Genomic DNA, 57,671 nt, shown 5'->3' with positions numbered 1-57,671 from the left:
CGGATGAAACGATTGAACACTTATGTGCTCTGTTCCGCGATCCGGAATGCCAATTAAAAGAATTCAGCTTGTTACAAAAGCTCCCGCCTTCGCAACTGAAAAAAGTATGTGATGCCATCCTGGATAATAAAAGCCTGACTCAGGCCAATATCAAATATAATTTCGACAGCATATCAGACATTATTTACAAAATTAAAATCCAGTCTCACCTGGATGGACTAGATCCCTTAGAATTTGATCCTGCTTTTTTAGATATGGATGATGAATTAGAGAAACCCTCCGAAGCCAATCAACAAACAGTTTCAGTGAAGAATTTGGCAGATACTTTTTTCTCTTCACCCAAGGAGACTAGCCCTGAAGAGGAAGGAGAACTGACAAGCCAAAATATGTCATGCCAAAATACTCCATAGACGCATGATTTACGTCGTCCTGAGCGCGTCTTTTTGCGCGAAGGATCTCCTGAAAGCGGCATGGTGCCAGTATTTGGAGATCCTTCGCGCAAAAAGACGCGCTCAGGACGACGTAGATCGGGGGATGTAGAAGAATAGGAGATTGCACGGTACCACTCTCACTACAAGCTCCTATCCCGGTTGCGAGCAACCGGGCTACAATCAGCCTCGCATTATACTGATTCATTAACAATCAATTGACAAAATATTTACCATAATGATACAATTGCCAACAGAAATCATTGAGGAATCATTATGCAATATAATCTCAAATCCACAGGTAAACTCGATCATTTATTCGATCTACTGGCTTTTTTAAGCGCGGATGAAATGATGCTCTTTGATCCGGAACATAAGGTCATCAGTGAATACACACCTGGTAGAACAATGGCTGTGACTGGCAAGTTTTCCAAACTCGGTGATGTGCACGATAACCTCTGCTTTACAATTGAAGATCTAAGAGATAATCAGGGTTTTCAAGATTTGATACGGGATATTCTCATTAATGACAGATATGCATTTCTTACTGATGGCAAAATGGTTTCACATAATGACTTAGAGGATATTCTTGCTCGTGTTTCACAATTATTCCCCAATCAACGAGAAAAGAATGGTGCCGAATTTCTTATCTGTAAACTCATAGGTTTACGGATATATCAACAGATCAAATATGACAATATTCCCTTTCCCTATGCAACTTATACAGACGCAGAGTGCGAACGTGATTTTTTTGCTTTAATGTCTAAAATCAATGAACTAAGCAATAACCCTGAAATCAGAGCAGAAAATACTAAAATGGTTAACCTTGGCGGAATGGGGCAAGGGCAGATAGTATCTGACAATGAAATGCACCAGTTACGTGCCAATACAGCGCGAGATAATCGTAAGACCATCGTAGAGAAATGGTCAGATATATCAATACACAGCAGGATAGCCAGTGAACTGAGAATTAACATCACAAATTACCGTAAACGCAAATCACCTACTCTGGAGTTGTCAGTAGATTATTTCCGCAAACAATTATTTAGTCATGAAGGGGTTTCACAGTTTACGCCATTGACCGTCCCGCACATGATAATGGAAATACAAAAGCGCGCACAAGCGGAAGGCGGAGAGAATAGCAACGCTCAAATCAGAAGAGTATTGGATCTGTGCGCAGGCTGGGGAGACAGGTTGGTAGGCGCATTAGCTACCGCTGCAACAGACAGCATGCAGGATTCAGTTCACCTTGAATCCTACACGGCAACAGATCCGAATCCATTACTGCATCCTGGTTATCAAGCTATTATTGAGCGCTATAAACCACATGATTTCAGAGCTGTTGTTTATAATGCACCAATGGAGGATTTAACCCCTGATCAATTGAAACCCAATAATCTCAGACAAGACCTGATGTTAACCTCCCCACCCTATTTCACTACGGAGAGATATTCAGGCCAAGGACAGTCACATCAACGATATCCGACTTATTCTCAATGGAGGGATGGATTTCTTTATAAACTGGCAGAACAGTCCAGGAATGCATTGGCGGCAGGCGGCTATATGGCAGTTTACGTGGGTAAATCAGGAAAATTCGATATACCTGCTGATCTTAAGACGTATCTTGGTTCCAAACCCGAATGGCGCTTAAAACCAGGTTACAGTTCTTCACTGAAAAGCACCGAATTTATTGTTGCTCAACTCGTTGGGGCAACCCCTGTACCGGCACAACTTATTTCTCCTCCTTCAGACCTGCAATTGCCATTTAAAAAGAGAAAGTTCGGTACGGTTGCTAATAATGAAACTGCTGCTCAGGCCGCTGCGGAAAACGCGGTACCGACAGGATTGATAACGGATCGCCCGCAGAACGAATTGCCATTAAAAAAGAGAAGGTATGGCTTGTTTGATAATAACAGGGCAATTGATAATTCAAATGAAAAGAAAGAAGGATTGAATTTATCTCTGTAACAAATAGAAAGATTTGCAGCCCGGTCTGCTTGCAGCCGGGTTGTGCGTACTTCGATCCCAGCGGCAAGCTGCTGTCTGTTCTACACATCTTTGCTCTTACCCGATCCACGTCGTCCTGAGCGCGTCTTTTTGCGCGAAGGATCTCCTGAAATTGGCACATTGCCAGTATTTGGAGATCCTTCGCGCAAAAAGACGCGCTCAGGACGACGCAGATCGGGTTGGCTCGTAAAGGATTTCCGCCGTCCCTCGGCTTGTCCGAGGGATCCATGGGTTCAGAGCAGAAACACTGTCCCTGCCAGTATAACTGTTCCGCTTCCTGACGGTCGCGGCTCGGTTTTCGTGTGTTCGTATTGACTTCATCGTGCACCGGAAACCGAGCCGCGACCGTCAGGAAGCGGAAGTTTTGTTGCGGCACAGCGCCTGATTTAGCATTTCTTATAATCAAGAATGAAAAAAAGATGGGCTGGATGGGGAGGATGTTGCGGTATCATGTGCCGTCACCTCTTTGTTTACTTCCTCCGGTTTTGGCTGTTCAGAGAGTAGTTTAATAATTTTCAGCCGCTCTAAAAGACTCATGTTTTTACATTCAACCAATAAATCATACACACAAGTCACAGTCATTGGAGATAGTTTGTATTTCTCTGGTTCATAAAAGTGCCAGCCATAAATACCCAGAACCGCAAAGTAAATATTCTTGTCCGCTATCATAAGCCATCTTAAGTTATCACAATAACTCTCAGGTCCGGTCAGCAAGTAATCCAGATAACCACAAAGCTTCTCTTCCATACTATTACCCGGTAATTTCGAACAAAAAGAACTCGGGTTTTGAACAGGGCAACGTTTTAAAGCAGAAATAAGAGAATGCATTAATTGCTCAAAAGGTATTAATTCCTTTTTTTCTGGCAAAACTCCACAGATTTGATTTCTGTTTTCAAGTAAAAGTGTTTTGATACAATCCAGACTTACATGCTCTTTAGATTGTTTATAAACTTCTTCAAAGTCATGTAATTGTTGAGGTCGAACTTTGGTTCGGTTTAAATAACGGGCGAGATAGTCATAATCTAACTGAAAGGTAGACCTCAGATATATGTGCCAGCGAAAACTAAATCTGGCATCCAAAAGACCTTTCAGAAAGTAGTTATTAATTTGAGTTGCTATTCGTGGCGCATTCAATATTTGATTAAACGATTTGGATAATCTACGGCTATTCGGAAATGTCTTCAATAACTCTTTACATAGCTCATCCAGATCACCGTCTTGCACTTTTTCCAGTATTAACTCAAGCATCTGTGAGCTGTCTGCGATAAAGGGAGAGTGATAAACATCAAACAGTTTAATTTTCATGACGAGTGATAAACTTTTGTACCTCTCATCGGCAAGTAAACGCTCTATAGATAAAGAGGTCAAATTAGCAAGGTAGAATATTTTATCCTTTCTATCCTTTCCATCGACGCTCTCAAAATAATCGAATTTCGTTTTTACTTTTTGCACTATGCAATTCATAAAATAGTTGGTAAAGGATGGATGGTTCACTAAAGCATGAGCAATTTCTTTGTAGACTCCAGACCCTGTATTTCTGGATAACTCATCAGCTAGATAACAATAAACCGCTTGAAAACACTCTGGCTTAGTTAAATGAGTCAAAAGGCGAAAGCCATCGTCCGGATTTATTTGCCTGTAAAAGTTTAATGCCGGCAAAAGGCGATCTGGATCTATGCTATGAAACCGAGGATGATTTAAAATATCATTTAAATGCTTACAAAAATCTTCAGTAGTAAGATCAAATTCAGACAGCAGCTCCACCGTTTTAGATTCATATGAATAAATAAACTTAATAGTTTTAGTAATTGACTGTGACATACATACATCCTGATTTGATTAGCACGGTTACATTTGGACAAATTAGAAGCAATGATGCATGATCATGAGGATTATTACAATATGATTTTGGACGATGTAGATCGGGGAATGGCAAAGATGCGTAGCCCGGTCTGCTTGCAGCCGGGATGTTCCCACTAGATCCGTATGAATATTTTACGGCGATACAAAAACGTCACCACTATAAAATTCAAAAGCAAAAACGCCAGAGAATAAAACAAGGCGGCATTAGGTTCAGAAAAACTGCTGAAGAAGTAATCAGTAATAGTTGCCTTTAAATTACCCGTCTTGCCAGTACTCAAGGGATAATAAAAAATAAATTGCAGTTTTAATAAAAGCACATGCAAGACAAAAGCAAATAAGGCATTCATGCCGAAAATCTTCAATGGCAAAGCCCACTTTGTTACATTCCATATATCAATAATTAAAAAGCACAGAGCAAAAGTGATAAGTGCATAACCGCTGGTCCATAACACAAAAGAACTGGTCCACAGGTTTTTGTTAATAGGAAAAGTACTATCCCATAAACCGCCTAAAAGAAGAAACAGGCCCCCCATACCCAACATCAAAATACATTTCTTGTTCTTGCTCAGGGAACTCAGGAGCAAACTGCCAGTCAGCACACCTGACAATGTGGTTGCTATAGATGGAATGGTAGTGAAGAAACCTTCAGGATCATAGGTTTTTTCCAGCAAATGATCAGCGGAAAAAATCATTTGATCAAAGAAGGAAACCCAACTTCCCTCACTATCCAATTGATTGGCCCCATAACCAGGCACTGGTATCTGCGTCATCACCAGCCAGTAGCCGAATAAGATACTCAAAAAAATGAATAACTGGGTTTTAATAGTGGTCTTAAGATAAATAAAACTACAGGCTAAATAACACAGGGCTATGCGTTGTAATATTCCATAAATTCGCAAATGATAAAAATCAAAATGGTTAGGGAAGACATTTAAAAACAAGCCTAGAGCAAACATGATAAAACTTCGTTCCATTATAGAGCGATAAATCACTTCATGGGTGCTTTGCCCTATTTGCTTTCTTAAGCTGATAACTGTGGTTACACCCACAATAAATAAAAAGGATGGGAAGACAATATCCGCCAGAGTACACCCATTCCAGGCAGCATGTTCCAGAACAGGATAAGCCGAATCATTCCCCTGACTGTTTACCAAAATCATGAATACAATAGTTAATCCGCGAAATACGTCGAGAGATAAAATACGGCTTGCTTGCGATAAGGGCATAAACTGGGTTCCTGATTGATCTGAGGGTTAGAGTAACATTTTAAGATAACGATAAAAAGTTATGTAAAACAATAAGAGAAATTAATTTCAATTTACTATATTAAAATGCTTCTGAACCTTGTATGTTTATAGTGTTCAGACTAATTCACAGACAGGGAAATGTTTAATAAAAAAGAGCGTACCTTACTATTCGCTAATAACCTTTGGTATCTTTCCGAAGGCATGTTAGGTCCCTTATTCGGTGTCTTTTGTGCCAAATTCCAATCATCCCCTTTAGACATTTCCTGGGTGTGGGCTCTTTATCTGATTTCTGTAGGCATAGTAGTTGTTGGTCTGGGCTATATTTCTGATTTTATTTATAAAGAAAAGTTATTGGTTTTAGGATACGCACTGCAAACCATTTTTACTTTTTGCTATATTTTTGTCAGCAATAAGCAGCAATTGGCACTTCTGCAGATTGGGCTTGGGATTTCCGGAGGCCTTTCTACAACCACATGGTATGCTCTTTATGCGCGTTGCGAGGACAAAACACATGAAGGACTGACCTGGGGTCTGGCTAATGGCCTGGCAAGTATTTATACCGGTGTTGCCCTGCTTTGTGGTGGGATGATCATTGCCAACAGTTCGTTTGAAACCCTGTTTATTGTGATGGGCATAGTTCAGTTCTGTGCGACAATTTATGTGAGCAAGCTGATTTTTCTGGATAAGCCGGACGTTGCGAAGCGGTTTAAACTGAATAAATTTTTTAAGAAATTTTCACCGAGTCAGCAGGAGTTTTAATAGACTGTAGCCTGGTCTGCTCGCACGCAGTGACACAATTCCCGGCTGCATTGATCACATCTTAGTTTATGCTCTACACCAATGCTAAATCAGGCTCTGTGCCTCAACAAAAATTCCGCTTCCTCACGGATCCACGTCGTCCTGAGCGCGTCTTTTTGCGCGAAGGATCTCCTGAAATTGGCACATTGCCAGTATTTGGAGATCCTTCGCGCAAAAAGACGCGCTCAGGACGACGTGGATCCGATGCAGCGTAACGTAATCAAGGTTTTCATTACAGTGTTTATCTATCCAGCTGAACCGTAATATCCCGTGCATCAGATAATCCATGATCATCCACAACTCGTATCACGTATTTACCCGGCTTTGCCTGCCACAAAAAAGACTCATCCGCTTTTGTTTTGGCGATAAACGACTCATTAATGAACCAATACAAATGGGCAATCCCCGCATCAGTCACTGCTGTCAAAGGTATTTTGCTATTCAACGGTGAATCAGCACGCACTACATAGCTGATACCCGTTTGAGGCGAAGTAATCTGTGGCGTAATGCCCTGATTACCCGATAAAGCGCAATCCGCTTCAAAAAAGGGAGGCGTGTGTCGTTGAATACCCGCCCTTTTAAAAATGCGTAATAAATCAGAAGGCCAGAATTCAAAAATTTCAAAGCGGGTATTTTCATCAATATGACAGGTACGCAAGCCAGTACGATTATTAATAGCCACTTCCCTGAAAATGGTATCCGTCTTAATCGGTGATTTTCCTGGAATAAACCAACTCCATTCTGTATCGCGGCAATAACGGGTAGGAAGCATTCCTGAAGCTCTGCATACTTCTACCTTTGCAAGGTTCATATGTTCAGGATGTTTGTCTATAGCCTGTAAAGGCCCACGCTCATGTTTGATGGCATCAATCAATTCAAAAAATAAGGGAGCCGCTATGTCTTTACCCACAAAAGCCGGATTCGCCTTATTATCAAAATTACCTATCCATACCGCCAATACATAAGGACCAAAAGAACCAACCGCCCAGGCATCACGATACCCCGAGGAAGTACCCGTTTTCCATGCCACAGGTAATTGCGAGGAACTTTTATAATTCAAATCATGGCCTGGAGTACTTTGCAGCATATTCAAAACAAGAAAACTGGCTTCGGGACTTAACACTCTTTTGCCATCCGGCTTGTTATCCTCTTTGTATAAACGAATGGGATACCACATTCCGTCATTCACTAACATGGCGTACAAACCAACTAATTCTTTCATAGTTAATTCAACACCACCCAGACTTAAAGACAGTCCATAGTATGATTCTGGTTTCAAAGAACTGATTTGCGCGTTTTCGAGAAGTTGATGCAAGGTAGGATTAGTCAACTCACTGGCAAGAGTCACAGCAGGAATATTACGGCTTAACACTAAAGCATCTTTTGCCTTAACAGGCCCCATAAAATCATAGTCAAAGTTTTCAGGATTATAACCGCTGAAACTGTGAGGCACGTCTTTTAATACGGTATTGGGGTGAATTAACCCCTGATCCAGAGCAAGGGCATAGATAAAGGGCTTTAAAGTAGATCCAGGGGAACGTTTGATTTCTATACCATTGATTTGACCGCTAATGTTCTTGTTGAAAAAGTCCGCAGAACCTAATAAACCTTTAACCCCCATATCCCGGGTATCAATCAAAAGTACCGAAGCATTATAAACACCCAGATTTTTCTTTCGAGCCAGATAACTGCGCGTAATACGATTAATAATTACCTGAACTCTGGAATCAAGTGTGGTATCCACACTGTTTTGCTTTAAGTAAGGATCATTCAATACCATATTCACCAAGTGTGGCGCGCTGAATGGTAAATTACGGCTGGTTTGCATGACTAAAGGCAGACCAAAAGTTTCCTTTTGCCTGGCATCCTCAGGATGCTTTATTAACCATCGGGCATAGAGATGATCTCTGATCCTCTTTAAATCAGCATTATCTGGAGTTCGCTTGCCTGGATTTTGGGGAATAATACTTAAGGTCATGGCTTGGGGTAAACTTAATTTTTCCACCGGATTGTTAAAATAAACCAGACTGGCGGCCCCTACCCCTTCAATATTTCCGCCATAAGGCGCCAGATTAAAATAAGCTTCCAGAATGTCATCTTTGCTGTAATGGATTTCCAATTGCAGCGCACGAATGATTTGCCACAATTTCCCCGAGACTTTTTTAGAATGAATGCCAAAACGAAGGCGCGCCACCTGCATGGTTATAGTGGATGCCCCTACCCTTCGCGATTTGACGGCATAGGTTTGCCAGACTGCCTTAACCATAGAATAGGGATTAACACCCATATGCCAGCGATAAAATTGATCTTCTTGTAACAAAGTAGATTCAATCAGCTGTGGGGGGATATCTGACAAGGGAGTAAAGAGGCGATATTTATCATCCTGACTTAAGGTTAAACGCAGTAATTGATGGTGATCATCATACACCGCACGAGAAAAACTGATGCCATCCAACAAAGGGGGTTTGGGTGAAAAAAATAGTAGTACATATCCGCTGACAAACAGCAAAACAAGGATTATGCTTATACACTTAAATATTCTTTTCATCATTGAAATTACGTATCAAAAAGGTTAAATTATACCCAATTTTGGTATTGTTTACACGAAGACATTTTTCGTGAACAATCGTAACACGTTTAGATTCAAAATAATACAAGATAATTGCTTTTCGACAATCACTCAGTCCAAGTGGGATAAATTAAAATCATGAACAAAAATCCAATCTCTTCAATTTTGAATGTTATAGGTTCTGCCTTTGCTTCAGTATTTGGAAAAGTAAACTGGAACAGTCCCCCTTGGTTAACTCACTTACATAAAAAATCCCAGACATCACCCAAAACTTTTTGGGGAACTGCAGTACTTTTACTGGCTGCAATTGGCGCCAGCGCTTACGGGGTTCACTGGTATAAAAACCAACCCAAGCCGGTTTATGTCACGGCATCAGTTAAAGTCCCAGACATCACGCCTAATGAAGCGACCTTATTTCCCAATAATCTGATCATTGATTTTGGTATCCAGACTGAGGACGGTTTCACCAACCAATCCGTAGCGCCTATCAATTTAATTGGTAAAACAGTGACTGAAGGAATCACCATGACTCCCGCTATTCCTGGTGAGTGGAGTTGGAACAGCGATAGCGAGTTAATGTTCCTGCCCTCAGAAGACTGGCCTGCCGGACAAAAATACACAATTAATTTCGCGAAAAACTTTTTTGCCCCCAACACCAATATAGAACATTACGACACATCATTTTCAACCCAGGCCTTCAATGCATCTATCTCTGAATTCAAATTTTATCAGGATCCAGTCAATGCAGATCAAAGATATGCCGTAGCCACTATTCAATTCAATTTTCCAGTCAATGCGGAAAGCCTTGAAAAAAATACCTCTCTGATGTTCCAGACTTTAAAAAACAACACACTGGATAAGAGCGGTCAGCCCGTTAAATTTACCTATACTTATGATGCTAACAAACGTGAAGCCTACCTGCATTCTGAAAACATAAAAATTCAGGACGAAGCACGTTATTTGCGTTTGATTTTGGATGACAAAGTCACTTCATCTACTGGGTCAGCGCATTTCAGAAATGAATTGACACAAAATCTATTGATTCCGGATAACCAGAATTTCCTTAAAGTCACCTCTGCCAATGCTACTATCATCAGAAATGATAAAGACAGGCCAGAACAAATTTTGACTGTAGAAACCACCATTGGCACCAATGAAACTGATTTTAACAAATCAGTCCATATGTATTTGTTGCCTCAGGATTACCCGGCTACTTCATTTGAGGGTGCGAAGTCCAATTACCAATGGCAAAACCCAGGTGAAGTCACCCAATCCATTCTGGCTCTGGCGACTCCATTAAATAAAGAAGCCTTACCTACAGAACAAAACTATTCCACATTACACAGTTTTAAAATTGCTGCGCCAACACCACGCTATATTTATATTAAAATAGACAAAGGCATGAAAGGTTTTGGCGGTTTCACTTTAAGCACCGATTATGCTGCTGTTATACCAGTACCAGAATATCCCAAGGAAATAAGTTTCCTGCATAAAGGTTCGTTACTGGCACTAAGTGGCGAGAAAAAACTGTCCGTACTATTACGGGGTGTTCCTGCGGTGAAATTTGAATTTGCCCGTGTGATCCCCAATAACATCAACCAGTTGGTTACCCAGACTCAGGGCGATTTTAACAACCCTTATTTTATCAATCCCTCATTCAACCAACAAAACATCAGCCAGATTTTTTCTGAGGTTCAACAATTTGATGCATCTGACCTGACCAAACAGCAATACACAGCGCTGGATTTAAGTAAATATCTGACTGCAAATGCCAATGAAGCACCACCACAGGGGCTGTTTTTATTACAGGCAACAGGCTGGGATGTAACCAATAATTATGCCTTGGACGTCAAAGCAAGCCGTTTGATTTTGGTTACCGATATGGGAATGATTGTCAAAGATAATAATGACGGCACTCATGATGTCTTCATTAACTCCATCACTCAGGGTACACCTGTAGTGGGTGCAACCGTTACGGTATTGGGTAAAAATGGTTTACCTATTTTGTCACGAACTACTGATGCACAAGGTCGGGTTAACTTCCCTACTCTTAAAGACTTCATTGAAGACAGAGAACCCACTGTATATCTGGCCAGCCTGAATAATGATATTTCCTTTATTCCTTACAGTAACTACAACCGCCAATTGAATTTTTCCAAATTTGACATAGGTGGCGTATATACTTATCTGGATCAACAAAGTTTAAGTGCCTACCTGTTTTCCGACCGTGGCATTTATCGTCCTGGTGATACAGTCCATATAGGTATGATAGTCAAACAGGCTTATGCTCAGGCTCAGCCCGCTGGGCTGCCTTTGCAAGTCACTGTTGTTGATGCGCGTGGTACAACCATAAAAGACGAAAAAATAACCTTAAATGATACTGGTTATATGGATCTTGATTTTGCAACTAATGCCACCTCGCCTACAGGCCAGTATATGGTGAACCTGTTTTTAGTCAAAGACAATCATCCACAAAGCCTGTTAGGTTCTACCAGTGTTAAAGTTTCTGAATTTCAACCGGACAGAATGCGTATCAGTTCAAGCCTTGAACCAAAACCTTCTGATGGATGGAGTTCTCCAGCAGATTTAAAAGCTGAAGTTGGATTGTGGAATTTATATGGTGCCCCAGCTACGGACAGAAGAATCAGCGCTAAAATTTTACTGACACCTCAGGATGTCAGTTTTGATGAATATCCTGATTATGTTTTTGCTGATCCGCTTTTTGATCCTAAAAAGCCGCCCAAGGTATTTAGTGAAACCCTGACTGATGTCAAAACCAATGAAAAGGGTGAAGCCGAATTTGATCTGAATCTGGAACGTTTTGAGAAGGCTACCTATCAATTAACCTTCTTTGCTGAAGGCTTTGAAGCAGACGGTGGCCGCAGTGTCACCACACAATCAAAAGCACTGATAAGCCCTCTCCCCTATTTTGTCGGCTACAAGGCTGATGGTGATTTGTCCTTTATCAAGCAAGGCAGTGTCCGTCAGGTAAATTATATTGCCGTGAATCCGCAGTTAACCAAAGAAGAAATACAGGATTTGAAAATACAGTTAGTATCCTTACGTCCTGTGACCACTCTGGTTAAAAAAGCAGATGGTACTTATCAGTATCAATCGATTATCCAGTCCAACATTGTGAATACCAATGCGTTTGAGATTAAAGAAGCAGGCAGCAGTTATACTTTGCCTACTCAGCAAATCGGCGATTATTCACTGAGCGTACTCGATAAAAACAATACTGTATTGAGCCAATTAAAATTCAGCATCGCAGGAGCCAGCCAGCAACCGCTTGCCAAAAATGCTGAATTGTCGATTAAGCTCAATAAGGAAGAATATTTCGCTGATGAAGACATAGAAATTCAAATCACAGCACCTTACACTGGCTCTGGCTTGATTACTATTGAGCGAGATAAAGTCTACGCCTCACAATGGTTTAAAACCGATACGACCAACTCCGTACAAACCATTCGTGTTCCTGCCGACTTCCAGGGCAATGGCTACATTAACGTCGCCTTTGTCCGCGACTGGGAATCGCCTGAATTGTTTATCAGCCCTCTCAGTTACAGCGTAGCGCCCTTTACGGTAAATCATGATAAGCATGATATTAAAATCAGCTTGAAAACACCTGAAGTAGTCAAACCGGGTGAACAGTTAACTATTGATTACAGTACCGATAAACCTGGAAAAATCATTGTATTTGCAGTAGATGAAGGAATACTTCAGGTGGCAAACTTCACAACTCCTGATCCATTAGCCTTCTTTTTCCAGAAGCAGGCTCTGCAAGTGTACACACAACAAACAGTGGATCAGATTCTGCCTAAATTTATTCAGGATAGAGAATTATCTGCCGCGGGTGGAGATGATGGTGAGGCTGATTTGGCAAGCCGCTTGAACCCCTTCAAACGTAAGACTGACCTGCCGGTTGTGTTCTGGTCGGGAATTATTGATACCGATTCAACCAGCCGTCAATTGACTTATCAGGTGCCTGATTATTTTAACGGTTCAATTAAAGTCATGGCAGTTGCCGTTTCGCCTGACTATGTAGGTTCAGATGATACCAAGACTGCGGTTCGTGGTGATTTTATTATTAATCCTAACGTGCCTACTTTCGTAGCGCCCGGTGATGAGTTTGAAGTCAGTTCCAGTGTTGCGAATAACATTAAGGATTCAGGCGATCATACAGAAGTCACTGTCACCCTTAATGTGTCGCCAGAGATTGAAATCATTGGCTCGGCTGAGCAGAAACTGGAAATCAGTGAAGGCCGTGAGCAAACCGTACATTATAAATTACGGGCTAAATCTTTATTGGGTTCAGCTAAAGTAACCTTTGCCGCTGTTGCTGGAGATAAGACTGGATCAATGGATGCAACCTTAAGTGTGCGCCCTGCTAATCCGTTCACAACCTACATCAGTAGTGGTTTATCAAAAGACGCCAAAAAGTCACTGGACATCATCCAAACTCTGTTCCCAGAGTATCGTAACGTTAACGCTACTATGTCATCCAGCCCGTTGATTCTGGTATTTGGCTTACAACGCTACATGGAGAATTTCCCTTATGGCTGTACTGAACAGTTAACCAGTAAGGTAATGCCATTAATCGCGATGAACAGCCAGTCATGGTTTGCCAAAGATACGGCTCAGCTTAATGACAAGGTCAACACCACCATTCAGTTGTTAAGTCAAAGGCAAATGTCACATGGCGGGTTCAGTTACTGGCCAGGTCTTGCTGACAACTCTGGTAACAACTTTGCCTCAGTGTATGTCATGCATTTCTTAACCGAAGCCAGAGCTCAGGGCTTCAATGTTCCTAATGATATGTTCTTCAACGGAATAAATTATCTGAAAGAACTTGCTGGTAGAAATGTCTCTGATATGGATGCAGCACGAATCCAGGCTTATGCCATTTACATCCTCACCAGGAATGAAATGGTAACTACCAACTACCTGGCGAATCTGCAACTTTATTTGCAAAAAGATGATTCGAAAGAATGGCAGAAAGACATTACTGCAGCATACATTGCCGCCTCCTACAAAATGCTGAAAAGTGATGCCGATGCCAATCGTCTCATTGATCTGTATCAGCCACAAAGTAAAAAGCCCTTTGCTATGGACTTTTATGACAGCAACATTGCTGACGCACAATATCTCTATATTCTGGCTAAACACTTCCCGGATCTGTTGCCACAAAAAGGCGACAAGTTGTTAATGCAATTAGTCACCGCTCTTAATAATGAAGAGATCAATACCGTATTGGCAGGTTATGCAAGTCTTGCTTTAGCTGCTTATCCTGCTGTTGAGTCAACAGGAGCTGGTTTGTCTATGACAGAAACCAGAGCCGATAATCAGGAAAAAGCCATTCCTGCGGATAATGCCAATTATCAGCATTTGGATATTGATAGTGATGTCAAACAAATCAGCCTGATTAACCCTGATAAACAAAATTATTTTTATCAATTGGTACAAGCAGGTTTTGATAAAGCCTTACCCACTACCCCAGTAAAAGAAGGTATGGAAATTTTCAGGGAATACAGAGATGCTAATGGCAATGCGATTACCTCAACCGCTTTAGGTAGCGAGATTGAAGTGCATATTCAGATTCGTGCGTTGAATAATGCTTATTTGACCAATATTGCTATTGAAGATCTCTTACCAGGCGGATTTGAAGTAGTCCGTGATTCAGTAAAAGCAGATTCCATGGATTTTGCTGATGCACGTGAAGACAGAGTAAATTATTTCGGCAGCGTTGATTCAACGGCCAGAGAGATAGTCTACAAAATCAAAGCCATCAATCCCGGAAAATATGTCGTGCCCCCAGCCTATGCAGAAGCCATGTATAACCCGGCAACCAAAGCTCGTGGCGCAGTGTCAGAAATTACAGTTACTGCAGCAGTGAAATAGCTCAGACCCGGTCTGCTTGCAGCCGGGATGAGGGGCTCGATTGTGGAACCAATCCCGACTGCAACCAGCTGACTCTACTACATATCTTTTCTTTGCCATTCCCCGATCTACGTCGTCCTGAGCGCGTCTTTTTGCGCGAAGGATCTCCTGAAAGCGGCATGGTGCCGATATTTGGAGATCCTTCGCGCAAAAAGACGCGCTCAGGACGACGTAGATCATATATAGAAGATACAGCTGCTTGCAGCCGGGATGAGGCTATAAACTTTTACTGATTTCTGATATGCGATGCATCCTTTCTATTCTGGGATCCCATAATGAATACGAGTATTTGACATCAGGAAATCTGGCATTGCATTGCTCGTATTTTTTAATGAATTTATCCGCTGTATCCGCTGTCAGAATCTCGTAAATCATCCGTAATTCCTTATCAATATGATCGCGGCTGCCAACACATTCATCTTTGATACCTACGGCTATACTATGCGGAAGTCTTATCGATGCGCTAAATAGAGTATTCAGGCTTCTGGCAAAAATACCGGATTGTTCTGGCATGGGTTTGTCGAGGGTGCTCTGAATGTCATCCCAAATGCGATCACGTATGTTCGTATGGAGCATTTTGGAATCACTACTCAAGACATCGAATAAAGTGATTAATCTCTTTTTGGGATCGGTAGTACTGTCATCGAGTATTTTAAGGTAATCAGATATTCTGTGTGGCACCTGGAGAGATTTGGTGATGACCACATCGCCATGCCTGTAACTTGATTTAAACATAGTGACTGGCGATGAAAAATGGCCAACAGTTTCAACGGAGTATTTTTGTGATGCTTTGACTAAAAGCCATTTTAAATTATCACATAGTTCTTCCAAATCTCCTTTTTTTTCCAATACCTTGAGTATTGATTTGAACTTCATTTTATTTTCCATAATGTACTCCGTTGTGTGTAAATTTGATGCTTTGGCTAACGTCGTCCCCGATCTACGTCGTCCTGAGCGCGTCTTTTTGCGCGAAGGATCTCCCAATATTGGCACCATGCCGCTTTCAGGAGATCCTTCGCGCAAAAAGACGCGCTCAGGACGACGTAGATCGGGGTGATGGTGAACGGACATGAATCTGTTAAGGAGTGGACCCCTTCTAGCTTACCCCCAAATCAAAAAGAATTACATCCATTATTCCTTTAGTGCATATATCACAAAATGAGGCATGCGATTCCATAACACACTTGAAGCCTGGCTTATGACTAACGCCATGGTTGCTTACTGAGTCACCGTATCCTCCATGATAAGCTCCATACACCGGTGGTTTGGAATGCCAGTCGCTATCAGGAGTTGGAATTTGAGTTTGTTCGCTAACGAATGAATTCCATTTTAATCCTGAATAATTGGGCTCGCTTAAAAAGGTGATGTTTTGCGACCAGGGTTCTTGTATGTCCGGCGCAAATTCCAGTTCGGTGCGACCGCCTCCTTCATACTCTTCATTCAAACCAAAAAAATGACCGAATTCGTGGAGTAACAAGTAAGTGAAATAGACTGAATTGCCTGCGGGAATAGCGGTGTGAGACATGTAATTGCCTACTCCCCAGTAGCCACTATTATTCACCAGAACAATGGGGTAATCATAAGGAGCCGCAGCAAGTCCCTGCCTGAATTTATCTTCGCGTGTAGGATAAACAATATGATACCAACGGCCAAAATTATCCCAATAGGGATAATACAAGCCAAGAAAGGAATCAAACTCTGGAACAGGCGTGCCTAAGTCAACTGCCTCCCCGAGCCTTTTATTGGAAGGATTGAACACAGCATAAAAACTCATGTACTCCACTCCAGGAAAATGCTCGCCCTTAAGTGCAGTAACGGTTTTCAATGACTGTTGCCAAAATTTATTCTTGTCACCAGGAGCATAACCTTCTGCATATATATTAACTCGTAAAGAGGGTTCTTTTGCTGATAAAGACAATTCTTTCACTTCCAGGTCAGGAAAAACCTTATCATCCCGAACAGGTTCATTAGCACTGATATTTTTTTCAATGACCTTTTCCATTATCCCGGATTGAGGATTTTCTGCATATAATTCAAAAACCATGTCGCTGGTCGGCATTGGAAAACGCAGATTTATGGCTCTTGCCAATTTGCGGTATTCTTTACCCGTGCCCACAGAGTCGTAATACTCTTTACCGCTACTCTGGTCTTTGAGAACCCCCAAATAACTGCCCCATTTAGGTTTATGGATACTGCGTGCCAACAATGCTGGTGTCCCTGATGATTCAACAACCAGCTTACCTACAGAATAACTGTCACTCTCTTCAAGCCAGTCAATCTGGATACGCAAAACATCAATTCCCTTCTTTTGTTTTACAGTCTTTAACTGGTTCACATTGTATTTTATAAGTTGGGAACTTTTAAAACTGCTGTCCGAGGGAACTTTGTGAGCATCCCAATAGGGATTGGCATATGTGAGTTGAGTCAATGCTAATAGAATGATATAGAATATTGGCATGTCTGATTACCCCTTGGTATGGAGATCCACCGTTGTTGAAACAATGGATCTGGCATATTTAACAATTATCTTATGGCTGAATTTGGTGTATCAATAATCCAGGGTGGGTTTTCTCCAAGAAAGGCTACCGGGTCAAAACCTAAATCAGTAACTCGCTCCCACTCCCAATCCAGATAACGCTCCTGATTTCTTTCTGCTTTGGCTTCACTGGTAGCATCTGCAGTAAAGCAACCGTCAAAGGGATCATAAGTGTAGGTGTTACACACAGCTCCGGTCAGTTCAGCTACATTCCCCATTCGTCCATACCATTCGTCAACCAACATGGGACTATCAGGATTCAACGCGGGATCCAGTATATAAATTGTCCCCATATAATTTACTGCAGTTGAAACATGGTACCACCAGGTAACATAGCCTTCTTGTGAATATTTGGTTTGAACCATCAAATCACCAAAGGCGAAAATTTTTGCTGGGCGTTGCAATTGTTCACTTTCAAGTTTGATTCCAGATAAAGCGGCTCGTGCGAAACAGCCATCATCAGGGTAGAGCCAACTGATTCTTCGTGCAAAATCCGGTTTTTCCATAGTATGAAGAAAACGGCTGTCACGAATGACCTTAAATAAATGCATGAGTTCTTCATAACTGGCAACCATGGGTACAGATGAAAAGTCCATATCTTTAAAAAGAACTTTATTGCCCACCGGAGTTTCTCTTGGCCTCAGGGACTTGATTACACCCTGTGGCGCCTGCTGTTTAACCCGGGTTATCGCCTGTTTAAAGGTTTCATTGGTTAATCGTTTCGGCGAGATTGTAAATTCAGGGGACTGAGAAAATGCAATTAACGGACACATCAGCATTAAAGAAATAAATAATTTCATAACAGCTCCTATCATAGTGCGGCATTGAATCTCTATGACTTCAATATCCGGAATTCAGATCATCCTTGACCATTTTTATAAGTATCATGAAATATTGGAAAATACCAGTTACACGTCGTTTCTTCGCGCGTCTTTTTGAAAGCGGCATGATGCCAATAATGCTAAGAAAACCGAGCCGCGACCGTAAGGAAGCGGAACAGTTCGATGCACTCCATTGTGGATTACTCATTAGGTGTACTTCCAAAATTTCCGCTCCCTCACGGTCGCGGCTCGGTTTTCTTTAGGTTATGAGAGCATAAGGAAACAGAAGATGTAGTGCTGATAAATAAATCATTTTCGTGGGGATTCCTCCGTTCAGGACGACGTGTCACTGTGCCCTATTCATCCCCGGTTGCGAGCAACCGGGCTACCGATTTGCTCTCGCTGTTTTCTAAGTATAAAATAGAGCTCCCTTACTTTGAGGTGTGAACGATGTCTAATATTCTTGTAAGTATTCTCATGGGTTCCAAATCGGATTGGGCGATAATGGAAGAAACTGGCCGTATGCTGGACAAATTAGGTATTCCTAATGAAGCACGCGCCCTTTCAGCACATCGCACTCCCGATGCAGTGTTTGAATATCTGAAATCTGCAGAACAGCGCGGGGTTGAAGTATTCATCGCAGCAGCAGGCGGTGCAGCGCATCTTCCTGGAGTTATTGCAGCAAAGACCACTCTTCCTGTTTTAGGTGTCCCCATGCCATCGTCCACGTTCACGAATGGAATGGATGCATTACTTTCTATAGTTCAAATGCCCGCGGGTATTCCTGTAGGAACACTGGCTGTAGGTAAAGCGGGAGCAATTAACGCCGCCCTGCTGGCAGCGCGATTCCTTGGGAATAAATATCCTGAATATAAACGGGCTGTGGTTGCGCATTTGGAAGAGCAGGTTAAAACAGTGTTGGAAAATTCGCAATTGAAAGGTTGAACCCTTATTAAACCAGCGTAATTGATGCAGCGATAGTGCTGTATTAAGTAACACTCAGATCTATGCAGAATCGCCTTCCCCTCTCCGGGGGAAGGTGCCCGACAGGGCGGATGGGGGGATCAAAAGGAGTCTTTTATCAATAGGTTATGTTGTTCTTTTTGATCCCCCCACCCGCCCTGTCGGGCACCCTCCCCCGGGGGGTGGAGGGGCTACTTGCGTAGATCATCCTGTTTATTTGCATCCTTTTTACAGGGTTAAAATAGGAGAGGAACATTCAGAGCTATAAAGTAATCAAGGCTACATTATTTAGACTTTAGTCTTATAGCCTCAACCAATGCATCCCCCTCCAATGCCTGTACTCTGGCTTTCAATGATTCGGCATTATCGTCAGGTAATACCGGGCATTTCTTTTGTAAAATGACAGGTCCTGCGTCCACTTCCTGAATCACATAGTGAATGGTGCAACCCGTCTCTTTAACACCGGCATCCAAAACTGCCTGATGCACTTCCAAATCCATTTTTCCTGCGAAGGCTGGTAATAATGAGGGGTGGACGTTGATTACTTTATGATGCCAGTGCGATACAAAATCGGCGGATAAAATCCGCATGTAGCCGATTAATACCACCAAATCGACTTTATAGTTCATAAGTAATGTGCTGATTTGTTCATCGTAATCCTCACGGCTTAGGCCTTTGGGACTTAAAAACTCTGTTTTTAAAGCATGAGCCTTTGCCCGCTCAAGAATTATAGCATCGGCTTTATTACTTATGACTACTTCTATAGAGGCATCCAGCTGCTTTTTATTGATTGCATCAATAATGGCAAGCATGTTGGTGCCGCGTGTCGATCCTAAAATTCCAAGACGCATTATGAGCCTCGCAACCTGCGCATTGCTGCTATGCGCTTATTGATGAGTACCGCTGTACCTATATCTTTACGATGAAACAAGGGACCATTAATCCGACTTATTTCCTGCTCGGCTAACTGTTCCGCAGTCTCAAGACTGTCAGCAACACCTACATAAGCAGCCGTGCGCGAACCTGTTGCGTACAGCAGGCCATCAACTGCGTTAACCGCTGCCAGATAAAGAAAGGTTTTATCTTCTACTGAATTGATGTCTATCAATTCATTTCGTAAAGGATGCTCAGGATAGCCTTCAGGAACTGCATATTTGCATACAGTGGCTTTGCGGGAGAATTTAATCTCTGTTTCAGCTGCAGCACCATGAATCAATGAGGAGCAAAGTTCTGCAAAATCTGATTCAAGAATACTTAAAACATTTAAAGCTTCCGGATCACCAAAGCGGGCGTTAAATTCGATAACATAAACCCCTTTTGCAGTGGCGATAAAGCCACCATAGAGTATACCTATATATTTTTCACCCGTTTCAGTTTGTAAGGCTTTTACAACTGCCTGGTTAATTGCTAATGCATCGGTCACATCACTTTGAGATAAAAAGGGTAAGCTGTGATCGGCAGAAGAGTAACTTCCCATCCCGCCTGTATTCGGCCCTTTATCATCTTCATAGGCTCTTTTGTTATCCTGAATCAAGGGCATGGGAATCAACGTATTGCCATCAGAAAAGCACATAAAAGAAAACTCTTGTCCTATTAACTTTTCTTCAATGACCAGGGTTTGCCCCTGAGCAAAAATTTCGTCACAATAATCCATTGCTTCGTCAAAAGAATGAAGGTGATCACCCGCAACCTTTACCCCCTTCCCCGCCATGAGGCCATTGGCTTTAACTACATAACAGCCATCACCTAATTCACGCAAAAACTCTGCAATTCCCTGTGAATTGGTAAATGTTTTGTATTTGGGTAATCCTGCAATCTGGTATTGTTGCATCAGATTTCTGGCAAAACCTTTACTGGTTTCAATTTGTGCCAATGCCTTTTTAGGGCCTATAACCGGGATATCATGAGCCCATAGAGCATCTGCAAGTCCCTGCTCCAGAGGCGCTTCGGGACCAATAATGGCCATATCAATACCCCATTTTCCGGCTTGCTCACTGAGTGCAGCCACATCAGTGATATCGCCTGCCCAATAATTAAGGCACAGGACTTCGATGCCAGGATTATGTGAGGTACCGCAACAAAAAAGATTGGGTTGCAGTGCCGACAGCGATAAAGTTTTTGCAATAGCATGTTCGCGTGCGCCAGAACCTATAATCAGAATATTCATCAGGAAAGCTCTCCAATTTCTCTGTCAGAGCCATTTTCGCTGACTCTTTTTTTCTCCAGTGCTTTTATTTTTTCTTCGGTGATTTGACCGCAAATATAACGGCCATCCATACAGGCCATACAGGGCTTTTCCATATGATGTGTTCCTTTACGAGTGACTGCTTCGACCAGGTTTTCCTGGGTTTGATACAATAATTTATCTACCCCCAAAAAGTCACGGATTTCCTCTTCATTCATGTGGGCTGCAATCAGTTTCTTGCGGGAAGGAATATCAATACCGTAAAAACAGGGATTTTTAATAGGTGGGCAAGTAGAAACAAAATAAATTTCTAAAGCACCAAATTCGCGGATCATTTTAACGATCTCGCGAGAGGTGGTCCCTCTTACAATACTGTCATCGACTATCAGTACTTTCTTATTATTTATTTCTGTTTTTTGCGGCGTTAATTTATAACGTACCTGACGGGATCGTGCTTCCTGATTGGGCATGATAAAAGTACGGCCAATAAAAGGGTTTTTATAGAGGCCTTCCGAATAACGGATACCCAGTTCATTAGCAAAAGCCAAAGCGGCTGTATTTGCTGTGAATGGTGCGGGAATCACTACGTCAGGCAAGACATCAGGATAGTGTTCCTTCCAGGTTTTGGCCAGATTTTGCCCCATGCGTAATCGCGCCCGGTATACGCTGACGTCATCAAGAGTTGCATCGGGTCGCGCAAAATAAACGTATTCAAAAATGCAAGGGGTGAATTCTTTGTTCGTCAGTACTCTGCGGAATAATTTGCCTTCTTTATTCACATAAGCGACTTCGCCCGCTTTCAGATCGCCTTTAGGTTCAAAGCCCAATGCATAAAATGATGTGGTCTCTGAGGCGAAGATATAATCTATGCTGCCGTCTTCGCGGACTCGTTCGCCCCAGACTAAAGGACGGATACCGTGGGGATCTCTGAACGCAACCAGGCCTTTTCCTATAACGACGCTGACTACTGAGTAAGAACCCTCGACACGGTCATAAATGGTATTTACCGCATTACATAGCACATTAAAAAATTGCTCGTCATCGGTATCAGAATAGGAACCAACGGCCAGATTGTCAGCCAAAAGAAGCAAAAGCGCTTCTGAATCCAGTGAGGAATTCAAATGCCGGTGTTGTTTACCGCAAATTTCTGCAACGAGTTCTGGGTAATTCACCAGGTTGCCGTTATGCGCCAGGGAAATTCCTCGGGGGCTACCTATCCACAAAGGCTGGATGTCTGCCTGACTGTAGCCGCCTGCGGTTGGGTATCGTGCATGAGCAATGCCCACATTTCCTTTCAGGCGTGCAATATCATCAGCAAAGATAGATTCTCTCACCAGCCCCATGCCGTGCTTGGGATAGAAACGATCATCACAGGTTAAAATACCACAAGCGTCCTGTCCCCGATGTTGTAAATGAATCAGACTGTCATAGAGTTCAGCAGCAACGGGTTCATGACTGTAAATACCGACAATGCCACACATAAGGTGTTTTCTCCTGGACGCAATGATTTGATATTATAATGTAGGCCGAGTGGGTATCGATGTTTGCCCTCTCCCTAACCCTCTCCCGCGCTCACCGTCAGCTTTTTACACTAATTCCTTTCGCGGGCGAGGGAACTGCACTGTTCCACTGATAAGTGCAAACTTAACATATGAAATTTAGTACCACTCTTCCCCTCTCGCGCCAAGGAACAGCATCGTTCCAGTGTCTGGTTAAAACACAGCATCTCAAATGTTGCACAGTTCAGCCCCCTCGCCCGCGAAAGGGATTAGTGTAATAATCAGTTTCCTATCGCGGGAGAGGGTTGGGGAGAGGGACAGCATCGATCTTTGCCCTCTCCCTGACAGCGATCCTCCGCCTCCCGCAGCTTGTCCGCGGAACAGCAGAAGTCTTACCTCAACCATTGTTCAATATTATTCATTATCCGCTGATTTACAGGACCTGGCTTATCCTCATAAACAAAGGGTTCTTTAGTTATTGTCTGATAAAGCTGAATGTAGCGCGAAGCCAGGGTTACAATCAGTTCATCTGGAGCCTGGGGCAGCACTTTATCATTATAAGGATCGCAATGGTCCACAAACCATAAACGTAAAAACTCTTTGTCAATGTTCTCTGGTTCCTTGCCTGCATCAAAGCGTTCCTGATAGCCAGCGGCCAGCCAGTAACGGCTGGAGTCTGGAGTATGAATCTCATCGACCAGGACAATACGGCCATTAGCATCGCGGCCAAATTCGTATTTGGTATCCACCAGAATCAGACCATGCCTGGCAGCCACTTCCATACCATAGCGAAATAACTTCAGTGCCAGTTCACTCGCTTCATCCCAGTCTGCCTGAGTCATCCAGCCTTCAGAGACAATTTCTTTAGGGCTAATAGGACGATCATGCTCGGTTTCTTTAGTCGTAGGCGTCAGTATAGGCTCTGGTAATTGTTGGTTTTTCTTTAACCCCTCCGGGAAAGACAAACCACAATAGTCACGTACCCCTTTTTGATATTGAGTCCATAAGGAAGTACTGGTAGTGCCAGAAATGTATCCTCGCACCACAAACTCTATAGGAAAGACCTTACATTTTTTGGCAATGACCACGTTGGGATCAGGCACTGCAATCAAATGATTGGGTACTATGGATTCTGTATTCTTAAACCACCAGACTGAAGTTAAATTCAAGACCTGGCCTTTATAGGGAACTGAAGCCAATAGCCTGTCAAAAGCACTTTGCCTGTCGGTAGTCACCAGAATTAATTTATCACCCAAATCATAAGTATCACGAACCTTTCCTTTGTACCGTTTACCAAAGTCAAAATTCGTTTCAGTCAGACAAAACGGGAGAGCCGCGGTTATTGCATTTAAATCAGGAGTTTTTATATTCATAGCATTCATGCGCATGTTGGTTAAAAAATATATTGGTTTTTAAAAGAGTCTCTTTAAAATCCGCCTGGTCTGCTTCATCAGATTCAAAAAGCCATACCACACCGTGCTGTATGTTTTTTAAACCGGTTATTGCAAAGTGATCTTCCAGCATTTGCATCTTTTGCTGTCCCAGTAAATCTTCCCGGGATTGTACCAAATAAGCTAGTGAATAAGTCTTGTGCACCTCTTCTGGAGGAACCAGGTATTCTTTACGTTCATTGAACAAAACACCCGTCTTTTTTATTTGTTCTATAAGCTCTGGCGAATCACAATCAATTTGCCAATGCGTCAGTCGGCTGACCCGTACCGAAATACCGTTTTGCCTTAAGGTATTTTGCACCGTCAAGGCCTGATTGTCAGTTATCACCAGTTTCACCAAAAGTTCATGCGTTCCTGCTTTTTTACGGTACGCTTCACTGTTGCCAGAAGTCGGTGTATAGGATAAATGCTGTGGCCTGTATTCTTTCTTTTCCAGAATATAATCCCGCATGGAATGAAAAATGGGGTCACCCGCCAAAGTGCGCTCAGGATGAGGCATCATAGCCATGACGTTACCTGACTTATTCATTATTGCAGCCGTATTAAGCAAGGAACCGTTCGGATTTATCGGGAAATTATCTATAATGTTTCCGCTCTCATCGCAGTATTGAAATACGTTTAAACCTTCTGCTTCGACTTCACTTAATAATTCTGCTGGCATTACAAATCGGCCTTCAGCATGAGCTACCGGAACATGAAGTATAGACTCTTTAGTCAGATAGCGAGTGAAGGCATTAGTTTTCACCCTGTCACAAGGACGCATGTGAATCCAGCTGTTGTAAAAGCCTGTTCCCAGAATTTTACCATCAACCATGCGTTTGTTATCGGTAAGCGCCATGCCCAATTGATTGTTTTTCAAGCCCGGAACCAGGCCTGTTTCAACCAGAATCTGTGCGCCATTGCAAATACCCAATACGGGTTTTCCCTGTTCGCTTTGCAAGGCAATTTCGCGCATGACCGGATCAAGAGCCGCAATAATTCCCGCCCGTGAGCGGTCTTCGTAAGAAAAGCCACCTACGATAACGTAACCATCCATGTCTCGCAGGGTGCTGTGGGGTTCATTCCAGAGAAAAGCAACGGGATTCATACCCGCCCTTTTCACTGCCAGCATGGTTTCACGCTCACAGTTAGAACCTGGAAACTGGACTATGGCAATGTTCATTAGAATAATCTCACTTCAGATTTACCGGGCACCACGCTTCCTATCTGGTAAAGAGGAAATGCAGGGTAATTTTTTAAGGCTTCCCTCATTGTTGCAATCACATCGGGCGCTACCACCATGATTAGGCCTATTCCCATATTAAAGGTACGATACGATTCCTGATCATCGAGTTGTCCCAATGCAGATAAAACATCAAATACCGGTAGTTCAGGACAATTGTTCTTATAAATTTCCACACCACAGCCATCAGGTAAGATTCTGGGAATATTTTCCAACACGCCACCGCCACTGATATGAGCCATGCCTTTAACAGGTATATTCAAGTCGAGCATATGCAGTATAGGCTGGGTATAGTTAATATGCGGAGCCAGTAAGGTCTCACCAACGGTCTGATCCAAATCAGCTATTCTGGAATCAACCGTATAACCGCCTACGTCAAAAAACAGTTTTCGCGCCAGAGAATAGCCGTTGGTATGCAGTCCGCTGGAAGGAAATGCAACAACCACATCGCCAGGCACTATGTCCTTTCCTAATATAGCCTTTTCTTTTTCAACCACGCCCGTGATCACCCCAACCAGATCGTGTTCACCGTGCAAATAAGTATCTGGCATTTCAGCCGTTTCACCACCAACCAGGGAAATCCCATTTTCAAGACAGGCCTTACTCATGCCGATAATAATTTCTTCTATATTTTCCGGCTTTAAACGATCAGTCGCAATATAATCCAGCAAGGTAAGTGGTCTGGCACCCAGAACAATGATGTCGTTCGTTGTCGCACTGACCAAATCAATACCTATGGTATCAAATTTTTGCATCATACGTGCCACTATCATTTTGGTTCCTACCCCATCAATACTTTGCACCATAACGGGGTGTTGATATTGTTCCATCAAGGGTTTCAAATCGTACATGGCTCCAAAGCTGCCAATACCGGTTAATACCTGGGGAGAAAAGGTTTGTTCTACGTTACGCTTGATCCGTCGCACAGCTTCATTGCCCGCCTCAATATCAACACCTGCTGTCTTGTAACTGATGGTTGCCATTATAGTAGTCTCTCTCTTAAGCCTTGTTCCCATGCCCATTGGGCTTTACTCACTGCCAGATTAATACAGGAATTGATTTGCAAAACAGGTTCTGTTGTGGTCATGCCAATAGTGGTACATGTCACCTGATATTGGCTGAACAAGCGCTCAAGAGCAGCGCTGTTTTTCTTATCTGCTTCCAGAATAAAACCACCCGATTCGCTGAATAAGAGTTTATCCACAGACAGATTGCCTGGTATCTCCACCTTAAAACCAATCGCATTTTTAAAGCTCATTTCTGCCAGGGCAACAGCAATACCCCCTTCAGAAATATCATGTGCCGACAGGACTAAACCTTGTTGAATGGCCGAGGCTACTGCCTGCACTTCGCTATTGATCGTATGGAGATCAGGTTTTGGCACGTTCGCGCCTAAAGCATCAAACAATTGGTAATATACGCTTCCACCACATTCATCTTTGCGCTCACCAACCATCATTAACAGACTGTCACTTTGCTTAAGGGCATAAGTAACGGAACGCTCGACATCAGGCAAAGCACCCAGACAACTGATCATGGGACTTGGCGGAATAGAGCCTTTTACAGATTCATTATAGAGAGACACATTCCCTGCAATTACGGGCAAAGTGGCTTCAGGATGATTTTTTAATTTGATTGCGGCACAGGCATCGATAATACCGCGCACTGAATCAACAAACTCGCCCATCTGCTCAGGTTTTTCAGGATTACCGAAACAGAGGCAATCGGTTAAGGCTACCGGATTGGCACCTACTGCAGTAATGTTACGCACCGATTCGACTACAGCATTCACAGCCCCCCAATAGGCATCAATTTTATTGTAGCGAGGATTTTGATCCAAAGATAAGGCAATCCCTGTTTTACGGATTTCTTCAGGATATTTGTCTTCATTAAAGGGTTGCATGACGCCAGCATCAGCCCAACCGGCTTCTATATGAGTACGGCCTTGTACTTGCTTGTCATAGGTTTCAAATATGGGGGCTTTGGAGGCAATGTTTTCATGCGCCAAAAGAGTCAGCAACAGTTGGTTAAAATCGCCAACTGCAGGTAATTCAGGTTCCGCATTGTTCTGCGTTTTACTGGTGTAAGGCCTGTTATAGACTATGCCTTTTGTCACATCAGTTACTTTGGCGCGGACTAACTCTTTCCCTTTATAATTCACAACATACATGCCATCAGTGCGAATTGTTCCGATCACAGCAGCACGGGCACCTTCAGAGACCTTAGACAATGCAAAGGTTTCATTGTAATGATTTAAAATAGTCTCTACCAAATCAGGTGGGACAACCCACATGAAACGCTCTTGTGTTTCAGAACAAAGGATAACCGATGGCAGCAAATCAGCCATACCCACCGGCACTTTTTCCAAATCAATTTCAGCGCCGTAATGGCCACCTGCTTCGGCGAGTTCGATACTGGCACAGGCCACACCACCAGCACCCAAATCCTTAAAACCAACCTTATCGATTAGATTTCTTTCTCTCAAGAGCTCAAAAAGTGCATAGTTGGCTTTGAGCACGTGGCGTTGTAAAAAAGCATTGGGTTCTTGTACCGCCCCTTTATTTCGTTCCTTTGACTCTTCTTCCAAAGTAGTTGAGGCGAAACTGGCACCACCAAATCCACTGTTGTCAGTAGGTTTGCCAACGAGAATATACACATAGTCCTCTGCATTTTTGGGAGCATAGGAATGAATGATATGATCTTCCCTGACAACGCCTAAAGTGACTACGGTAACCAGACAGTTTTCGTTGTAACCTGAATCGTAATAAACATCGCCCGCAATATTGGGAATACCCAGAGGATTACCGTAACCCGCGATACCTGCAACGACACCTTCCTGAATCCAGTGCGTGTGTGAGCGTTTGATATCGCCAAAACGTAAGCTGTCAGCCACAGCAATTACTTCACCGCCCATGCAGCATACGTCCCGCACATTACCGCCTACACCGGTCGCAGCTCCTTCATAAGGAACAATTTGCGAGGGGTGGTTATGTGATTCATGACTGACAATGATTCCGTAACGATGGCCTTGGTTGTCTTTAGCCACAGCAACAATTCCAGCATCTTCTTTTGCGCCAAGAATGACCTCAGGACCATCCGTAATAAATTGCTTTAAATGCACTCTGCTGCTTTTATAAGAACAATGTTCTGAACCTTGAATTGACCAGAGGACACATTCAGCATGGGTTGGGGGGCGTTTGAGAAAGTCATTTTGGATAGTTAAAGCCTCATCAACAGAAAGGCTCAGATTATGATGGCGGAGCAGGTGCTCAATTTTTTCGCGAGATAAAGCTGAAAAATCGAGTGTTTCAGACAGCGTTTCCATGAATCCCTTAAATAAGAAAAGGTGGTAACTTATGAATGATTGGTAAAATCATTCGCCCAATTAACTTTTTTTCTATATAAAACGTATTAACTCAAGTGACGTGTAATTTCTATACAAGTATTGAGTTAATGTTCCCGCATTACGCTTCGCTAATACGGGCTACGAATCTTGGTATTTCGGAATCTGCGTGTATTGTATCGGGTAATGCTGTAATTTAGCAATTAAAAAATAAAACTAACTGATCACCCATTCAATTTGCTTTTTCAAATCAATCTCAATTTCAGACAACTCTTCAATATCGTGATCGATAAATGGATTGGCGTCAGGATTTTTTTCCTGATAAGCCTTCATTCGTTTGTCACGTTCCTGATGAAGCCAGCATATCTGTGGGGAAAACAAGCGGAGAAGCCCTTCCACCCATTTATCAAGTACCTGCCAATAAGGATCATCGGTCAGGGTCATGTTATATCGTTTCAAAAAATAAGGAGCATGTTGCGCGTCATACCATATTTCGGAAGTAACCCAACGGTTCACGGTAAACAAGCGTATAGGCTGTCCAAACTGGTTCATTCCAATGGCGATCAAATGGGTCATGGGGTTTTCTATATATTTATCCCAATCAGGTAAGTCAGCGGGTTTTATTCGTTTTGGAATTTGTTTGTAACGCATAAAACAGTGAAAATGGCCGTGTTCTGTGCTTTCCAGATTTTCCCTGTGGCAATGATAAAAATACTGGGATCCTGTGCTTTTATCTATGCGATCCCCTTTGGGATAATGACTAAAACGTTCATGCTGGGGGATATCTCTCAGTGTGTAATGAAGTATATTTCCACCTTCTTGAGTACTCATCTGTTGCTGAGCTTCCAACACTTGAGTCGCGTGGGTCAAAAATACTTTCTGTCGCCATTTACTAAGCCTGGGTAAAACAAAGTCTGAATCCATTGACATAATTAGCTACATATATAAGAAGAGGTATAAAAACAGGGTCTGTTAACAGACCAGCTGAAGCCAGAATATCAACAGACCCCGACTCTTAACCAGAGTTGTTGTCATTTGCTATTTAAGCCAGAGACAACATGCTCTGATTATTAATCACCACTGCAAGAGCTACCAGTGCAGCCGCCGCAACCTTTACAACCATTGCATCCTTTGCATCCATTACAACCAGCACAGCCTTTGTTGCCTTGGCATCCAGAAACTGCAGGAGCAGAAGAATCATCCGCATATGCCACAGAAACCATTGGAGCAGATGATAATGCTGTTAACAGTGCAGCTACTGCCATTGTTGATTTTTTCATGGTATTACTTCCTTGATAGTTAATGAGATTTTATGTTAACCCATTAAGATATTAGCAAACAATTTCAGTTTTATCTTCTATTTTTAAAAAATAAATTAGATTGATTTTAACTCAATTGGAAAGATATAGGCTCAAGGAACTATTTGATGTACGGATTGATTATATTACACCTCATTTCTTCGCGCGAAGAAGCTTCGAATACTGGCACCATAGCACTTTCGGGAGATCCTTCGCGCAAAAAGACGCGCTCAGGACGACGTGATTCGGGGTGAAGTTGCTCCGGAATAGCACAGTGCGTAGCCTGGTCTGCTTGCAGCCGGGATCGAGGAGGCTCCTGTGCCTCAACAAAAACTCCGCTTCCTCACGGTCGCGGCTCGGTTTTCGTGTGTTCGTATTGACTTCATCGTGCACCGGAAACCGAGCCGCGACCGTCAGGAAGCGGAACAGTGATACTGGCAGGGACTGTGTTTCTGCCCTGAATCCAAGGGGGTCCTTGCTCCGGACTTTCGTTCTGGAACTGCTTATAAAGTTCTTTGCCACTTCGATCCCGGCTGCAAGCAGACCAGGCTACGCACTGTGCTATTCCGGAGCAACTTCACCCCGAACCATGTCGTCCTGATCGTCTGACTTAAGACAATTCCTTCTTCGACAACAAAAGGAATAATTTATCGAGTAATCGGGTACTCAATATCCTTTTCAGAAAAACAAATAAATGAGCTGGAAAAGTAACTGGATATTTCGCCTTGGGTTTTTTGGCTTCAATCGCATGAATCAGTTTTTTAATCACCGCATCAGGCTTTTTAGTAAACATCGAATTGGTTTTCATAGCCTTGTAGGTAGTCAGCATGGCCTGGTATTGTTTTTTGAAATAGCTTTTTTCCATATCCACTTGCAACAGTGATTTATCGACTACATTATCTCTGAATCGACTTTCTATTGGCCCGGGCTCGACAGTCACTACGTGTATGTCTGAAGAATGCAACTCCAGTCTTAATGTGTCACTCAAACCTTCAACTGCATATTTTGAAGCATTGTAGGCTCCCCGAAAAGGCATACTGATGACGCCCAGAATTGAACTGATATTAATAATTCTGCCATGGCCCTGTTGCCGCATGACAGGAATAGCCTCGTTAGTTAGCTCCATAAGGCCAAAGACATTGGTTTCAAACTGCTGGCGTAATACATCTCGGCTTATGTCTTCGAGTGCTCCGGCTTGTCCATACCCTGCGTTATTAATCAAAACATCCAGATGGTTGTCGGTCATCGTTAATAGTTGGGCAAAGGAGTTTTTTATAGAGGCTGAATCATTGACATCCATAACTAAAGCCTCCAGACCCAGCTGCGATAGATGATCCACATCCGCTTGCTTACGGCAGGAAGCAATCACCCGGTGCCCTCTTTTCTTCAAAGCAAAAGCAGCTTCAAAACCAATACCACTGGAACAACCGGTAATAAAAATTATTTTAGGAATCATAGAACTGGCCTGAAAATTGATTGCGGTAATGCTACAGATCATCCTCAAGAAAAGCTATATGTATTCTGAGAGAAACACTGCTATTCAATTAAGAAGCAATTAATTTAAAATATAAAAAACTGTAGCCTTGATGCAGAGACAGCGTAATCAAGGCTACACCTATTTTTAAATAAACCCCTCTTGACTTAACGTATATGAGTTATGAATAAGAAAGTTATTTTATCCAGTCGTTACTTCGATGCCGTTCGGGCTGAGGAGAGGCGGTAGCCTCGTCTCGAAGCCTTGTACAGTGCCAAGGCTTCGAGACAGCGCTATCGCGCTTCCTCAGCCCGAACGGCATCGAAGTAACGACTGGCTCAAACAACTTTCTTATCTGAAACTCACGTTAACTTAATTACAGTGAAGGTTAGAGAAAGGGTAAATATCGATCTTGCCCCCTCTCGCGATAAAGATCTGAATGTTATAAGGATCGCTCAAACGGGCTACAATACTAAATGCTCACAAATAAAACTAACTGCCATTATTTAAACTATAATAAGCTTGAAAACTATAAAAAAAGGATTGCATCATGGAAAAAGTAACGAATCAGAATTCCAAATTACTGCCAATGCTTCTTATTTCTTTTATCTTATTTATTGGTATGTTCTTTTATACCGGTCTCACTTATGCCAGCACCAGTCCGTCGCAACCTCCAGGCACCCAACTGGCTTATTTCATTGGTTATCACAGTTATGGAGGACCTGGTTATATTTATTACGGTCCTAAATACCGTCCCCGAGGAACTTATTGGACTGGATGGAGATACATCGGGCATGGTTGTAAAAGAAGTTGCCTTATAGAACGCTGGAGTGGCCGGGTTATTCGCTGCACCAAGCGTTGCTATTAAAAATACTGAGTCCAGAAGTTTTCAACTGACTTCCCTCTTCTGTTCCAGAAGCAGGGAAGTAGCTCTGGCTGAACAAATCAGAAAGATTCCGAGACATTGTTGTAAACTCCTTTTTCAACAATTATGCAAAAAAATCGATTAATCCTTTAGGGGGTTTTTTGCTTAATGGCGACAATTGAATCTCTTCATCCCTGCTTTGAAATAATGCGTCTTGCCTTTCATTATTCTGTTGGCTAAACCCTTGAGAATTATCCCCTAAACCAACATATGCTTCAGAAAGATTTAAACCCTGTTCTGCCATCATCTCGCGTAAGCGATGCAATGCCTGGTCAACCACATCACGTACATGACCGCTGTGACTGACTATATTTACTGAAGCAGAATCCTTTACTACTTTGATGCTGATTTCCAGAGGCCCAAGATCTTCCGGGTTTATCCTAATCAACGCACTCTTAATGCCCTGATGCCCCAGCCAGACTATGTGTTCTGAAAATTTGTCGGCCCACTGAGAATTACCTATGTCTACAGGGATATCAAGTGTTTTGACCAGAGGTGGCTCGGTGTTTTGCCTGGCCTGCTGGACAGGTAAACTTGCCTGCTGATGCAGCGTTTTAGCGCTTTGTGCATTTTGTACCGCCATTTCATCGGCCTTGGGCTTATTTTCATTTTCTTTCTTTTCGTCTTTAGGTAAGGTAACTGCATTTTCAACGGTTAATTTTTTCAGTTTTTCATAAAGTTCATTACCTGATTCTGTACTTAATCCCTCAACGATGTCCTGCTCACCAAAAAACTCATCTTCAACGCCATTGCCTGATATTTCGGAGCCAGGATTAGTACCTCTAGTCAAATTCATATCCGGTGATGTATTTTTGACAGTCAGCAACTCGGCAGGTACTTTGTTTTGCTGTAGTGGATTATTACTCACCTGAGGGCGACGTTCCATAGTGTCAGATGGATTCTTGTTTTCAAGTTCAGGGGGTTGAAAATTGTCTGCATCAATCCACACCAAAGCTGCATTATTATTTATAGGAGGTGCCGGATTCTGCAGAGTTTCGATAATAGATGAATCTTCTGCAACCTTAGTGCCTTCATCTTGGCGTTCATTGATCCTGTCATCAGAATCAACTGATACAGAAACTGTCCCTTCATTTTCAGCAGTTTTTTCAACGGGAATATGTGACAACATATTTGCCATTAATAAGACAAAAGACTCTGGATCAATCCCTTCAACGCTATTATTTTGCTCATCCTGACCATCAAGCAGAGTATTTGCCACTTCCTTTCCCTGAATCGCAGACGCATCGGTGCCTGCAGACATATTCTGAATAATATTATTCAAATCAATCATGTAAACGCTCCTTGTCATACGAATTATTAACTAGCAATATCCATACCAAGTACAAATTGCTGCCTCAAATATTCAAGCGAGCCTTAATAAATATCCCATGAAAAATTATTAAATATACGCTATGATAATGGTTTTGATTTTGGGAGCTCTTTATGAAAGTAGGCCGTGACAGTCTATCAACAAAATGTAAATTGGATGTTGATGGAAAAACCTATCATTATTACAGCTTGAAAGAAGCTGAAAACAAACATTTTAAAGGTATAAATCGCCTTCCCTACTCTCTGAAAGTTCTTTTTGAAAATTTACTGCGCTTTGAAGACGATAATACAGTTACTACCAAAGACATCAAGGCTATTGCAGAATGGTTAGAAACCAAAACATCACAAAATGAAATTGCGTTCAGACCAGCACGAGTTCTTATGCAGGATTTTACCGGAGTACCTGCGGTGGTAGATTTGGCGGCCATGCGTGATGCCATAGTAAAAATGGGCGGTAATCCTGATAAAATTTCACCCCTGTCACCAGTAGATCTGGTTATCGACCACTCGGTAATGGTTGATAAATTCGGCACCAGTGACTCACTTGCAGTCAATACTGAAATTGAAATGGAACGAAATAACGAGCGTTATGAATTCCTGCGTTGGGGACAAAAAGCATTTTCAAACTTTCAGGTCGTTCCTCCAGGTACAGGAATCTGCCATCAGGTAAATCTGGAATATCTGGGCAAAACCGTATGGAGTAGTGACTGTGATGGTGAATTATATGCTTACCCTGATACCCTGGTAGGTACTGATTCGCACACTACCATGATTAATGGCCTGGGCATTTTAGGCTGGGGAGTTGGTGGTATTGAAGCTGAAGCAGCTATGTTAGGCCAACCGGTTTCCATGCTTATTCCTGAAGTGATCGGTTTTAAATTAACCGGTAAATTAAAGGAAGGGATTACGGCAACCGACCTGGTACTCACCGTGACTCAAATGCTGAGAAAGAAAGGTGTTGTAGGCAAGTTTGTGGAGTTTTATGGCCCTGGTTTAAATGATTTGCCTCTTGCTGACAGAGCAACCATTTCCAACATGGCTCCTGAATACGGCGCTACCTGTGGTTTCTTCCCTGTAGACAAAGAAACAATCAAATACCTGGAGTTAAGTGGCCGCGACAAACACACCATAGCTCTGGTTGAAGCTTATGCGAAAGCGCAAGGTATGTGGTATGACAAAGACAGTGCAGATCCTGTTTTTACAGATACTCTGCAATTGGATTTGGATACTGTAGAGCCTTCTTTGGCAGGCCCGAAAAGACCCCAGGATAAGGTGAATCTGAGTTCTTTACCTGTTGAATTTGATAAGTTCCTGCAAGAAACCGGCAAAAGCACTGAGAAAAATAAAGAATTTTCTGTCAAGAATAAAAATTATTCAATGAAGCATGGTAACGTGGTTATTGCAGCAATAACCAGTTGTACCAATACATCAAACCCCAGCGTGTTAATGGCCGCAGGACTGGTAGCCAAGAAAGCGATTGAAAAAGGGTTACAGCGTAAGCCATGGGTTAAATCTTCTTTAGCTCCTGGTTCCAAAGTAGTTACTGATTACCTGAAACATGCAGGATTACAGACGTATCTGGATCAATTAGGATTTAACCTGGTCGGTTATGGTTGCACCACGTGTATTGGTAACTCGGGCCCCTTACCTGATGTGATTTCCCATTCCATCAGTGAACATGACCTGGTGGTTTCATCCGTACTTTCTGGTAACCGTAATTTCGAAGGGCGTGTCCATCCACAGGTAAGGGCAAACTGGTTAGCGTCACCTCCTCTTGTTGTTGCTTATGCGTTAAGCGGAACGACCTGTTCTGACTTGAGCAAAGAACCCTTAGGAAAAGACAGTAATGGTAATGACGTTTATCTTAAAGACATTTGGCCAACCAATGCGGAGGTAGCGACAGAAGTAGCCAAGGTTACTGGCGGAATGTTCCGTAAGGAATATGCTGAAGTATTTTTAGGTGATGCTCATTGGCAAGCGATTAAAACAGGTACGGGTAAAACTTATGAGTGGGATGCTGATTCTACTTATATTCAGCACCCTCCTTTCTTTGAAGACCTGAAAGCAAAACCGGAAGCTATAAAACCTATCCATAATGCTTATATTCTGGCATTGTTTGGTGACTCGATTACTACCGATCATATTTCTCCGGCTGGTTCTATCAAGGCAAGTTCTCCTGCGGGATTGTATTTAAAATCCAAGGGAGTTGATGAGAAAGATTTCAACTCTTATGGTTCTCGTCGTGGAAACCATGAAGTGATGATGCGCGGAACTTTTGCCAACATTCGTATTCGCAATGAAATGACACCCGGACAGGAAGGCGGAATCACTCGTTTTGTTCCTACCGGTGCGATTATGCCTATTTATGATGCGGCTATGCTGTATCAGGCTGAACATCAGGATCTGGTGGTTATTGCAGGTAAAGAATATGGTACTGGTTCATCCAGAGACTGGGCAGCAAAAGGTACTAATCTTTTAGGTGTTAAAGCGGTAATCACAGAGAGTTTTGAGCGTATTCACCGTTCGAATCTGATTGGTATGGGCGTTCTGCCATTACAATTCTGTAATGATATGACGCGTAAAACCTTAGGTCTTGATGGTAGTGAACGGGTCAGTATTGATATTTCTGATGCTCTGAAGCCTGGCGCTATGGTACCGGTTACTATTGAGCGTGCTAATGGCCAGAAAGAGCAGATTCAGGCACTCTGCCGTATTGATACCGCAGATGAACTGGAATACTACAAAAACGGTGGTATTCTCCAGTACGTTTTACGTAATTTGTGCGCGTAATTCTCTGTCCCGGTTGCGAGCAACCGGGCTTACCCCTCACCCTGAACGAAACGAAGAACCCCGCACTGGCACAATGCCGTAGCCCGGTCTGCTTGCAGCCGGGATCAATGAACCCTAACATAACCAACATAACCCCAAGAAGCTCCAGAGCGAAAGTCCGGAGCAAGAAATAAAGTACGTACCCGTATAACTGTTCCGCTTCGTGACGGATCCACGTCGTCCTTCGCGCAAAAAGACGCGTTCAGGACGACGTGGATCCGTCAGGAAGCGGAATTTTTGTTGCGGCACAGATCATCTCAAATTATTGATTTTTTCATATAAAAATGATAATTTTAACGGTTGACTATCTATAATGGATCCAGGTGCGTGGACAATTTTTACTTTGCTAATATACATTCTCATTATAATGGTTACCTATTAATTAACCGCCCTTATTACTGCACCCATTAAGGATTAATTATGCATCAGTCAAAAAAGGTTTTAAACGTCTTTTCTTTGGTCATGATTAACGTTATCGCGGTTGATAGTTTACGTACCTTGCCTATCAGTGCAAAACTTGGTTTGTCATTAATCTCTTATTACATTGTTGCCGCACTGGCTTTTTTTATACCAGTAGCCCTTGTTGCTGCTGAACTAGCTACTGCCTACCCGAATACCGGTGGAATTTATGTCTGGGTCCGTGAAGCATTTGGCCGCCGCGCAGGCTTTATCACCATTTGGCTGCAATGGATATACAATGTAGTCTGGTACCCCACCATGCTCGCCTTTATAGCAGCGACACTCTCCTATTTAATAGCTCCTGAACTGGCTAATAATAAATTCTATCTGTTAGGCACAGCCCTTGGCCTGTTCTGGTTATTTACCCTGCTTAATTGTTTCGGAATGAAACTGTCAAGCATAGTCAGCATCATTGGTGCCTCTATAGGTACAATCCTGCCCATGCTGGTGATTATTGTTCTTGGCGCCATATGGATGTTCCAGGGACGTCCGGTGGCAGTTAACTACCCCTCGTCATGGCTTCCTGATTTTAGTTCTTTTGGTAACCTGTCCCTTTTCTCTGCCATATTGTTTGGTTTAATCGGTATGGAAATGTCAGCAGTCCATGCTGAAGAAGTAAAAAACCCGCAACGTGATTATCCAAGGGCTTTGCTGTATTCCACTATATTAATCATTTCTACTCTTTCTTTAGGATCTTTGGCTATTGTGATTGTTGTGCCCAATGATAATCTGAGCGTAGTTTCGGGCCTTATTGATGCTTATTCCGTATTTTTTAGTTCCTATCATATGCCATGGATGACTCTGGTTATTGCTGTATTAATCATTCTGGGTGGTTTAAGTGGTGTGTCAGCCTGGATCATTGGCCCAACAAAAGGTTTACTGGTTTCTGCTCGCGATGGCTCATTACCTGCCCAATTTGCCCGTGTTAATAAACATGGTGCTCCAGTTACCATCCTGATAACGCAAGGCCTCATCTTTTCTGTGTTAAGTACTATATTCATCTTGCTTGATTCCATTAACGCCGCGTATTGGATGCTCAGTGATTTAAGCGCACAAATGGCATTACTGGTGTATATTATAATGTTTTCTGCCGCTATCAAACTGCGATACAGCAGCCCTGATCACCCTCGTGGCTATACTATTCCTGGTGGAAACCTGGTGATGTGGCTGGTATCAGGTACAGGAATATTGTGTTGTATCGCGGCTATGATTGTAGGGTTTATTCCCCCATCGCAAATCCCGGTTGGTAATATATACCTGTTTGAATCCTTTTTAATAGGCGGACTCATTTTATTTGTATTAGTGCCCTGGCTGTTCTCTAAACGGCATGATGATTAGGAGCGTTATGGCTCATGTCAATTTAGCCTGCTTGTACTGTTAGACTTTCCTCTGGTTCATGGACAGCCCTGAAGGCATGTGTTAATTTTTCAGTATATGGCAATACGATAAACTCCATTCTTCTTGCCAGAGAGCCTTTTGGGTTTTCCAGATGAATAGCACTTAAGCGCATGACAAGTTCATCCATATTTTTGATGTTCTTCGCATCAATGTCTTTTACGATTTCATGCACTTCCTTAACATGGTGCCTGTTCCAATGGCCATGAATCAGTCGACTGAACAATGAATTATTTTTGGTGTAATCATTTAATATATTACGTGCATTCGCCAGACTGTTCGTTTGATCACTCATGCGATCATAAGATGAGGGATGTTCTGTTGGTTTGGGCAAACTATCAAATCGCTGGGACTCACCAAGTATGGTTTGCTTTTCAAAGTCTAAAACCTGTAATCTTTGATAGAGCTTTTGGAATTGGTAAGGATCCCTTTTAAAAGCAGCTTCCAGTTGCTCTCGTTTAATGACTGGTTGACAAACACCCATCATTTCATCAACGCTTGATTTCATTTCCTGTTCAAACCCGCGGCGGACGTCCTTGAGTATCTCTTGCACAACTACCTGGAAAAATTGCTCATCCTTTATAGGTTCCTGCTTTTCTATAGCGGCAGTAACTGTTTCAGGTAGACTATTAAAATATCGGGTTCTGATGGTGTCTTTATCCGGATCGGTTTCTCTTGCCAAACTGTTCAATATATTAATGTGCCTGAGCAGTGATGGTTCGTTCAGTGACGATTCAGCAGGCAATGTTAATTGCATGGCGTTTTTGCCTACGAAAGCACAATAAGCTTCCAACCGGCTGGCCAGAATAGCTGGTGTAGTTGTTTCCTGCGAAATCAGTTTATCCAGTTCATCCTGTTGACTGGTGTATTGATTGTAATTGGCAAGAGCATTGAGAGTGTACTCGGCGGAGTCTGCTGTATTGTTGCTGTTTACCAAATCTGACAGCTGAATCTGTGCTGCTTTTAGCTGTCTGTTGTAATGATCGATTTGATATACTAACCTTTGCGCAGACTTTAAGGCACCCAGTGGATGAATACCATGTGCTTTTAAATCCTCACCGGAAATGCTGACGTCAGATAAAGGATCGGTGAGGTTTAAAGGATTGTATTGAGTTTGATTTAAGATTCCATGTCGACCTTTATAGGGTTTAAATGCACTATAGAAAAAGGGCGTAATCATACCCGATTCACAACCAAGCTCCTTCTCTCCAACCCCGGGACTAATATAAGCCATTTCTACACCAGCATCCTGCAACGCCTTCCACATATCAAGAATCAGAGCTTTTAAATATTCGGGATCAGGATAATTCCCTTTGTAATATCCTGGATTATAACCGCTAGCCAAATGCTCCATATAGACACAAATTTCTTTTCCACGCTGGTCTCTGTCACCTCCTTTTAAAGAAGAATCCCAAGTACTCAGATCAGAGCTTTCTGATGGTAAAAATACTTTAAATTCAGGATGACGAGACCGTTTAAATTGTTGCAGCTCTTTTAAGGCATTCAGTGCTTTTATTGCATTGTTTCTTTCAGGTTTGATCGCTATTCTGAATTGCCAGAAGGGAATGATGTTAACATGATCACCGCTTGCTATGGATTCATCAGTAAGCCCACCCTCAACGCCAACCCAACTGTTTTCAATGGCATTAATTCTCTTTTCCAGGAGCTCTTGTGTAATAGGCATAAATGTTCTCAAGCGATTCCATTATTACAATATTAGCACAAATGGAATAATACTAAGTCATTGGTGACTTATTTTTATTTAACAGCGAGTGTAGCCCGTATTAGGCGCCAGCCGTAATACGGGATCGAAGTGGCAATAAGCTTATTCCCGTATTACGGCTGGCGCCTAATACGGGCTACACACCGTGCCGGAATTTAGATTTATGCTCTCTGTGCTTTGGCACGGTCTCTCGGAAACCCCTTGACCTAAGCGGGTCTTTTAGGGCGTTGTGGGGGTATCTTGAAGCTTATTGCCACTTCGATCCCGGTTGCAAGCAACCGGGCTACATCCGGCCTACCCCTCTTCTGGCAGGGACATTAAACTGGCGTTGCCTCCGGCTGCTGTGGTGTCTACTGTATAAGTGCGTTCATGGCATAAGCGTACCAGATAATGGGGGCCTCCTGCTTTGGGGCCTGTGCCTGATAATCCTTCGCCGCCGAAAGGTTGCAGGCCAACTACTGCGCCAATCATATTACGGTTCACATAGCAATTACCGGCGTGAATTCGGTGCCTGATGTACTCAACCGTTTCATTAATACGGCTGTGGATACCCAAAGTCAGACCATAACCGGTCTGGTTTATCTGATCAATGACCTTGTCCAGATCCTTTCTCTTAAAGGAAATAACATGCAATACCGGCCCAAAAACTTCTTTTTCCAAAGCATTAATTGAATCAATGGCAATAGCTGTAGGAGGCATGAAACAGCCCTTCTCAGTCTCTTCACCAAGCGCGCATTGATAAAGGATTTCATAACGCTTTTTCATCTGGGCAACATGCTCTTCTAATACAGACAGGGCATCCTGATCAATCACAGGGCCTACATCTGTTTCCAGCCAGCGTGGATCACCAATCACCAACTCAGCCATAGCTCCTTTAAGCAGTGCTACAGTACGAGGGTAAACCTCTTCCTGGACAAACAGCACCCGTAAAGCAGAACAACGCTGACCGGCACTGCCAAAAGCTGACACAACCGCATCAACAACTACCTGTTCCAATAATGCAGACGAATCGACTAACATGGCATTTTGACCGCCCGTTTCAGCGATTAAAGGAATAATTTCTCCACCACGCGTCGCTAAAGTCTGATTAATCAGATTCGCGGTAGCAGTTGAACCGGTAAACAATACCGCTTTAATTCTCTTATCAGATACCAGCGCCGCCCCAACAGTTTCCCCATCACCTGGCAACAATTGAACCGCACCACCAGGAAATCCGGCCTGATGCATCAATTTTACGGCATAAGCCGCAATAAGGGGCGTTTGTTCAGCAGGTTTGGCAATGACGCAGTTCCCCGTAACCAAAGCAGCAGCAACCTGGCCTGTAAAAATAGCCAGTGGGAAATTCCAGGGACTGATGCACAGTACTATTCCACGAGGGTGCAAACTTAATTCATTTAATTCACCCGTGTATCCATTAAAAGACTTGGGCTGAGCCATTAATTCTTGTGCCATTTCAGCATAGTAACGGCAGAAATCAATCGCCTCACGTACTTCTGCAACACCATCATTCCAGGTTTTACCCGCTTCAAGACAGGCCAAAGCCAAAAACTCAGCCATATTTGCCTGTAATAAATCAGCAAAACGTTTCAAACAGGCAGCACGCTCGGCAACAGGGGTTTGACTCCATGTTGCAAAAGTTTGCGTTGCTATTGCAAGAGCTTTTTCGACATCAGCCAAAGTAGCATTTTGCACTGCCCCGACCACTTGATCAGCGTTTTGTGGTGAGCTTACAGGATGTTGCGCATCAGAAGAGGCGCGACCGCCAATCACAGGCCCTGCCTTCCATTGCTTCAAATCAAGCTTATCAAGCTCTTGCTGCAATAAAGCCCTTTCATGGCGATCACTGAAATCAAACCCTTTGGAATTCTTTCTTTGCGGTAAAAAAATGGCGTCAGGCAAAGGAATATTTTTATTCATTTTATTGAATAATGACTTTGATTTACGTACCGGATCTTCAATCAGCTCACTGATAGGAGCATTATCATCAACGATACGGTTCACAAAAGAAGAGTTAGCTCCATTTTCCAATAACCGGCGCACCAGATAAGGAAGCAAGTCTTCGTGACTGCCTACAGGCGCGTAAATACGGCAGGCTATGCCATAATGTTCAACAGGCACAACTTGTTCGTATAATTCATTTCCCATGCCATGCAGACATTGGAATTCAAAATCACGATAATCCCCTACTATATTGAGGATCATAGCGACAGAATAAGCATTATGGGTAGCAAATTGCGGGTAAATAGCATCCGTCATGGTCAGGATTTTTTTCGCACAAGCCTGAAATGAAACGTCAGTAAATACTTTACGGGTAAATACAGGATACTCGGATAATCCCTGCATTTGCGTTTTTTTAATTTCACTATCCCAATAAGCGCCCTTAATCAAACGTACCATCATGCGGCGCTGTTTGCCACGGGCAAGAGCTGCGACCCAATCCAGGACATAAAAGGCACGTTTCTGATAAGATTGAACTGCCAGGCCAAAACCATTCCAGCCATCCAGGCTGTCGTCATTAAACACTTTTTCAATAACATCCAAAGATAAATCCAGACGTTCAGATTCTTCCGCATCCACAGTCAATGCAATGCCATAATCTTTAGCCATTCGCGCAAGAGTTAATAATTTAGGGGGTAATTCTTCCATCACCCGCTCGTATTGAGATTCGTTATAACGAGGATGCAAAGCCGAGAGTTTGATTGAAATGCCTGCCCGTTTGTACACGTCAGAATTTTTATCTGCCTGCTGGCCTATAGATTCAATAGCATTTTTGTAAGCATCGAGATAGCGGTTCGCATCAACTTCGGTCAGAGCAGCTTCTCCAAGCATATCATATGAATAACGGTATCCTTTGCTCTCTTTCTTTTTAGCGCGGGTTAACGCTTCGTTGATGGTACGTCCCATCACAAATTGTTTACTCATGATGCGCATGGCTTTATCGACAGCAGTTCTGACAACCGCTTCACTGCTGCGGTTAACCAGCTTCATTAATGCCTTGGTTAAGGTGTTTTCAGCCTTTTCCGGGGTTAATACTTTACCGGTCAGCATCAAGGCCCAGGTCGTGGCATTGACAAAAAAGGATTCGCTTTGTCCACGGTGTGACTTCCAATCGCCGCCAGCCAGTTTGTCTTTAATCAGATTATCTATAGTGGCATTATCCGGAACCCGTAATAAAGCCTCAGCCAGACACATCAGAGCAATACCCTCATCACTGGATAAAGCATACTCAGTCAAAAAAGAATCTATTCCGGTGCTCTTTTTACGCTCAACCCGTACTGATTCAACCAGCTTCATGGCTGTGTTTCTGACAGCAGCCATTTGTTTAGGTTCAAGCGCTGCTTTATCACAAAGTTCGGTGATGAGCGATAGTTCATCAGCACGATAAGCTTTATTAATAGCAGCTCTTAAACCTTCAGGTACATTAATGGACTGCTTTTCGAGCATAGTATTCTCCGAAATCGATATAAATTTAGTAACGAAAGATCATAGTGTAGAACCAAAAGAAATGAAATGCATTGGCTCAATTTTATGATAGATTATATGTCGAATGAGTGTTCTAATGAAGCTGAAAAGGGTTTTTGCAGCACCAATTTTAGTACAAATTAATATCAAAAAGAGTTAATTATTCGCAAAAAGATCTGTTTTTCCCAACCAAAATAGATCTAATTTAGAACCATCGGATCAAATATTTAACATAATATTTTCTTAAGGAAAAGCTAAGATTATGAATTGATTAATAAATCACCCTGATGGACAATGATGAATCTTATAATTTTACAATTACAACATTTGTTAATATAATCACCATCTTTTTAAGTGACCAATAACGGCGATTTAACAAGAAGAAAGGAGCAGTATGAATACCTTATTAACTCTTATTTCAACCGTTTTATTAACGAGTAATATCACATCAAGTGTCCCTTCATTTGCCAAGTCTGGACCCGATATTAACACCCAGGTGCAGCACCTGAGCAACAAGGCACCCCAATTAAACAAAAATGTTTTGAAACTGGCTTTAACTGCTTACACCAATGCAAGCAAAAGAGGTGCTGTTAAAAAGCCTGTATTAACCGTAATCGATTATTCTCTACCATCAAACAAGCAACGCATGTGGGTCTTTGATGTTCGTAACGAACGGCTTTTATATAATACCTACGTTGCACATGGTAAAAACTCCGGTTCCAACATGGCAAAAAGTTTTTCTAACCGGGAATCAAGCAAGCAATCCAGCCTGGGTACTTACATCACTAAAGACACCTATATAGGTCATAAAGGATATTCTTTAAACCTGCAAGGTCTGGATAGAGGCTATAATGACAATGCCTACAACCGACGCGTTGTGATCCATGGTGCCTGGTATATGGAACCAGACTTCATCAAGAAGGCGGGACGTGCTGGTTTGTCCTGGGGCTGCCCTGCTATTGCCCAAACCTTGGCTAAACCTGTAATCAATACCATTAAAAATGGTTCAGTTATATTTGCCTACTTCCCTGACAAGAAGTTTTTATCTCACTCAGGTTATTTAGTTGCATAAATATAGATTAGGTGGGATCTAGCCACTACCATTAAGTTAAGCTTTTGTAGCCCGTATTAGCGAAGCGTAATACGGGATCGAAGTAGCAATGAACTCATTCCCGTATTACGGCTAACGCCTAATACGGGCTACGAATCGAGGTGAAATTCCCTTTTACCATAAATAAAAAAAGCCAGGGAAATCCCTGGCTTTTCGCAGTCATCCGTATAAGAACTTGCGTTCTTATTGTCATCCTGACAAATCAGATCCGTCTGATTCAAATCCTTTTGTACGACTTATATCCTTACAAGTCATGATTAAAATGTAGCAAGCGGATCAGCTAAGCGCAAGGACGTAAATCGCTCTTTTTGAGAGATTAACGTTCATATGCACTCATAGAAATGATATATTTTTTATTTAAAATCAATAAGTTAATATTTTAATCGGTTAAAACATCATCAAATAATTGCTATTCTCTCTAAATGAATTGAGAAATTTCTTACACGAGATCGAGCAATAAATACCTATAGAAATTGGAAGTTATGGAAAATTCTTTATGCTGAGGAGACTTTAGCACCATGCCAAGGCTTCGAAGTAACGACTGGATAGAACAAGCTTCTTATTCATAATTCACGTTAAGTCAAGAGGGGTTTATTTAAAATAGGCGTAGCCTTGATGCAGCGATAGCGTAATCAAGGTTTTCATACGGAAAGGCTATAAGGCCATAGGAAAACCTTGATTACGCTATCGCTGCATCAAGGCTACAGCTGGATCCCGTGGGGCGGAGTAGCGCTTAACCCAATCACAATGGCGCGTTGGGTTTGTAGCCCGGTCTGCTTGCAGCCGGGATCGAAGTGGCACTGACCTAATTTCCGTATTACGGCCATGACCGATACGGACTACGAAATCTGTTTGCAGCCGGGGCTGCAAGGCGGCTCTGACTCTTCTACACATCTTCTTCGCCATTCTCCGATCCACGTCGTCCTGAGCGCGTCTTTTTGCGCGAAGGATCTCCCAATGCTGGCACCATGCCGTTTTCGGGAGATCCTTCGCGCAAAAAGACGCGCTCAGGACGACGTGGATCAGGGAGAGGGATGGGATGGGATGGGATGGGATGGGATGGGAATGCTATGCTTACCACATACGTATTAGATATGCTTATCACATGCGTATTAGAATTGAATCGTTATTCTTTTGTCGTTTACAGAGGCTCATGAAATACAATCTTGTTTCGACCCTGGCGTTTACCCTTTAACAAAGCGATTCTGGTATTAGACAGCAACGTTTCAGGAGTTGTCTTTTTCCCTGCAAAATAGCTAACCCCTATAGTTACATTAAATCCCAGAGAAGAACCATCGGGCAATTTAATTTCCGCTTTTGCAATGTTGTCTTTGATTCTGTCCACAACAATTTTGACGTGCTCCGGGTTGTCGGCATTAATGATGACAATAAAATCTTCATCATCGCCTCGCGCCAGTGTATCTGCATCACGGCAGGACTTTAATATGGTGCTGGATGTCAGGGTTAAATGCTCATCCCCGACTTCTTTACCGTATTTTTCATTAATCGCATGTAAATTATCAATATCGACCATAGCCAGTGCAAAGCCTGTTTTGTCTTTTTCACTTTCCATAATCTGATACCGCAGTATTTTCTTAAATCCATCAAAATTCCAGGCTCGGGTTTGCTGATCGGTGAAGTTATTACGATCCTCGGCGGAAATTTCCTGTAACAAGAGTTTTTGTGATTTGGATAAACGAAAATCTCTTATCACTGTTTCTATCAACTTAATGATATCGTTTAAATTGTTTAAATCAGTTAAGCCAAAAGAACGAGGTTTATAATCCAGTAATATTAAAGAACCTACTTTTTTACCGAGAGTGGCAAAAATAGGGCAACTGACAAAAAAACGAATTTTGGGATCGTGGGTTACCAAAGGATGATTTTTAAATTGTTCATTTTTAGTAGCATCTTCAACAACCAGAAGCTCTTCAGTATTAAATTCATTAAAAAAAGGCATGTATACATTAAGTTGCGATAAATCAAAGGACACTACAGGTTTTGCTAATTGCCTTTTTTCATCAAAGAGACTAATAGCAATCACAGGAACATCAAACATTCGCATCGCTATACGCGTTAAGCGATCAAAATTTTGTTCAATATGAGTATTAATCAAATTAGAAATCTGATTGGTTACTATGTTAAAATCATACGACAAATTATCACCCGTCACCTTAGGCTCCCTCATCAGCATGATAGCTTCCTTTATTTTTCAAAATCAAATAAATAGCAGTTAATCAGGTGTTTAATGTTTACTTTCGTTTAAATAAAAATTAGCAAAATCAGTGATATCCTTCTCCAGCTTTTCAATCAATTCGCCATATTTTTTATGATTTACCAATGAATCATCAAACTTCATCCGTCCTTGATGAACAGACATTATCGTTTTGCCATTAAATTTCAGTTTGTGATCCAGGACTTGATGAATACGTTTTAATTGCTTATCTATAATATTATTCACCGATTCCCGAATGCGCTTTTCTCCATATCCATGAGAAATTTTCTTGGCAATCGCCATCAAGGCCTCTATATACATTGTTCCTTTACTGGCAATCTGATTGATCACCGCCGCAGTTCGGGCTGAAACTCGAGAAATATCACCGACAGCATTCCATATTTCAATTGGAACCTGAGCAAAGGACAGATACATATTCAAAGTAGAAAGATTTATATTCAAACGTTCACTCAAGATCTCAGGCGACATTTCTTCAGTGTTCAGTAAGGTATTATAAAACATCCCCTTAGAGTAATCAGAAACATTTTCCTTTTCGTTTTCAGAGACTAAAACAGTAATTGCCTGTTCAAAAGTGATGTTTCTCACAATAGCCTGAACTTTCAAATCGTATTTTTTACAAGCCATCCATCGTCTGTAACCTGCTATCACAACGTAATCAACATTAGGATTGTCTTTAGGCTTAAACACTTCTGAAGCCTTTACCACTATGATTGGCTGACATTGCCCGCCATGATTGATACTCATGGCCAGCTGATCTATGTCTCCAAGTTCAAAGGGTTTCCTGTCTCTAAACACCCAGGTATCAATTTTTTCACAGTCAAGTTTGACTATGTGTTCAGAGTTTCCTAACTCAATTTCCGCATTTTGAAATCGCTCAAGAATGACATCAGATAAGCAAAAATTCTGCATCATTAACTCCTTTCACTAACTGGGTGGGAGGTTATGGAGGACCCCATATCATCTGACTTTTTTCCGTGCATACCTGCACTATGATTTATTTCTCCATGGGCAATGCCTATTATTTCATCAGCCAAGGCCAAAAATTCTTTATGACTTGAGCTACCACGACCGTATTTACCTACCCATTCCCCTTTAAATGGACTCTCTAAAATTGCTGCCTTATTGGAAATAGCGGTTTTAAAAGCAAGACCTGAATTAATTAATTCAGAGATCAGTTTAGTGGATAGTTTCTGTCTTTTATTTACTTTACATCCCAGTATTTTAAAAGGTTTCTGCGCCATTTTGGGTATGGATATAGCATCAGTCAGATTACTCTGATCCAAAAAGCTGGTAGAACAGGGTAAAATGATGAAATCAGCTAACATAATTGCCTTAAAGGCAGCCGGCATGTAATTGGGAGGAGTATCCAATATAATAAAATCATAGTTTTTTCTTAAATGATCTATTTTATCCAGCGGCTTTTCTTCGAACATTTCCACGACGAATTTGATACTATCACCCTGACCAGCCCAGTTAACGGCGTCTGGTTTGTCCTTATCCATATCTGCCAGTATTGCTTTATATCCCTTTTCTATCAGGGCACCGCATAGGTTTATAGCTGTAGTAGTCTTAGTGCTACCCCCCTTTGATTGACTTATCGCTATAACATACCCCATGATTCCTCCGGGCAAATTATGAATGTTTTTTATAATTATAGTACAGTATTTAGATATTTTGCTTAGACTTCTCTTTAAATAAGATGAACTTATGGGATAAAGACCTTTCTGGATTTAAATGAGCTAATAATTTGTTAACCTTTTTTTGTTACAGTACTCCTTTTATTGTGATGGAATTTGTTCAATATGACCTCTTTTTTCTCTTTGCCTCAAGATGTATTAACTCAAATTTACCTGAAACTTCCCCCTGAGACCCTGCTTCGTATGGTCACAACAGGTTCAGTTACTGCAAAGAATGAAACAGTTATTCGTTCTCTTTTTATGAAAAGAGACAATGAAGCAAAGCGCTATCAGGAAAAGGTAATCCAATCGTGGGATCAGGCTCACGGCGCATATCCTTTCCCTTTTGCTGGCAGACACAATGAATTCTGTCGGGCTCTTGCCAGACTGGGTGTAAGACATCAAATAATGGGACTATACCTCATGAATAAACCAGGGCATGGATTGCAGGCAGATCATTCTCAGGCTCAAAGCCCTCGGAATGAAAACAATTTGCCGCTTCACCATGCTGCAACAGCAACCGTCCAGACGAAGCCCATTTCGACTGAAGCAGAACTTACTGCACATATTAGCTGGATTAGTTTCAATCTGATAAACAGAAACAGTAAGGCACGACGGGCTTTAATCAAGCTGGCAAAAGAAATAGATGACAGATATCTCCCTCTTCTTTTGGCTCTGATTCAAAAGAAACTGGAATCCCAACCCCAGAATGAATACATCAAGCAGTACAACGCCGTAACAAAGGCATTAGCACTTATTGCACCAAGACTTGAAAGCTCACATCTGACTCTCCTTCTTACCTGGATTCAACAGGAACTGGAAAGCCTGTATGAGTCAGATGATGAAGATGATGATACGATGGATGAGGAAATTGTAGTGCATAGGGGATCCTGGTATGAGGATTTCCATTACATACACGATTCGTTAGATATTATTACACCATGGTTTCAGGAAGAACACCTCACCAATTTTCTTGGCTGGATTCAAAAAAAAATGACCTATGAGGATATAGACATTGATGTGCAAAAGGCTTTAACCACTCTTGCAATCAGACTGCCTAATGCACATCTCGCTACATTTTTTACTTGGATTCAGATTAATATTGCTCATTGGAATGCTGCGGTACAGATTAACGCGCATGAAGCTCTGGCCGCTGTTGCATCAAGGCTGGATGCACAGTCTATTCCCCTTTCTCTTATTGATTCAATTAAGGATCATCTGAATAATGAAAATGACAGCCTGCGTTTAAGTGCACAAAGAACTTTAACTGCTTTGGCACCCAAACTTAATGAACAACACATTGCCACTCTTCTTACCTGGGTTCAGGATAATCTCAATCTTGGGGATAATGAAGTCCGCAACGCACTGCAAATTTTAGCCGCCATAGGCTCGCATCTCGACGGAAAGCTCATAACAGCTACTTTTTTTGGGCAGGTTCAAGCTTCTCTGAGACACAGCAATTTTAATGTGCGCACTAGTGCACAACAGGCTTTAACAGCTCTTGCACCAAGATTGAATGGAGAATTTATTACAGCAGAGCTTACTGATACAATTCGTAGTAATCTGGAACTTGACCATAGTAGTGTAACTATTAGTGCATTAGAGGCTTTAGAAGCTCTTGCACCGAGATTGAAGGCTGTGCACCTGTCCCCTACTCTTCTAAGCCTGATTCAGGATAATTTACTGAATCCAGAGTACCTATTCAAGAATGGATCAAAAGACACATTAATGGCATTAATGCCGATCTTAAATGACCAGCAAATTGATGGCTTTCTTGACTGGATTCAGAATATTCTGGAACTTGATGATGACAGAATGAAAGCAGATGCATTACAGGCTTTAACCATTATCGTGTCTGGATTGAATACACGAGGCGTTTCTTCCCGATTGATAACTTTGATTCAAAGTAATCTGCTGAAGGAAAATCACCTCGCATTTCATGCACAAGAAGTTTTAGTCCCCCTTACGCCCAGGCTTGACGATCCAGATTTTGTTCAATTTTTTGACTGGATGGAAAATAATCTTGGGCAAGAGCTAAAACCAGAGCCTTATCTTGGAAACTTGTTAATCTATTGCCCAGTGGATGACACGCATGCTATCCCAATAGCAAAAAAATTAGTGGACATCATCAACGGGGAAGATAAGTATGAAAGTGAAATGGCTCTAAATTTATTGGGACAATGGTCTATGTCATGGATTCAGTATGTAGATAGTACCAATAAAGATGCGCTGCAAGACTTAATCGCATCATTGCAGCCTGATGTTCATAACAAAAGCAAACAATATGCTCCTGACAAAACCTGGAATATGTTGGCCAGATTAAGTGACCATAACATTAATCCGAATCCGTACTTGCTTTCCTTGTTAAGAGAACAACTGCAGCAATTTGTTGATACCCTGGCAGTAACGCTCACTGCACCAGCACCCTGACTGCTGAATTCCGTCGTCCTGAGCGCGTCTTTTTGCGCGAAGGATCTTCCAGATTTGGCATGGTCTGCACTTGGATTAACACAGTGCCACTTCGATCCCGGCTGCAAGCAGACCGGGCTACGCACTGTGCTATTACGGATCGACTTCGCTCCGGACGGCGGATTATTGCATCATCTTACTGGCAGTGACCTCACCCTGAGATAAATTGATATTTGAATATGTCGCAATATATGTTAGTTTATTGTCAATTTGATTTAATGTATTTGAGTAACTCTATGTCCCAACAAATAAATCCGGTTAAAAAAGATAAGCTGCAAATTATAGATTGGCTTATTGAGCATTTTCCCAATGCCTTTTTCAAAAAGGGAAATCAGGTTAAGCCGCTTAAGATCGGAATATTTGATGATATTATTGATTTTTACGAACGTCTTGATACTCCTCCTTTCAGTAAAAAATCGTTGCGAGAAGGCTTGAGCTATTACAGTGCCTCGCCTGCCTATTTAAATTGCCAGAAGCCCGGTGCTGCACGGGTAGATATTTATGGTAATGAGGTAGATGAGGTTAACGAAGAACAAGCCAAATACGCGCATCAACGTTATCAGGAACGGTATAATAAAAAGAAAGATGCGGTTTAAAGCAGAGTTTTTGTCGCATCACAATGCCTTCTTAATTCTTGGCAAATTGCCCAGTTAGTAGCCCCTCCACCTCCGGGGGAGGGTGCCCGACAGGGCGGGTGGGGGGATCAAAAAAACACTCATGAAATGCAAAAGATCCAAACAACATGACCTATTGATAAAAGACTCCTTTTGATCCCCCCATCCGCCCTCTCGGGCACCTTCCCCCGGAGAGGGAAGGCGATCCTGCATAGTTCCGAGTGTTAATCAATTTAGGCGAGGGGACTGTCCGTGCCACATTTTAAGTTTCGAGCCTTAGCTTTACCCTAGACAATTCGCAAATAATTTAGTCTTTTTTTAAGTTGACTGACTACGATAAAGCCAATAAATAATTCACACTGACATCATTATTCAAAGACGCGGTTCTCAACACCGGGTTGTAATGTAAACCACTCATATCAACGAGATTGAAATCATAAGCACGTGCCATTGCAACTAACTCGCTGGGCTTTATAAATTTATCATAATCATGAGTTTGTCTGGGCAATAAATTAAGCACATACTCGGCGAGCACAATAGCTCCGGCATAAGCTTTCATAGTCCGGCTTATCGTAGATAAAAAGAGAAATCCGCCTGGTTTGAGCAATCTTCTGCAATGCTCTAAAACCAATTCAGGATGGTGCACATGTTCCAGCATTTCCATGCAGGTTATGATGTCAAAACCTGAATGCTCGTATTGTTCAATGGGCGAATTCACGTACTCTATTTGCAAATGACTGCTTAGCGCATGCTCCCGAGCCACCAGAATGGCACTCCCTTCAGCATCTATTCCGGTAACCTCTGCACCACGTTTCGCCATGGCTTCACATAGGATCCCGCCGCCACAACCCACATCCAGCACCTTTAGCCCAGACAAAGGACCTTGGCTGCTGATGAAATCAAGACGTGCGTCGTTAATATCATGCAAGGTTTTGAGAGGTCCTTGTTTATCCCACCACTGCGCCGCATGCTGGGCAAATTTATTAACTTCCTGCTCATCTATAGTTGATACGATATTAGGCATATGACAATAAATCCAAAGGTTGAAAGAATTCAATAACTGCTTGATTGGTAATGAAGCTTACATTATATGGATGCTCAACTGCCAGCCCTACTGGTAATTTATCCTGAGGAACTGCTTCAGCAATCTTGCCTAATAAAATCAATTGCACTTCAGGCTTAATTTCTGCAAGCTGCTCCAGCAGGCTTTGCATAAAGGGCTTCCAATGTCGGGCATGATAGGGAATTTTCCCTTCTTCATAAATCAGACAGGCATTTAACAGTAAAATCCCTTTGTTCATCATGCCACCAAAAAAATCTTCGGCAGTTTGCACCAAAGCAGAGTTATCTATTTGAGCTATGGCTTGCTGTGAGGTGTCTGAATTTAAACTGCCTCTGGCTACTAATAACATTTTAAGCCAGTTGCGTAATGAAGTTGCCCTGTTCACTGGTTTGCTAAACCCCTGCGGACTCCAAAGGGAACCAACAGCATTATCCCAAAAGGCATAGCCATTTGCTGATTGACTACGTGGGTAAGGAGACTCGCCAAAAAGGACGTATTGTGTTTGAGACAGCGGCAAGCTGAATGCTGCAAAGACAGTGTCGAGCCCGGGAAGCCAGTCAGTAGCTGCGAGTAATTTATCTATATAGCTCTTATCCATCTTCTCGACAGCTGTTTCCAGCATGGCCTTCCATTCAGGATGACATGCACTAAAATCAAATTGCTTACCCATTGTTAAATCCTTTTCCTGCAGATAAAAAGGGACATTATAATGGGCTAACAGCACCATTTCCATTTAAATTAGTACCCGTATTGTCAAAGCGTAATCCGGGAAATTACCATTTCAGTCCTGTATTACGTTCCGCTAATACAGACAACAAAAATTCCGCTTCCTGACGGTCGCGGCTCGGTTTTCTGGTATAGGACATAGCTGATACGAACACACGGAAACCGAGCCGCGACCGTCAGGAAGCGGAATTTTTGTTATATCAAAGATCTTTACTTTTTAGAGTCATACCTGTTAAAATATTGACCAACATTAGATCAGGATGTTTTTACGATGTTCCAGAAAGAATGTAATAGTAAAATAACCAGCGACATGGTGCACAATCAGAATTGCCATGCCTACCTGCTGCAATTAAAACCATTCGTTAATAATGACATTGTGGCATTGCTTCCGCAACTTGAACCCTTATTCAATCTGGACAACGAATACAATCCCCAATTCCCTTACGGAACGCTTTATTCATCCATTATCAACTACCTTGATGCACAGATTGACTCCGTTGATCCGCAGCACCTGCACCTTCTCGATGAGTTACTTTTTGCCATTTATCATAATAACAACCATATCCTGGAAGATACCGGATGGATTAATCGGATTCTTGCCCAAACCCGGCCACTACATACAGATGCACACAAGATGATTGCCCAGGCTCTGACTGACGGAGCAGAAACTGTAAATCAGCTGTCGCCGGAAAAGGCAGAGAGTCTCTGGAACCGTATAGGGGGACTATTTTCTTCCGAATTTCACCCCCAACATGATACCAATCTGCCTTCATTAAAGAACTTCACCTATAAAGAAGCAACGGCTCCTGTTGAATACCGCTTCAGTACCCAGGCTCAGCGCCATCAGGATGTAGTGAGTATCAGTCCTCTTTTCAGACACTGGCTGAGAATCAATGCCCAAAATCATCCCCAGGAACAATCCCTTTGCCATATTTATTTTAACAATTTAGGTTTGGATAGAGAGCATTTCTTTGATCTGCCAGGCTTTAAAGAAAAGCAAATGAGTCTGGCGCTGCATGAGCTTGAAAAAGACCCAACACTAAAAGTTGCAGTCATTACTCTTCCGGCCAGCCAATCGTTGATGGGCGCGCATCATTACGAGCAAACAGGTGATCAATTATCGTGCTCTGATGTATTTGAGGAGTTGTTCCGTGTAGCCCAGGGAAACAGGCACCCCAGTGGTATTTCAGATTTTTACATCAGCCCTGCGATAAAAAATCTCTTGTTTACTGATGCCGCAGAGGAATCAGCAATTATAAAAGCATTACTGAAAAACAGCTTTGACCTCATGGGAGCACAAGAAAATCAAACAATATCCACTGCACAAAAGCAGGCTATCTGGCTGCATTTTATTAAATTCGAACTAACCGATTTTATTATAGAAAAACTAAGCCAGGATAATCCTGACCTCAGCTATAATTTTTCATGTAAAGATGCAATAGACCGCGGAATGCTCTCTTCTGTTTATTATAATTTATTCAAATCGTTTCAATTAGATCAGCCTATGCAACACGCTGAATTTGAAAGAGCCTTGCACGCAGGAGCGGCAACAGTGAAAGGACGCGGGATGAATTTTCACCACAACATCATCTGGAATGCCGTCGACACTCTGGTTAATGCCCAATATGATGTATTATTCGCCGATAAAAGAACATCATGGTTAATTTACTGGCGTGATATGAATTGTCCTCATTCTCGTGTGGAGCAACTACTTCCTATCAGACTGGAACAATGTGAAAAACAGTTTGCCACTTTGCCACGGGAGCAAGAGCAGATTAAAACAACAGGCCTGCGATTAATAGCTCAAATCAGGGAACAACAGCAATTCAGCGGACAACGTCTGTTGCTGGAAGTGGTATCCCGAACCGCTCGCATGCTAGAAGATAAACCCCAACCAGATGCAATAACAGACTATCAAAATCTGGCCAGTGAATTACGCATTAACCATCCGCTCTTACATGTTATTGGTGGTTTGATGGAGCTGTTACTTGGTGCCTTACTTTACCTGCCCTCTTTAGGTTATTCCCAGCCCCTTGTGAGTAAAGGCCTGGCTACTGCCAAAGCAGGATTTTTTGCCAGAGAAAGAAATCAACTCTGCGATGATGTCGTCGAATTAGCCTCTCAATATAATAATTGCCCGGTTGTTGCCTGACAGCTCAAAGTATTCTAACATCGATTTAAATGAATAATCGGGAGTGATTATGCTTTTGGCCAACTACAACCTGCCTGAACTGGTGACGGAACACATCAATAAATACCTTTCTTCCAGTGCCCTGTCTTTTTCCGAGCTCAAAACACTCTTGCTCAGTAAAGCGCCTATTCCTCAGGTGCACGTAAGCATCACCGCCCTTTTAACTGAAGCTAAAGAAAAAAATAAAGCCAAGGTGAAAACTGCCCTGGAAGCGCAGGCTTACAAGAATCAAATGGCTGAAGATAAAAAGCAAAAAGAGCGTGATGAAACAGAAGAAATTAAAGAAGATGAATCAAAAAAACGGTTAAAGCGTGAATTAGATCATATCCCAGGCAAACTAAAAACTTATGAAGCCGATTGCCGCTTACAGGAACGTAAACTGGCTCGTCTGCTTGCCTCAAGGCCCAATGTTGAAGTAACACAACATCCCGTCAAAGCTGGGGTAAAAAAATCATCTGCATCAAAACTCGAAGAACACGAACGCGCCGTTGAGCGGGCAAGAACCTCTCTGATGGATTATCAGGATAAAATACGTTCGCTTTATGTGGAACGAAATTCTATTGAAACCAAGCTTAAGGAAATAGAAACCCGCACCGAAGATCGAAAAGATCGGCGCCATGTTCGTTCAAGACGGGCTCAGGCCGGTGTGGGTTATCAGAACTCAGGAGAGGGAGTTGAAGATACCTTGTCTCAAAGGAATCGGGTTTTGCTGGCCAAGAGTATAGAAACCCAATACGATGCCCTTGAGAAAAAATGCGCTGAATTAATTCAGGATTCAGAGCAGATTAATTATCCTTTTTTTCTTGACGAATTACCCAAATATCTGGAAAACACAGAAGACGCAGTCACTGTTCAGGAAGCTATTGCCCTCAGAGCCACTTTAAAATTCATGAAAAAACACTTCGAATGTGAACAGCAGGCAGCCAGTTCCGAAGACAGCCTTAACAAGAAAAGACAATCAATAAGTGCCCAGATTGTTAAATTGCAGGAATGCAACAAGAGATTACAGTCATTGCAAAACAGTAATCCGGGGTTGACGACAGCGAATCAAAAGTTACGTGCAGAAAATGTTGAGCTTAAAACAGCATTGGCTCATAACAGCGGCTGGAAAGACAGTTTAGGTACTCCAACCTGGTTATTGGCGGGACTGACCTTTTTATTTGCCATCCCTTTTATTCTTACTTTAAGCGGCACCATTCCCTTTTTCATTGCCCCGGCTTTGCTCTATTCACTGGTATCGATTCCACCTGCCTTGTTGCTTCTGACGACCCTGGGTATGGGAATTGCGGCTATAGTGTATACAGTGAAAGCCTCATCTAATGAGTCAGCACTTAAAAGTAATTTACAGACTATTGAAAAAAATCAAAACGCCATGGGACGTAATTCTCAAAGCTTGAAAACGCTGCAGACAGTAACTATCCCCAATCTTGAAGCACAGATAAAAAAGGACGAAGCCCTGCGAGACAGACTGATTTCTTCTATTAAAGATTCTAAAGAGCGGGCAGCCGAGGCTTTAAAACAAGCCCGAGAAATCGAAACCGTCTCACTCTCTGATTCGCCCTTTATAAGCCATAAAAAGCCACCTAAAAGACCTGAAACCCCTCCGTCAGAAGAGCTTGATGACATAAGCGATGAAGAGGAAAGCACAGAGGAGGTATTGAGTACGTCAGCATGAAAGTACGTGCCAGTATAACTGTTCCGCTTCCTAACGGTCGCGGCTCGGTTTCCGCTGCACGATGAAGTATCTGCAAACGCACGAATACCGAGCCGCGACCGTGAGGGAGCGGAACTTTTGCTGAAGCACAAAACCACTGTAGCCCGG

The 57,671-nt window shown here is 42.4% G+C and carries 37 protein-coding genes (1 of these 37 running past the window's edge); 13 read left to right on the top strand and 24 right to left on the bottom strand.

Annotated features, from left to right (window positions below; translation table 11 throughout):
• A protein-coding gene (locus B094_RS0112540) for a leucine-rich repeat domain-containing protein (protein ID WP_155823883.1) crosses the window boundary here: on the top strand, positions 1 to 410 show its final stretch. Its footprint begins 1,093 nt before the window's first position; 410 of the gene's 1,503 nt are visible here — the last part of the coding sequence; the start codon falls outside the window, past its left edge; it ends in the stop codon at positions 408 to 410.
• A 294-nt stretch (positions 411 to 704) separates the two neighbouring features.
• Entirely contained in the window at positions 705 to 2,396 is a 1,692-nt protein-coding gene (locus tag B094_RS17365; protein WP_018578158.1) for an SAM-dependent methyltransferase, read from the top strand.
• A 441-nt stretch (positions 2,397 to 2,837) separates the two neighbouring features.
• Here the strand turns inward: B094_RS17365 and B094_RS0112530 are convergent, their stop codons facing one another.
• Together B094_RS0112530 and B094_RS0112525 are read right to left on the bottom strand one after the other, a co-directional pair.
• Positions 2,838 to 4,256 (bottom strand): hypothetical protein, encoded by a 1,419-nt coding sequence (locus tag B094_RS0112530; protein WP_018578157.1) that lies wholly within the window; start codon positions 4,254 to 4,256, stop codon positions 2,838 to 2,840.
• A gap of 155 nt (positions 4,257 to 4,411) precedes the next feature.
• Complete coding sequence (locus B094_RS0112525) at positions 4,412 to 5,524, bottom strand: acyltransferase family protein (RefSeq protein ID WP_018578156.1); 1,113 nt, start codon at positions 5,522 to 5,524, stop codon at positions 4,412 to 4,414.
• A gap of 159 nt (positions 5,525 to 5,683) precedes the next feature.
• Between B094_RS0112525 and B094_RS0112520 the strand changes: the two genes are divergently transcribed.
• The gene (locus B094_RS0112520) at positions 5,684 to 6,304 is read left to right on the top strand and encodes an MFS transporter (protein WP_018578155.1); all 621 of its coding nucleotides are present in this window, start codon (positions 5,684 to 5,686) and stop codon (positions 6,302 to 6,304) included.
• 280 nt (positions 6,305 to 6,584) lie between these two features.
• On the opposite strand, the gene pbpC is transcribed toward B094_RS0112520, so the two are convergent.
• The gene (gene pbpC, locus B094_RS0112515) at positions 6,585 to 8,891 is read right to left on the bottom strand and encodes a penicillin-binding protein 1C (RefSeq protein WP_026254019.1); all 2,307 of its coding nucleotides are present in this window, start codon (positions 8,889 to 8,891) and stop codon (positions 6,585 to 6,587) included.
• A gap of 159 nt (positions 8,892 to 9,050) precedes the next feature.
• On the opposite strand from pbpC, the gene B094_RS0112510 reads away from it, so the two are divergent.
• Entirely contained in the window at positions 9,051 to 14,810 is a 5,760-nt protein-coding gene (locus B094_RS0112510; protein WP_018578153.1) for an alpha-2-macroglobulin, read from the top strand.
• Between the two features lie 255 nt (positions 14,811 to 15,065).
• Here B094_RS0112510 and B094_RS0112505 read toward each other — a convergent pair whose 3' ends face one another.
• From B094_RS0112505 to B094_RS0112495, 3 genes are all read right to left on the bottom strand, one after another.
• The gene (locus B094_RS0112505) at positions 15,066 to 15,737 is read right to left on the bottom strand and encodes a hypothetical protein (protein ID WP_018578152.1); all 672 of its coding nucleotides are present in this window, start codon (positions 15,735 to 15,737) and stop codon (positions 15,066 to 15,068) included.
• Between the two features lie 208 nt (positions 15,738 to 15,945).
• A complete protein-coding gene (locus tag B094_RS0112500; protein WP_018578151.1) occupies positions 15,946 to 17,307 on the bottom strand; it encodes a M64 family metallopeptidase in 1,362 nt (453 codons plus the stop codon).
• 65 nt (positions 17,308 to 17,372) lie between these two features.
• Complete coding sequence (locus B094_RS0112495; protein ID WP_018578150.1) at positions 17,373 to 18,185, bottom strand: protein-glutamine glutaminase family protein; 813 nt, start codon at positions 18,183 to 18,185, stop codon at positions 17,373 to 17,375.
• A gap of 471 nt (positions 18,186 to 18,656) precedes the next feature.
• Between B094_RS0112495 and purE the strand changes: the two genes are divergently transcribed.
• On the top strand, positions 18,657 to 19,151 hold the full coding sequence (gene purE, locus B094_RS0112490; protein ID WP_018578149.1) for a 5-(carboxyamino)imidazole ribonucleotide mutase: 495 nt from the start codon (positions 18,657 to 18,659) through the stop codon (positions 19,149 to 19,151).
• A gap of 302 nt (positions 19,152 to 19,453) precedes the next feature.
• On the opposite strand, the gene purN is transcribed toward purE, so the two are convergent.
• The 10 genes from purN to B094_RS0112440 form a co-directional block, all read right to left on the bottom strand.
• Positions 19,454 to 20,023, bottom strand: coding sequence for a phosphoribosylglycinamide formyltransferase (purN, locus tag B094_RS0112485; protein WP_026254018.1), 570 nt, complete (start codon positions 20,021 to 20,023; stop codon positions 19,454 to 19,456).
• Complete coding sequence (gene purD / locus B094_RS0112480; RefSeq protein ID WP_026254017.1) at positions 20,020 to 21,339, bottom strand: phosphoribosylamine--glycine ligase; 1,320 nt, start codon at positions 21,337 to 21,339, stop codon at positions 20,020 to 20,022. The genes purN and purD overlap by 4 nt, the downstream gene beginning before the upstream one ends.
• On the bottom strand, positions 21,336 to 22,835 hold the full coding sequence (gene purF, locus B094_RS0112475) for an amidophosphoribosyltransferase (RefSeq protein WP_018578146.1): 1,500 nt from the start codon (positions 22,833 to 22,835) through the stop codon (positions 21,336 to 21,338). Before purF ends, purD begins: the two co-directional genes overlap by 4 nt.
• A 410-nt stretch (positions 22,836 to 23,245) precedes the next feature.
• Positions 23,246 to 24,226 carry a phosphoribosylaminoimidazolesuccinocarboxamide synthase gene (locus B094_RS0112470; RefSeq protein WP_018578145.1) on the bottom strand — a complete coding sequence of 327 codons (981 nt, stop codon included), beginning with the start codon at positions 24,224 to 24,226 and terminating at the stop codon, positions 23,246 to 23,248.
• Entirely contained in the window at positions 24,207 to 25,466 is a 1,260-nt protein-coding gene (gene purQ, locus B094_RS0112465) for a phosphoribosylformylglycinamidine synthase I (RefSeq protein ID WP_018578144.1), read from the bottom strand. The genes B094_RS0112470 and purQ overlap by 20 nt, the downstream gene beginning before the upstream one ends.
• Positions 25,466 to 26,509: a phosphoribosylformylglycinamidine cyclo-ligase gene (purM, locus tag B094_RS0112460; protein ID WP_018578143.1), complete on the bottom strand. Its 1,044-nt coding sequence runs from the start codon at positions 26,507 to 26,509 to the stop codon at positions 25,466 to 25,468. The genes purQ and purM overlap by 1 nt, the downstream gene beginning before the upstream one ends.
• Positions 26,509 to 28,851, bottom strand: coding sequence for a phosphoribosylformylglycinamidine synthase subunit PurL (gene purL, locus B094_RS0112455; protein WP_018578142.1), 2,343 nt, complete (start codon positions 28,849 to 28,851; stop codon positions 26,509 to 26,511). The genes purM and purL overlap by 1 nt, the downstream gene beginning before the upstream one ends.
• Before the next feature lie 234 nt (positions 28,852 to 29,085).
• Positions 29,086 to 29,799: a DUF6969 family protein gene (locus B094_RS0112450; RefSeq protein WP_018578141.1), complete on the bottom strand. Its 714-nt coding sequence runs from the start codon at positions 29,797 to 29,799 to the stop codon at positions 29,086 to 29,088.
• A 112-nt stretch (positions 29,800 to 29,911) separates the two neighbouring features.
• The gene (locus B094_RS17085; protein ID WP_193392326.1) at positions 29,912 to 30,076 is read right to left on the bottom strand and encodes a hypothetical protein; all 165 of its coding nucleotides are present in this window, start codon (positions 30,074 to 30,076) and stop codon (positions 29,912 to 29,914) included.
• 701 nt (positions 30,077 to 30,777) lie between these two features.
• Complete coding sequence (locus B094_RS0112440; RefSeq protein ID WP_026254016.1) at positions 30,778 to 31,623, bottom strand: SDR family NAD(P)-dependent oxidoreductase; 846 nt, start codon at positions 31,621 to 31,623, stop codon at positions 30,778 to 30,780.
• A 568-nt stretch (positions 31,624 to 32,191) separates the two neighbouring features.
• Between B094_RS0112440 and B094_RS0112435 the strand changes: the two genes are divergently transcribed.
• Complete coding sequence (locus tag B094_RS0112435) at positions 32,192 to 32,509, top strand: hypothetical protein (RefSeq protein ID WP_018578138.1); 318 nt, start codon at positions 32,192 to 32,194, stop codon at positions 32,507 to 32,509.
• Positions 32,510 to 32,630: 121 nt separating this feature from the next.
• Here the strand turns inward: B094_RS0112435 and B094_RS16575 are convergent, their stop codons facing one another.
• Positions 32,631 to 33,857 (bottom strand): flagellar hook-length control protein FliK, encoded by a 1,227-nt coding sequence (locus tag B094_RS16575; protein ID WP_018578137.1) that lies wholly within the window; start codon positions 33,855 to 33,857, stop codon positions 32,631 to 32,633.
• Positions 33,858 to 34,009: 152 nt separating this feature from the next.
• On the opposite strand from B094_RS16575, the gene acnA reads away from it, so the two are divergent.
• The gene (gene acnA / locus B094_RS0112425; protein WP_018578136.1) at positions 34,010 to 36,685 is read left to right on the top strand and encodes an aconitate hydratase AcnA; all 2,676 of its coding nucleotides are present in this window, start codon (positions 34,010 to 34,012) and stop codon (positions 36,683 to 36,685) included.
• 459 nt (positions 36,686 to 37,144) lie between these two features.
• Positions 37,145 to 38,521: an APC family permease gene (locus B094_RS0112420; protein ID WP_018578135.1), complete on the top strand. Its 1,377-nt coding sequence runs from the start codon at positions 37,145 to 37,147 to the stop codon at positions 38,519 to 38,521.
• 22 nt (positions 38,522 to 38,543) lie between these two features.
• Here the strand turns inward: B094_RS0112420 and B094_RS0112415 are convergent, their stop codons facing one another.
• Positions 38,544 to 40,262: a DUF5617 domain-containing protein gene (locus B094_RS0112415; RefSeq protein ID WP_018578134.1), complete on the bottom strand. Its 1,719-nt coding sequence runs from the start codon at positions 40,260 to 40,262 to the stop codon at positions 38,544 to 38,546.
• A gap of 333 nt (positions 40,263 to 40,595) precedes the next feature.
• A complete protein-coding gene (putA, locus tag B094_RS0112410; protein WP_018578133.1) occupies positions 40,596 to 43,745 on the bottom strand; it encodes a bifunctional proline dehydrogenase/L-glutamate gamma-semialdehyde dehydrogenase PutA in 3,150 nt (1,049 codons plus the stop codon).
• Positions 43,746 to 44,157: 412 nt separating this feature from the next.
• Here putA and B094_RS0112405 point away from each other — a divergent pair, with 412 nt between their 5' ends.
• Positions 44,158 to 44,835 carry a murein L,D-transpeptidase catalytic domain family protein gene (locus tag B094_RS0112405; RefSeq protein ID WP_018578132.1) on the top strand — a complete coding sequence of 226 codons (678 nt, stop codon included), beginning with the start codon at positions 44,158 to 44,160 and terminating at the stop codon, positions 44,833 to 44,835.
• A gap of 1,180 nt (positions 44,836 to 46,015) precedes the next feature.
• Here the strand turns inward: B094_RS0112405 and B094_RS0112395 are convergent.
• From B094_RS0112395 to B094_RS0112385, 3 genes are read right to left on the bottom strand one after another with little or no spacing between them, the layout of a single operon-like run.
• A complete protein-coding gene (locus B094_RS0112395) occupies positions 46,016 to 47,068 on the bottom strand; it encodes a sensor domain-containing diguanylate cyclase (RefSeq protein WP_018578130.1) in 1,053 nt (350 codons plus the stop codon).
• A 51-nt stretch (positions 47,069 to 47,119) separates the two neighbouring features.
• A complete protein-coding gene (locus B094_RS0112390) occupies positions 47,120 to 48,022 on the bottom strand; it encodes a ParB/RepB/Spo0J family partition protein (protein ID WP_081621101.1) in 903 nt (300 codons plus the stop codon).
• Complete coding sequence (locus B094_RS0112385) at positions 48,022 to 48,726, bottom strand: ParA family protein (protein ID WP_018578128.1); 705 nt, start codon at positions 48,724 to 48,726, stop codon at positions 48,022 to 48,024. Before B094_RS0112385 ends, B094_RS0112390 begins: the two co-directional genes overlap by 1 nt.
• A gap of 186 nt (positions 48,727 to 48,912) precedes the next feature.
• Here B094_RS0112385 and B094_RS0112380 point away from each other — a divergent pair, with 186 nt between their 5' ends.
• A complete protein-coding gene (locus tag B094_RS0112380; protein WP_018578127.1) occupies positions 48,913 to 51,216 on the top strand; it encodes a hypothetical protein in 2,304 nt (767 codons plus the stop codon).
• 275 nt (positions 51,217 to 51,491) lie between these two features.
• Positions 51,492 to 51,851, top strand: coding sequence for a ProQ/FINO family protein (locus B094_RS0112375; protein ID WP_026254015.1), 360 nt, complete (start codon positions 51,492 to 51,494; stop codon positions 51,849 to 51,851).
• A 349-nt stretch (positions 51,852 to 52,200) separates the two neighbouring features.
• Here B094_RS0112375 and ubiG read toward each other — a convergent pair whose 3' ends face one another.
• Positions 52,201 to 52,893: a bifunctional 2-polyprenyl-6-hydroxyphenol methylase/3-demethylubiquinol 3-O-methyltransferase UbiG gene (gene ubiG, locus B094_RS0112370; protein WP_018578125.1), complete on the bottom strand. Its 693-nt coding sequence runs from the start codon at positions 52,891 to 52,893 to the stop codon at positions 52,201 to 52,203.
• The gene (locus B094_RS0112365) at positions 52,886 to 53,602 is read right to left on the bottom strand and encodes a uracil-DNA glycosylase family protein (protein ID WP_026254014.1); all 717 of its coding nucleotides are present in this window, start codon (positions 53,600 to 53,602) and stop codon (positions 52,886 to 52,888) included. Before B094_RS0112365 ends, ubiG begins: the two co-directional genes overlap by 8 nt.
• Positions 53,603 to 53,929: 327 nt before the next feature.
• Here B094_RS0112365 and B094_RS0112360 point away from each other — a divergent pair, with 327 nt between their 5' ends.
• Together B094_RS0112360 and legC3 are read left to right on the top strand one after the other, a co-directional pair.
• Complete coding sequence (locus B094_RS0112360) at positions 53,930 to 55,810, top strand: hypothetical protein (RefSeq protein ID WP_018578123.1); 1,881 nt, start codon at positions 53,930 to 53,932, stop codon at positions 55,808 to 55,810.
• 49 nt (positions 55,811 to 55,859) lie between these two features.
• On the top strand, positions 55,860 to 57,524 hold the full coding sequence (gene legC3 / locus B094_RS0112355) for a Dot/Icm T4SS effector LegC3/PpeA (protein ID WP_018578122.1): 1,665 nt from the start codon (positions 55,860 to 55,862) through the stop codon (positions 57,522 to 57,524).
• The last annotated feature ends 147 nt before the right edge of the window (positions 57,525 to 57,671 follow it).

The organism is Legionella shakespearei DSM 23087 (genome assembly GCF_000373765.1).
GTDB lineage: Bacteria > Pseudomonadota > Gammaproteobacteria > Legionellales > Legionellaceae > Legionella > Legionella shakespearei.
This window is presented reverse-complemented; position numbering and strand designations above follow the sequence as displayed.

Excerpts from the sequence above, each read along its gene's own strand:
- B094_RS17365 (WP_018578158.1), top strand. The coding sequence starts at position 705 with ATGCAATATAATCTCAAATCCACAGGTAAACTCGATCATTTATTCGAT.
- B094_RS0112530 (WP_018578157.1), bottom strand. The coding sequence starts at position 4,256 with ATGTCACAGTCAATTACTAAAACTATTAAGTTTATTTATTCATATGAA.
- B094_RS0112525 (WP_018578156.1), bottom strand. The coding sequence starts at position 5,524 with ATGCCCTTATCGCAAGCAAGCCGTATTTTATCTCTCGACGTATTTCGC.
- B094_RS0112520 (WP_018578155.1), top strand. The coding sequence starts at position 5,684 with ATGTTTAATAAAAAAGAGCGTACCTTACTATTCGCTAATAACCTTTGG.
- pbpC (WP_026254019.1), bottom strand. The coding sequence starts at position 8,891 with ATGAAAAGAATATTTAAGTGTATAAGCATAATCCTTGTTTTGCTGTTT.
- B094_RS0112510 (WP_018578153.1), top strand. The coding sequence starts at position 9,051 with ATGAACAAAAATCCAATCTCTTCAATTTTGAATGTTATAGGTTCTGCC.
- B094_RS0112505 (WP_018578152.1), bottom strand. The coding sequence starts at position 15,737 with ATGGAAAATAAAATGAAGTTCAAATCAATACTCAAGGTATTGGAAAAA.
- B094_RS0112500 (WP_018578151.1), bottom strand. The coding sequence starts at position 17,307 with ATGCCAATATTCTATATCATTCTATTAGCATTGACTCAACTCACATAT.
- B094_RS0112495 (WP_018578150.1), bottom strand. The coding sequence starts at position 18,185 with ATGAAATTATTTATTTCTTTAATGCTGATGTGTCCGTTAATTGCATTT.
- purE (WP_018578149.1), top strand. The coding sequence starts at position 18,657 with ATGTCTAATATTCTTGTAAGTATTCTCATGGGTTCCAAATCGGATTGG.
- purF (WP_018578146.1), bottom strand. The coding sequence starts at position 22,835 with ATGTGTGGCATTGTCGGTATTTACAGTCATGAACCCGTTGCTGCTGAA.
- B094_RS0112470 (WP_018578145.1), bottom strand. The coding sequence starts at position 24,226 with ATGAATATAAAAACTCCTGATTTAAATGCAATAACCGCGGCTCTCCCG.
- purQ (WP_018578144.1), bottom strand. The coding sequence starts at position 25,466 with ATGAACATTGCCATAGTCCAGTTTCCAGGTTCTAACTGTGAGCGTGAA.
- purM (WP_018578143.1), bottom strand. The coding sequence starts at position 26,509 with ATGGCAACCATCAGTTACAAGACAGCAGGTGTTGATATTGAGGCGGGC.
- purL (WP_018578142.1), bottom strand. The coding sequence starts at position 28,851 with ATGGAAACGCTGTCTGAAACACTCGATTTTTCAGCTTTATCTCGCGAA.
- B094_RS0112450 (WP_018578141.1), bottom strand. The coding sequence starts at position 29,799 with ATGTCAATGGATTCAGACTTTGTTTTACCCAGGCTTAGTAAATGGCGA.
- B094_RS17085 (WP_193392326.1), bottom strand. The coding sequence starts at position 30,076 with ATGCGGATGATTCTTCTGCTCCTGCAGTTTCTGGATGCCAAGGCAACA.
- B094_RS0112440 (WP_026254016.1), bottom strand. The coding sequence starts at position 31,623 with ATGATTCCTAAAATAATTTTTATTACCGGTTGTTCCAGTGGTATTGGT.
- B094_RS0112435 (WP_018578138.1), top strand. The coding sequence starts at position 32,192 with ATGGAAAAAGTAACGAATCAGAATTCCAAATTACTGCCAATGCTTCTT.
- B094_RS16575 (WP_018578137.1), bottom strand. The coding sequence starts at position 33,857 with ATGATTGATTTGAATAATATTATTCAGAATATGTCTGCAGGCACCGAT.
- acnA (WP_018578136.1), top strand. The coding sequence starts at position 34,010 with ATGAAAGTAGGCCGTGACAGTCTATCAACAAAATGTAAATTGGATGTT.
- B094_RS0112420 (WP_018578135.1), top strand. The coding sequence starts at position 37,145 with ATGCATCAGTCAAAAAAGGTTTTAAACGTCTTTTCTTTGGTCATGATT.
- B094_RS0112415 (WP_018578134.1), bottom strand. The coding sequence starts at position 40,262 with ATGCCTATTACACAAGAGCTCCTGGAAAAGAGAATTAATGCCATTGAA.
- putA (WP_018578133.1), bottom strand. The coding sequence starts at position 43,745 with ATGCTCGAAAAGCAGTCCATTAATGTACCTGAAGGTTTAAGAGCTGCT.
- B094_RS0112405 (WP_018578132.1), top strand. The coding sequence starts at position 44,158 with ATGAATACCTTATTAACTCTTATTTCAACCGTTTTATTAACGAGTAAT.
- B094_RS0112395 (WP_018578130.1), bottom strand. The coding sequence starts at position 47,068 with ATGCTGATGAGGGAGCCTAAGGTGACGGGTGATAATTTGTCGTATGAT.
- B094_RS0112390 (WP_081621101.1), bottom strand. The coding sequence starts at position 48,022 with ATGATGCAGAATTTTTGCTTATCTGATGTCATTCTTGAGCGATTTCAA.
- B094_RS0112385 (WP_018578128.1), bottom strand. The coding sequence starts at position 48,726 with ATGGGGTATGTTATAGCGATAAGTCAATCAAAGGGGGGTAGCACTAAG.
- B094_RS0112380 (WP_018578127.1), top strand. The coding sequence starts at position 48,913 with ATGACCTCTTTTTTCTCTTTGCCTCAAGATGTATTAACTCAAATTTAC.
- B094_RS0112375 (WP_026254015.1), top strand. The coding sequence starts at position 51,492 with ATGTCCCAACAAATAAATCCGGTTAAAAAAGATAAGCTGCAAATTATA.
- ubiG (WP_018578125.1), bottom strand. The coding sequence starts at position 52,893 with ATGCCTAATATCGTATCAACTATAGATGAGCAGGAAGTTAATAAATTT.
- B094_RS0112365 (WP_026254014.1), bottom strand. The coding sequence starts at position 53,602 with ATGGGTAAGCAATTTGATTTTAGTGCATGTCATCCTGAATGGAAGGCC.
- B094_RS0112360 (WP_018578123.1), top strand. The coding sequence starts at position 53,930 with ATGTTCCAGAAAGAATGTAATAGTAAAATAACCAGCGACATGGTGCAC.
- legC3 (WP_018578122.1), top strand. The coding sequence starts at position 55,860 with ATGCTTTTGGCCAACTACAACCTGCCTGAACTGGTGACGGAACACATC.